At 64.8% G+C, this 56,996-nt stretch carries 49 protein-coding genes and 4 tRNA genes (1 of these 53 running past the window's edge); 39 read left to right on the forward strand and 14 right to left on the reverse strand.

Features of this window, described 5'->3' with window-relative positions:
* The first annotated feature begins 2 nt into the window (after window positions 1-2).
* The 4 genes from H618_RS0117195 to H618_RS0117210 all read left to right on the forward strand — a co-directional run bounded on the left by H618_RS0117195 (window position 3) and on the right by H618_RS0117210 (window position 2,268).
* A tRNA-Glu gene (locus H618_RS0117195) sits at window positions 3-78 on the forward strand.
* Between the two features lie 163 nt (window positions 79-241).
* Window positions 242-676: an acyl-CoA thioesterase gene (locus H618_RS0117200; RefSeq protein WP_028696242.1), complete on the forward strand. Its 435-nt coding sequence runs from the start codon at window positions 242-244 to the stop codon at window positions 674-676.
* Window positions 677-727: 51 nt separating this feature from the next.
* Entirely contained in the window at window positions 728-1,696 is a 969-nt protein-coding gene (locus H618_RS0117205; RefSeq protein ID WP_028696243.1) for a tRNA dihydrouridine synthase, read from the forward strand.
* 128 nt (window positions 1,697-1,824) lie between these two features.
* A complete protein-coding gene (locus H618_RS0117210; protein ID WP_028696244.1) occupies window positions 1,825-2,268 on the forward strand; it encodes an Hsp20 family protein in 444 nt (147 codons plus the stop codon).
* Between the two features lie 55 nt (window positions 2,269-2,323).
* On the opposite strand, the gene H618_RS0117215 is transcribed toward H618_RS0117210, so the two are convergent.
* Together H618_RS0117215 and H618_RS0117220 are read right to left on the reverse strand one after the other, a co-directional pair.
* Complete coding sequence (locus tag H618_RS0117215) at window positions 2,324-5,617, reverse strand: bifunctional diguanylate cyclase/phosphodiesterase (protein WP_028696245.1); 3,294 nt, start codon at window positions 5,615-5,617, stop codon at window positions 2,324-2,326.
* Window positions 5,618-5,674: 57 nt separating this feature from the next.
* Complete coding sequence (locus tag H618_RS0117220) at window positions 5,675-6,553, reverse strand: LysR family transcriptional regulator (protein ID WP_028696246.1); 879 nt, start codon at window positions 6,551-6,553, stop codon at window positions 5,675-5,677.
* 131 nt (window positions 6,554-6,684) lie between these two features.
* On the opposite strand from H618_RS0117220, the gene leuC reads away from it, so the two are divergent.
* The 20 genes from leuC (at window position 6,685) to H618_RS21850 (ending at window position 26,315) form a co-directional block, all read left to right on the forward strand.
* Window positions 6,685-8,118 carry a 3-isopropylmalate dehydratase large subunit gene (gene leuC, locus H618_RS0117225; RefSeq protein ID WP_028696247.1) on the forward strand — a complete coding sequence of 478 codons (1,434 nt, stop codon included), beginning with the start codon at window positions 6,685-6,687 and terminating at the stop codon, window positions 8,116-8,118.
* Window positions 8,115-8,759: a 3-isopropylmalate dehydratase small subunit gene (gene leuD / locus H618_RS0117230; protein ID WP_028696248.1), complete on the forward strand. Its 645-nt coding sequence runs from the start codon at window positions 8,115-8,117 to the stop codon at window positions 8,757-8,759. Before leuC ends, leuD begins: the two co-directional genes overlap by 4 nt.
* Window positions 8,760-8,855: 96 nt before the next feature.
* Window positions 8,856-9,620 carry a class I SAM-dependent methyltransferase gene (locus tag H618_RS0117235; protein WP_028696249.1) on the forward strand — a complete coding sequence of 255 codons (765 nt, stop codon included), beginning with the start codon at window positions 8,856-8,858 and terminating at the stop codon, window positions 9,618-9,620.
* A gap of 54 nt (window positions 9,621-9,674) precedes the next feature.
* Window positions 9,675-10,757, forward strand: coding sequence for a 3-isopropylmalate dehydrogenase (leuB, locus tag H618_RS0117240; RefSeq protein WP_028696250.1), 1,083 nt, complete (start codon window positions 9,675-9,677; stop codon window positions 10,755-10,757).
* Window positions 10,758-10,823: 66 nt separating this feature from the next.
* A complete protein-coding gene (asd, locus tag H618_RS0117245; protein WP_028696251.1) occupies window positions 10,824-11,936 on the forward strand; it encodes an aspartate-semialdehyde dehydrogenase in 1,113 nt (370 codons plus the stop codon).
* A 148-nt stretch (window positions 11,937-12,084) separates the two neighbouring features.
* Entirely contained in the window at window positions 12,085-13,089 is a 1,005-nt protein-coding gene (locus H618_RS0117250) for an aspartate-semialdehyde dehydrogenase (protein WP_028696252.1), read from the forward strand.
* A 69-nt stretch (window positions 13,090-13,158) separates the two neighbouring features.
* A complete protein-coding gene (locus tag H618_RS0117255; protein ID WP_028696253.1) occupies window positions 13,159-15,753 on the forward strand; it encodes a motility hub landmark protein FimV in 2,595 nt (864 codons plus the stop codon).
* 127 nt (window positions 15,754-15,880) lie between these two features.
* Complete coding sequence (gene truA, locus H618_RS0117260; protein ID WP_028696254.1) at window positions 15,881-16,735, forward strand: tRNA pseudouridine(38-40) synthase TruA; 855 nt, start codon at window positions 15,881-15,883, stop codon at window positions 16,733-16,735.
* Window positions 16,736-16,794: 59 nt separating this feature from the next.
* Window positions 16,795-17,415, forward strand: a complete 621-nt coding sequence (locus H618_RS0117265; RefSeq protein ID WP_028696255.1) for a phosphoribosylanthranilate isomerase — start codon at window positions 16,795-16,797, stop codon at window positions 17,413-17,415.
* A 240-nt stretch (window positions 17,416-17,655) separates the two neighbouring features.
* The gene (gene accD / locus H618_RS0117270) at window positions 17,656-18,549 is read left to right on the forward strand and encodes an acetyl-CoA carboxylase, carboxyltransferase subunit beta (RefSeq protein ID WP_028696256.1); all 894 of its coding nucleotides are present in this window, start codon (window positions 17,656-17,658) and stop codon (window positions 18,547-18,549) included.
* The gene (gene folC / locus H618_RS0117275) at window positions 18,549-19,856 is read left to right on the forward strand and encodes a bifunctional tetrahydrofolate synthase/dihydrofolate synthase (protein ID WP_028696257.1); all 1,308 of its coding nucleotides are present in this window, start codon (window positions 18,549-18,551) and stop codon (window positions 19,854-19,856) included. The genes accD and folC overlap by 1 nt, the downstream gene beginning before the upstream one ends.
* Complete coding sequence (locus H618_RS0117280; protein WP_028696258.1) at window positions 19,840-20,514, forward strand: SPOR domain-containing protein; 675 nt, start codon at window positions 19,840-19,842, stop codon at window positions 20,512-20,514. Before folC ends, H618_RS0117280 begins: the two co-directional genes overlap by 17 nt.
* Window positions 20,515-20,625: 111 nt before the next feature.
* The gene (locus tag H618_RS0117285) at window positions 20,626-21,180 is read left to right on the forward strand and encodes a CvpA family protein (protein ID WP_028696259.1); all 555 of its coding nucleotides are present in this window, start codon (window positions 20,626-20,628) and stop codon (window positions 21,178-21,180) included.
* Between the two features lie 42 nt (window positions 21,181-21,222).
* Window positions 21,223-22,728 carry an amidophosphoribosyltransferase gene (purF, locus tag H618_RS0117290; RefSeq protein WP_028696260.1) on the forward strand — a complete coding sequence of 502 codons (1,506 nt, stop codon included), beginning with the start codon at window positions 21,223-21,225 and terminating at the stop codon, window positions 22,726-22,728.
* Between the two features lie 15 nt (window positions 22,729-22,743).
* Complete coding sequence (locus H618_RS0117295) at window positions 22,744-23,955, forward strand: O-succinylhomoserine sulfhydrylase (RefSeq protein ID WP_028696261.1); 1,212 nt, start codon at window positions 22,744-22,746, stop codon at window positions 23,953-23,955.
* Complete coding sequence (locus tag H618_RS0117300) at window positions 23,952-24,725, forward strand: SDR family oxidoreductase (RefSeq protein WP_028696262.1); 774 nt, start codon at window positions 23,952-23,954, stop codon at window positions 24,723-24,725. Before H618_RS0117295 ends, H618_RS0117300 begins: the two co-directional genes overlap by 4 nt.
* A gap of 136 nt (window positions 24,726-24,861) precedes the next feature.
* Window positions 24,862-24,937, forward strand: a tRNA-Val gene (locus H618_RS0117305).
* A gap of 65 nt (window positions 24,938-25,002) precedes the next feature.
* Window positions 25,003-25,079, forward strand: a tRNA-Asp gene (locus tag H618_RS0117310).
* A 95-nt stretch (window positions 25,080-25,174) separates the two neighbouring features.
* Window positions 25,175-25,251 (forward strand) — tRNA-Asp (locus H618_RS0117315).
* Between the two features lie 185 nt (window positions 25,252-25,436).
* Window positions 25,437-26,315 (forward strand): DUF2242 domain-containing protein, encoded by an 879-nt coding sequence (locus tag H618_RS21850; RefSeq protein WP_050577341.1) that lies wholly within the window; start codon window positions 25,437-25,439, stop codon window positions 26,313-26,315.
* Window positions 26,316-26,503: 188 nt separating this feature from the next.
* Here the strand turns inward: H618_RS21850 and H618_RS0117330 are convergent, their stop codons facing one another.
* Together H618_RS0117330 and H618_RS0117335 are read right to left on the reverse strand one after the other, a co-directional pair.
* Window positions 26,504-27,547 (reverse strand): AraC family transcriptional regulator, encoded by a 1,044-nt coding sequence (locus H618_RS0117330; RefSeq protein ID WP_033727760.1) that lies wholly within the window; start codon window positions 27,545-27,547, stop codon window positions 26,504-26,506.
* A 2-nt stretch (window positions 27,548-27,549) separates the two neighbouring features.
* Window positions 27,550-28,668: a nitrilase-related carbon-nitrogen hydrolase gene (locus tag H618_RS0117335; RefSeq protein ID WP_028696264.1), complete on the reverse strand. Its 1,119-nt coding sequence runs from the start codon at window positions 28,666-28,668 to the stop codon at window positions 27,550-27,552.
* A 266-nt stretch (window positions 28,669-28,934) separates the two neighbouring features.
* On the opposite strand from H618_RS0117335, the gene H618_RS0117340 reads away from it, so the two are divergent.
* Window positions 28,935-30,971 (forward strand): NADPH-dependent 2,4-dienoyl-CoA reductase, encoded by a 2,037-nt coding sequence (locus H618_RS0117340; RefSeq protein WP_028696265.1) that lies wholly within the window; start codon window positions 28,935-28,937, stop codon window positions 30,969-30,971.
* A gap of 49 nt (window positions 30,972-31,020) precedes the next feature.
* Window positions 31,021-31,920 carry a 1-aminocyclopropane-1-carboxylate deaminase/D-cysteine desulfhydrase gene (locus tag H618_RS0117345; protein ID WP_028696266.1) on the forward strand — a complete coding sequence of 300 codons (900 nt, stop codon included), beginning with the start codon at window positions 31,021-31,023 and terminating at the stop codon, window positions 31,918-31,920.
* Here H618_RS0117345 and H618_RS0117350 read toward each other — a convergent pair.
* Both H618_RS0117350 and H618_RS0117355 read right to left on the reverse strand, forming a co-directional pair.
* Window positions 31,911-32,456, reverse strand: coding sequence for a cytochrome b (locus H618_RS0117350; RefSeq protein WP_028696267.1), 546 nt, complete (start codon window positions 32,454-32,456; stop codon window positions 31,911-31,913). The two genes, H618_RS0117345 and H618_RS0117350, sit on opposite strands and share 10 nt — an antisense overlap.
* 70 nt (window positions 32,457-32,526) lie before the next feature.
* A complete protein-coding gene (locus H618_RS0117355) occupies window positions 32,527-33,513 on the reverse strand; it encodes a DUF1853 family protein (protein ID WP_028696268.1) in 987 nt (328 codons plus the stop codon).
* 59 nt (window positions 33,514-33,572) lie between these two features.
* Between H618_RS0117355 and H618_RS0117360 the strand changes: the two genes are divergently transcribed.
* The 7 genes from H618_RS0117360 (at window position 33,573) to H618_RS0117390 (ending at window position 40,630) form a co-directional block, all read left to right on the forward strand.
* Window positions 33,573-34,463: an NAD(+) kinase gene (locus H618_RS0117360; protein WP_028696269.1), complete on the forward strand. Its 891-nt coding sequence runs from the start codon at window positions 33,573-33,575 to the stop codon at window positions 34,461-34,463.
* A complete protein-coding gene (locus H618_RS0117365; RefSeq protein WP_028696270.1) occupies window positions 34,463-35,434 on the forward strand; it encodes a metallophosphoesterase in 972 nt (323 codons plus the stop codon). Before H618_RS0117360 ends, H618_RS0117365 begins: the two co-directional genes overlap by 1 nt.
* Window positions 35,431-36,315, forward strand: coding sequence for a rhomboid family intramembrane serine protease (locus tag H618_RS0117370; RefSeq protein WP_028696271.1), 885 nt, complete (start codon window positions 35,431-35,433; stop codon window positions 36,313-36,315). Before H618_RS0117365 ends, H618_RS0117370 begins: the two co-directional genes overlap by 4 nt.
* Window positions 36,316-36,328: 13 nt before the next feature.
* Window positions 36,329-36,589, forward strand: a complete 261-nt coding sequence (locus tag H618_RS0117375; protein WP_028696272.1) for a YeaC family protein — start codon at window positions 36,329-36,331, stop codon at window positions 36,587-36,589.
* Window positions 36,586-37,416: a DUF2797 domain-containing protein gene (locus tag H618_RS0117380; protein WP_028696273.1), complete on the forward strand. Its 831-nt coding sequence runs from the start codon at window positions 36,586-36,588 to the stop codon at window positions 37,414-37,416. The genes H618_RS0117375 and H618_RS0117380 overlap by 4 nt, the downstream gene beginning before the upstream one ends.
* Before the next feature lie 12 nt (window positions 37,417-37,428).
* Window positions 37,429-40,086, forward strand: a complete 2,658-nt coding sequence (gene pepN, locus H618_RS0117385; RefSeq protein ID WP_028696274.1) for an aminopeptidase N — start codon at window positions 37,429-37,431, stop codon at window positions 40,084-40,086.
* A gap of 88 nt (window positions 40,087-40,174) precedes the next feature.
* Window positions 40,175-40,630, forward strand: coding sequence for a GFA family protein (locus tag H618_RS0117390; RefSeq protein WP_028696275.1), 456 nt, complete (start codon window positions 40,175-40,177; stop codon window positions 40,628-40,630).
* A gap of 26 nt (window positions 40,631-40,656) precedes the next feature.
* On the opposite strand, the gene H618_RS0117395 is transcribed toward H618_RS0117390, so the two are convergent.
* Genes H618_RS0117395 through glnH form a run of 5 tightly spaced genes read right to left on the reverse strand, consistent with a single transcriptional unit; the run spans window position 40,657 to window position 44,772 of the window.
* Window positions 40,657-41,562, reverse strand: coding sequence for a MurR/RpiR family transcriptional regulator (locus tag H618_RS0117395; protein ID WP_028696276.1), 906 nt, complete (start codon window positions 41,560-41,562; stop codon window positions 40,657-40,659).
* An 11-nt stretch (window positions 41,563-41,573) separates the two neighbouring features.
* On the reverse strand, window positions 41,574-42,611 hold the full coding sequence (locus H618_RS0117400; protein ID WP_028696277.1) for an acyl-CoA--6-aminopenicillanic acid acyl-transferase: 1,038 nt from the start codon (window positions 42,609-42,611) through the stop codon (window positions 41,574-41,576).
* 11 nt (window positions 42,612-42,622) lie between these two features.
* On the reverse strand, window positions 42,623-43,345 hold the full coding sequence (gene glnQ / locus H618_RS0117405; RefSeq protein WP_028696278.1) for a glutamine ABC transporter ATP-binding protein GlnQ: 723 nt from the start codon (window positions 43,343-43,345) through the stop codon (window positions 42,623-42,625).
* Window positions 43,342-43,998, reverse strand: a complete 657-nt coding sequence (gene glnP / locus H618_RS0117410) for a glutamine ABC transporter permease GlnP (protein ID WP_028696279.1) — start codon at window positions 43,996-43,998, stop codon at window positions 43,342-43,344. The genes glnQ and glnP overlap by 4 nt, the downstream gene beginning before the upstream one ends.
* 30 nt (window positions 43,999-44,028) lie before the next feature.
* A complete protein-coding gene (glnH, locus tag H618_RS0117415; protein ID WP_028696280.1) occupies window positions 44,029-44,772 on the reverse strand; it encodes a glutamine ABC transporter substrate-binding protein GlnH in 744 nt (247 codons plus the stop codon).
* 224 nt (window positions 44,773-44,996) lie between these two features.
* On the opposite strand from glnH, the gene H618_RS0117420 reads away from it, so the two are divergent.
* Both H618_RS0117420 and H618_RS0117425 read left to right on the forward strand, forming a co-directional pair.
* On the forward strand, window positions 44,997-46,325 hold the full coding sequence (locus H618_RS0117420) for an aspartate aminotransferase family protein (protein ID WP_028696281.1): 1,329 nt from the start codon (window positions 44,997-44,999) through the stop codon (window positions 46,323-46,325).
* Between the two features lie 10 nt (window positions 46,326-46,335).
* Complete coding sequence (locus tag H618_RS0117425) at window positions 46,336-46,896, forward strand: carboxymuconolactone decarboxylase family protein (RefSeq protein ID WP_028696282.1); 561 nt, start codon at window positions 46,336-46,338, stop codon at window positions 46,894-46,896.
* A gap of 13 nt (window positions 46,897-46,909) precedes the next feature.
* Here H618_RS0117425 and H618_RS0117430 read toward each other — a convergent pair whose 3' ends face one another.
* Entirely contained in the window at window positions 46,910-47,464 is a 555-nt protein-coding gene (locus H618_RS0117430; protein WP_028696283.1) for a P-loop NTPase family protein, read from the reverse strand.
* 253 nt (window positions 47,465-47,717) lie between these two features.
* On the opposite strand from H618_RS0117430, the gene H618_RS0117435 reads away from it, so the two are divergent.
* The 4 genes from H618_RS0117435 to H618_RS0117450 are packed head-to-tail and all read left to right on the forward strand — an operon-like array spanning window position 47,718 to window position 52,573.
* On the forward strand, window positions 47,718-48,749 hold the full coding sequence (locus tag H618_RS0117435) for a WD40/YVTN/BNR-like repeat-containing protein (RefSeq protein ID WP_028696284.1): 1,032 nt from the start codon (window positions 47,718-47,720) through the stop codon (window positions 48,747-48,749).
* Window positions 48,746-51,139: an efflux RND transporter permease subunit gene (locus tag H618_RS0117440; protein WP_028696285.1), complete on the forward strand. Its 2,394-nt coding sequence runs from the start codon at window positions 48,746-48,748 to the stop codon at window positions 51,137-51,139. Before H618_RS0117435 ends, H618_RS0117440 begins: the two co-directional genes overlap by 4 nt.
* A 38-nt stretch (window positions 51,140-51,177) precedes the next feature.
* Complete coding sequence (locus tag H618_RS0117445) at window positions 51,178-51,471, forward strand: DUF5629 family protein (RefSeq protein WP_028696286.1); 294 nt, start codon at window positions 51,178-51,180, stop codon at window positions 51,469-51,471.
* Window positions 51,437-52,573, forward strand: a complete 1,137-nt coding sequence (locus tag H618_RS0117450) for a lactonase family protein (RefSeq protein WP_028696287.1) — start codon at window positions 51,437-51,439, stop codon at window positions 52,571-52,573. Before H618_RS0117445 ends, H618_RS0117450 begins: the two co-directional genes overlap by 35 nt.
* A 28-nt stretch (window positions 52,574-52,601) precedes the next feature.
* On the opposite strand, the gene H618_RS0117455 is transcribed toward H618_RS0117450, so the two are convergent.
* Window positions 52,602-56,246, reverse strand: coding sequence for an AAA family ATPase (locus tag H618_RS0117455; protein ID WP_028696288.1), 3,645 nt, complete (start codon window positions 56,244-56,246; stop codon window positions 52,602-52,604).
* On the reverse strand, window positions 56,243-56,996 hold the 3' portion of the coding sequence (locus H618_RS0117460) for an exonuclease SbcCD subunit D C-terminal domain-containing protein (RefSeq protein ID WP_028696289.1). It continues 485 nt past the right edge of the window; only the last 754 of its 1,239 coding nucleotides appear in the window; the start codon falls outside the window, past its right edge; it ends in the stop codon at window positions 56,243-56,245. The genes H618_RS0117455 and H618_RS0117460 overlap by 4 nt, the downstream gene beginning before the upstream one ends.

The following is a 56,996-nucleotide window of genomic DNA, read 5'->3' on the forward strand; positions in this document are numbered from 1 at the left end:
ATGTCCCCTTCGTCTAGTGGCCTAGGACACCGCCCTTTCACGGCGGTAACAGGGGTTCGAGTCCCCTAGGGGACGCCATTTTTACTCGCGTTTTGCGAGACTTCAAAGGCTCATTCGAATATTGAATGGGCCTTTTGTTTTTTCAGCCAGCCTCCCATTCCCTTTCTGCGCAGCCTCCTTCGGGCGGCAAAGCGTTCACGCTTTGGGTACACTGGCGCGCTTCACGTAAGACGGAGCGGTTATGACCTGGGACCTGCCAACACCTTTTCTCATCGACCTGCGTGTCGGCGCTGAAGACATCGATGGACTGGGCCATGCAAACAACGCAGCCTATGTCACCTGGCTCGAGCGCAGTGCCTGGCGGCACTCCCAGAGGCTCGGCCTGGATCTGGCCGAATACCGGCGCCTAGACCGAGCGATGGCGGTGGTGCGGCATGAAATCGATTACCTGGCGGCGGGCTATGAAGGCGACGAGTTGCAACTGGCAACCTGGATCATCGAGTGGGACAAGCGTCTGCGCATGACCCGCCATTTCCAGCTCAAACGCCCCAGCGACGGGACGACCTTGTTGCGGGCGCGCACCACCTTCGCCTGCATCGAGCTGTCTACCGGCAAGCCCCGACGCATGCCGGCAGAGTTTGTGGAAGGTTACGGCCCGGCACTGATCGAAACCTGAGCACCACCGAGCACTTCAAGACTTCCCACCCATTTCAGCTGAGACCTATTCATGCACATTGCCCTGGCCCCAATGGAGGGTCTGGTCGACAACATTCTGCGCGACGTACTCACCCGGGTGGGCGGCATCGACTGGTGTGTCACCGAATTCATCCGCGTCAACGACCGTCTGCTGCCTGCCTCCTCCTTTCACAAGCTCGCCCCGGAGCTGCGCCAGGGCGCGCGCACCGCTGCGGGCGTGGCGATGCGAGTGCAGTTGCTCGGCTCAGATCCTGTCTGCCTGGCCGAGAACGCTGCACTGGCGTGCGAGTTGGGCGCGCCGGCGATTGACCTGAACTTCGGTTGCCCGGCCAAGACGGTGAACAAGTCTCGCGGGGGTGCGGTGCTGCTCAAAGAGCCGGAACTGCTCCACGCCATCATGGCCGAGGTGCGTCGCGCGGTGCCGGCGCAGGTGCCGGTGACGGCAAAGATGCGCCTGGGTTTCGAGGTGCCGGACGGCGCGCTGGACTGCGCCAGAGCGTTGGTCGACGGTGGCGCGCAACAGTTGGTGGTGCATGCCCGCACCAAGGTCCAGGGATACAAGCCGCCGGCGCATTGGGAGTGGGTGGCGCGTGTGCAGGATGTGGTCAGCGTGCCGGTGTTCGCCAATGGTGAAATCTGGACGGTAGAAGACTGGCAGCGCTGCCGTGAGGTCAGCGGCGTGGACGACTTCATGCTGGGTCGGGGCCTGGTGTCACGCCCGGATCTGGGCCTGCAGATTGCGGCTGCGCGCGATGGTCATGCCTACCAGCCGCTTGATTGGCAGGCGCTGATGCCTCTGCTGCGCGAGTTCTGGCGTCAGGCCCAGGCCAAGCTGTCACCGCGTTATGCGCCCGGGCGACTCAAGCAATGGCTGGCCATGCTCACGCGCAGTTATCCCGAGGCAGTTGTTTTGTTTGCCGACGTTCGCCGCACTGATGATTGCTCGCTCATCAGCCGAATGCTCGGGGTTGCGGACGCACCCAACAGTTACGTTGCATGAGCGCAGGGCGCAAAAAAAATCACGTGCCAGGCTTGAAAGCCATGATCGAGGCCATATCTTTTTGAGTACGCGATGCCGAATTCGGGTCGCGCAGTGACTTACTTGCTGAATCTCAGGAGTTTATGACCATGACCACTGCTTTCTCTCTCGCGCCACTGTTCCGCCACTCGGTAGGCTTCGACCGTTTCAACGACCTGTTCGAATCGGCCGCCCGCAATGAGTCTGGCAGCAGCTACCCGCCCTACAACGTCGAAAAGCATGGCGATGACCACTACCGCATCGTGGTAGCCGCCGCCGGCTTCGTCGAGCAAGACCTCGATCTGCAGGTCGAGAAAGGTGTCCTGACCGTGACCGGCAGCAAGCGCGACAACAGCGCTGGCGAAGTCACCTTCCTGCACCAGGGCATCGCCCAGCGCGCTTTCAAGTTGTCGTTCCGTCTGGCCGACCACATCGAGGTCAAGGCCGCCGGACTGGCCAATGGTTTGCTCAGCATCGAGCTGCTGCGCCTTGTGCCAGAAGAAGCCAAGGCCAAGCGCATCCCGATCAACGGTGACAGCAACGTGCTGAACTGAACCGCGGCAATGGCGTAAAGAAGAGGGCACCTGAGGGTGCCCTTTTTCGTGGGCGCTAGCGCGCCTGCTGCGCGCTCAGCAATTGCCGAAACGCACTCAGCGGCAGCGGGCGGCTGTACAGGTAGCCCTGGTAGTAATGACACCCCAGCTGTTCGAGGAAACACAGTTGCGCCTGCATTTCCACGCCCTCGGCGATGACCGCCAGCTTCAGGCTGCGTGCCATGGCGACGATGGCGCGGACGATCTCGGCATCGTTGCTGTCTTCAGGCGCATCGCGCACGAAGGTCTGGTCGATCTTCAGCGCATCCACCGGCAGGCGCTTGAGGTAGGTCAGTGAGGAATAGCCGGTGCCGAAGTCATCCATGGCGAAGCTGACGCCATAGCGTTTGAGCTCACGCATCTTGGCGATGGTGTCTTCCAGGTTCTGGATCACGATCCCTTCGGTGATCTCGAGCTTGAGCATATGCCTCGGCAAGCCGTTGTCGTCGACGCTGCGCAGCACCCGCTCGACGAAGTCGTTCTGGCGGAACTGCCGCGGACTGATGTTCACGCACAGGCTGAAGTCATCGGCGTCGACCAGGCCGTCGACCAGCAGTTGCGCGCAGCTGCTGCAGGCATCATCGAGAATCCAAGTGCCGACCTCGATGATCAGGCCGCTCTCTTCCAGTACCTGAATGAATTGCGCTGGCGGTTGCTGGCCCAGTTGCGGGTGGTGCCAGCGCAGCAAGACTTCGGCGCCGATGATGCGGTTGTTGCGAGCATCGACCTGCGGTTGGAAATGCAGCTCCAGTTCGCCGCGGGCAAGCGCCATGCGCAGGTCGTTCTCCATGCGCAGCCGCTCGCTGGCAGCTTTTTGCATAGTGCTGTGAAACATCTGGGTGATGTTGCGTCCGCAATCCTTGGCGCGGTACAGCGCGATGTCGGCGCGCTTGAGCAGGTCGGCCGGCGTCGCACCGTGATCGGGAATCAGCGCCATGCCGATGCTTGGCGTCACCTGCAAGCGCTGGCCGTCGAGTGACATCGGTTGTGCCAGCAGCTCGCGCAAGGTGTTGGCCACCTCGCCAACCTGGGCTTCCACGGCTTCCCGACTGCCCTCCAGCCCGCTGAGCAGAACCACGAACTCGTCACCGCCCAGGCGCGCGACGGTATCTTCCAGGCGCACGCTGGCTTCCAGTCGCGCGGTGACGATTTTCAGCACGGTATCGCCCACCGGGTGACCCAGCGAATCATTGATGTGCTTGAAATGATCGAGGTCGAGAAACAGCAGCGCGCCGCGCAGGTTGCGCTGCTTGATCAGCACGATCTGCTGGCTCAGGCGATCCATCAGCAGTGCGCGGTTGGGCAGGTTGGTCAGCGGGTCGTGATAGGCGAGGTGGCGAATCTGCGCCTGGGCATCGCGCAGCAGGCTGACGTCGCGGGCGGTCAGCAGCAGGCAATCGGTGTCGTTGAGGTTGATCGGCTCTACCGAGACCTCCACCGTCAGCAGATCACCACGCTTGTTGCGCCCGATCATCTCACGGTGATGAACCCTGCCACACTCGCGGATTTCGTTGAGCAGTGACACGCGCTGGCTGTGGTCGGCCCAGATGCCCAGTTCGTTGGCAGTGCGCCCGACCACCTCGCCGGCGCTGTAGCCGGTCAGGCGACAGAAGCCGTCGTTGACCTCCACATAGCGGCCGCTGTCGCGCTCGGTGATGGTGATGGCGTCGGGGCTGGAGTGAAACGCCTTGGCGAATTTCTCTTCGCTGGCCTTGAGCGCCGCCTCGGCGCGCTGCTGGTGGGTGATGTCGCGCAAGGTGGTGACGCTGCACGGCTGGTTGTCGACGCGAATCAGCCGGCTGGAGACCACGCAGGTCAGCGGCGTGCCACCCCGATGATTGACCACCACGGCAACGTTGTTCAGGCCTTGGTCGCGAATCACCCGCTCGATGTGCTCGGCGCGACTCACCGGTTCGCCCCACAGGCCGATTTCTTCGGCGGTACGGCCAATGACCTGATCCACCGGCCAGCCGAAGGTCTGGCTGAAGGCGGCGTTGATCTCGATGAACTGGCCCGTGTCCTGGCGCATGACGCAGATCGGGTCAGGGCTGACCTGAAACAGGCTGGCGAACTTTTCCTCGGACGCGCTCAGGCGTTGCTCGCGTTCGACCTGGTCGGTGATGTCCAGCAGCGTGCCGGCCATGCGCAATGGGTTGCCCTGTTCGTCGCGGTACAGCCGCGCGCGGCTTTCTATATAGCGCGAACCGCCGTTGTCCAGCTGCACCCGGTAGGTGATCTGATAGTTGCCCGCCGGACCTTCGCGCAGGCTGCGGTAGGCCTGGCGCATGACCTCGCGGTCCTGCCTGGGCACCCCCTCGAAGAACGCTTCGAACGACTCATGGAAAGGCTCGGGGTCCAGGCCGTGCAATTGCGCGGCGCGCGCCGAGCCATAGAGCATGCCGCTCGGGATATGCCAGTCCCAGGTGCCCAGTTGCGCCGAGTCCAAAGCCAGGTCGAGGCGCTCCTGGCTGTCCTTGAGGGCGAGCTCTGCGCGTTTGCGCTCACTGGTGTCGACGAACGTGCTGATCAGGTAGGTGATGCCGTCGAGCTCGATGCTTTGGGTCGACAGAATGCCATCGTGGACCTTGCCGCTGCTGGCGCGAAACTGCGCTTCCATGGTCAACGGGCTGCCGTTGTTGCGGGTGGCGTCGAGCACCTGCTGGCGCTGCTCGGGAACGACCCACAGACCCAGCTCCATGGTGCTCTTGCCGATGACGTCGGCCACCGGCCAGCCGAGGGTGTCGGCGAAGTGCTGGTTGACCTCGAAGATCATGCCGTCGTGGCGACGGGTCAGCAAAATGATGTTGGGGCTGAGGTGGAAGAGGGTGGCGAAACGTTTCTCGGAATAGATCAGCGCCGCTTCGCGCTCGCGCTGCCGAGTGACTTCACGCACCACGCCGATCATCTGCCGCCTACCGTCTTCATGGCGGGTCAGACTGCCGTTGATCTCCAGCCAGTGCAGGCTGCCGTCCGGCCAACGAATGCGGTGGCGCATGGCTTGTTGTACCGGTTCGCCATTGACCACCGCCTGGAACGCCTGGCGCGTGCGCTGGCGGTCCTCTTCGGGCAGCAGGTCGAGGTAATCGACATCGCTGGGCAATGGGCGCTGCGGGTCGAAGCCAAACAGCGCCTGAGTGCCACGCGACCAGCTCACCTGGCCACTTTCGATGTCCCACAGCCAGGCGCCCAGGCGCGCGCCGTTGAGTGCGGCCAGCAACTGCGGCGCGTTTTGCCAGGCGCGCTCTGACTCCTTGGGATCGACCGCAGGGATACGCGGCAGGCGCGGCAAGCGATGGGTGGGCGTGGACATCGGAACAGACCTTTGGCAGATGAAGCGTCCTTGCGCCGAAGGCGGCGCGAGCAGCGGTCAGGCCGCGCTGGCGTGGCTGTTCAACAGCGCCATGAAGGCCTTGGCGGCATTCGACAGGGTTCGCTCGGTGTGCAGAATGTAGCCTAGCTGGCGTGACAACTGAATGCCCGGCAGGGCGATGGGCGCCACCTGTTCATCGAGCATCGTGCGCGGCAGCACACTCCAGGCAAGGCCAATGGACACCATCATCTTGATGGTCTCCAGGTAGTTGGTGCTCATGGCGATGTTGGGGGTCAGGCCCTGGCTTTGGAAAAGGCGCTGAACGATGTGGTGAGTGAAGGTGTTGCCGCCTGGAAACACCGCAGGATGGCCCGCCACCTCGGCCAGCGTGACGCCGCCGATACGTGCCAGCGGATGCTCCGGCGCGGCGACGAAATCCAGGGCGTCGTCCCACACCGCCACCGCTTCGATCAGGTGTTGCGGCTCGGGCGCCAGGGTGATGACGGCAATCTCCGCGCGGCCATGGAGAATCTCGTCGTAGGCCGCTTCCGAATCCATGAACTGAATGTCCAGGGCCACCTTGGGGTACTGGCGGGTGAACGTGCGCAGTAACGGGGGCAGACGGTGCAGGCCGATGTGATGGCTGGTGGCGAGGGTCAGCCGACCACTGACTTCACCGTTCAGATTGGTCAGGGCGCGGCGGGTATCATCGAGCACGTTGAGAATCTGGTAGGCCCGCGGCAGCAATGCGCGACCGGCCTCGGTCAGGGTCACTTCGCGGCCCAGGCGGTCGAACAGGCGCACGTTGAGTTGCTGTTCGAGCCCGGCGATGCGTTTGCTGATGGCCGGCTGGGTCAGGTGCAGGCGTTCGCCGGCTCCGGAAAAGCTGCCGCTCTCGGCGATGGCGATGAAAGCAGTGAGATTGGCGAGGTCCACGGCGCAGATTCCTGATGGTTATGCAAAGCATGAAAAATATGAATTTGAGTTATTCAATCTAACCCCATAGCATTCGCCCATACAAGCCAAGTGGTCTTTGGCACAGAAAGACGCTGATGAGGAACCGTCTGATGGCTGGCAAAACGCTCTACGACAAACTCTGGGATGCTCATGAGGTCAAGCGCCGTGACGATGGCTCGTCGCTGATCTACATCGACCGTCACATCATTCATGAAGTGACCTCGCCGCAGGCCTTCGAAGGCCTGCGTCTGGCCCGCCGCCAGCCGTGGCGCATCGATGCCAACATCGCCACGCCCGACCACAACGTGCCGACCACGCCCGAGCGCAAGGGCGGCATCGAGGCCATCGCCGACCAGGTCTCGCGTCTGCAGGTGCAGACCCTGGACGAAAACTGCGATGAGTACGGCATCGTCGAATTCAAGATGAACGACCAGCGTCAGGGCATCGTCCACGTCATCAGCCCGGAGCAAGGCGCGACCCTGCCCGGCATGACCGTGGTCTGCGGCGACTCGCACACCTCCACCCACGGTGCCTTTGGCGCGCTGGCCCACGGCATCGGCACCTCCGAAGTCGAGCACGTGCTGGCCACCCAGTGCCTGGTGGCGAAGAAAATGAAGAACATGCTGGTGCGCGTCGAAGGCCAGTTGCCGGCCGGCGTCACGGCCAAGGACATCGTCCTTGCAGTCATTGGCCAGATCGGCACTGCTGGTGGCAATGGTCACGCGATGGAGTTTGCCGGCAGCGCGATCCGCGAGCTGTCGATGGAAGGGCGCATGACCATCTGCAACATGTCCATCGAGGCCGGTGCCCGCGTGGGCCTGGTGGCGGTGGACGACATCACCGTCGATTACGTCAAAGGGCGTCCCTACGCGCCCAACGGCGAGCAGTGGCCGCAGGCGGTGCAAGCCTGGAAGCAACTGGTGTCCGATGACGATGCGGTGTTCGATACCGTGGTCGAGCTGGACGCCGCGCAGATCAAGCCGCAGGTCAGCTGGGGCACTTCGCCGGAAATGGTCCTGGCCGTCGACCAGCGCGTGCCTGACCCTGCCGCCGAGCCTGACCTGGTCAAGCGCGGCTCGATCGAGCGCGCCTTGCGCTACATGGGCCTGACCGCCAACCAGGCGATCACCGATATCAAGCTCGATCGCGTGTTCATCGGCTCGTGCACCAACTCGCGCATCGAAGACCTGCGCGCTGCTGCGCAGATCGCCAAGGGCCGCAAAGTCGCCGCCAACGTCAAACAGGCGCTGGTGGTGCCAGGTTCGGGCCTGGTCAAGGCCCAGGCCGAGCGTGAAGGGCTCGACAAGATCTTCCTCGAGGCCGGTTTCGAGTGGCGTGAGCCAGGCTGCTCGATGTGCCTGGCGATGAACCCGGATCGCCTGGAAAGTGGCGAGCACTGCGCCTCGACCTCCAACCGTAACTTCGAAGGTCGCCAGGGCGCTGGTGGGCGTACTCATCTGGTCAGCCCGGCCATGGCCGCCGCCGCCGCCGTGACCGGCCACTTCATCGATGTCCGCGAGTTGATCCAAGGGAGCGCAGCATGAAAGCCTTCACCCAGCACACTGGTCTGGTCGCCCCGTTGGACCGCGCCAATGTCGACACCGACCAGATCATTCCCAAGCAGTTTCTCAAGTCGATCAAGCGCACCGGCTTTGGCCCCAACCTGTTCGATGAGTGGCGTTACCTCGACGTCGGCCAGCCGTACCAGGACAACAGCAAGCGCCCGCTGAACCACGAATTCGTGCTCAACCACGAGCGCTACCAGGGCGCCAGTGTGTTGCTGGCGCGGGAGAATTTCGGCTGCGGTTCGAGCCGTGAGCACGCACCCTGGGCGCTGGACGAGTACGGTTTCCGCAGCGTCATCGCGCCAAGTTTTGCCGACATCTTCTACAACAACAGTTTCAAGAACGGCCTGCTGCCGATCATTCTCAGCGACGAAGAAGTCGATGAGCTGTTCCGGCAGGTCGAAGCCAACCCGGGTTATCAATTGGTCGTCGACTTGCAGGCGCAAGCGGTGACTCGCCCAGATGGCAAGGTGCTGCACTTCGAAGTCGATGCCTTCCGCAAGCATTGCCTGCTCAACGGCCTGGACGACATCGGCCTGACCTTGCAGGACAGTGACTCGATCAAGTCCTTCGAGGACCGTCACCGCGCCAGCCAGCCGTGGCTGTTCCGTGATGCCTGAGTGAAAGAGTGAGCGTTACGCGGATCGACACGCTTGAAGCAGGGGCGGGGAGGTCCGTGAGGCAGGAAATCGATCGAGCACCCACAGGAGCCACTGATGACCCACAGCACCCACAGCGATGTCGTTCAGCGCCAGTTCGGCGAGCAGGCCAATGCTTACTTGAGCAGCGCCGTTCATGCCCAGGGCAGTGAGTTCGCGCTGCTTCAGGCCGAGCTGTCTGGGCAGAGTGATGCGCGGCTGCTGGATCTGGGCTGCGGGGCCGGCCATGTCAGCTTTCAGGTTGCGCCGCTGGTGGCCGAGGTCGTGGCTTATGACCTGTCGCAATCGATGCTCGATGTGGTGGCCGGTGCTGCCCATGAGCGGGGTCTGAACAATATCGTCACCGAACGGGGCGCCGCCGAGCGGCTGCCGTTCGACGACCAGGCATTCGATTTCGTCTTTAGCCGCTACTCGGCCCATCACTGGAATGACCTGGGCCTGGCCCTGCGCGAAGTGCGTCGGGTGCTCAAGCCCGGTGGCGTGGCGGCGTTCGTCGACGTGATGTCGCCGGGCACGCCGTTGCTCGATACCTACCTGCAAAGCGTCGAGTTGCTGCGTGACACCAGCCATGTGCGCGACTACAGCGCCGCCGAATGGCTGCGTCAGGTCAGCGACGCCGGCCTGCATGTGCGCCGTCATAGCCGCCAGCGCCTGCGTCTTGAGTTCGCCAGCTGGGTCGAGCGCATGCGTACCCCCGAGCCGCTGCGCGTTGCGGTGCGCCAGGTGCAGCAGGCAATGGGCGAAGAAGTGCGGCAGTATTACCAGATCGCCGAAGACGGCTCGTTCAGTACCGATGTGCTGGTGCTGTTCGCCGAACGATGAGAATGACCCGGTGCGCCCAACACAGGCGCACCGTTCGACTGTATAGAGGAAAGCATGAGCAAGCAGATTCTGATTCTCCCAGGTGATGGCATCGGTCCGGAAATCATGGCCGAGGCAGTCAAGGTGCTGGACGTTGCCAACGACAAGTTCCAGCTCGACTTCACCCTGGAACACGACGTCATCGGTGGTGCTGCCATCGACAAGCACGGCGTGCCACTGGCCGACGAAACCCTGGAGCGTGCGCGCAAGGCCGATGCCGTGCTGCTGGGCGCCGTGGGTGGGCCGAAATGGGACAAGATCGAGCGTGACATTCGTCCTGAGCGCGGCTTGCTGAAAATCCGTGCGCAACTGGGCCTGTTCGCCAACCTGCGCCCGGCCATCCTCTATCCGCAGCTGGCCGACGCTTCCTCGCTCAAACCCGAAATCGTTTCCGGCCTGGACATCCTCATCGTCCGTGAGCTCACCGGCGGCATCTACTTCGGTGCCCCACGCGGTCAGCGCGAGCTGGAAGGTGGTGAGCGCCAGGCGTACGACACCCTGCCGTACAGCGAAAGCGAAATCCGCCGCATCGCCCGTGTCGGCTTCGACATGGCCCAGGTGCGTGGCAAGAAGCTCTGCTCGGTGGACAAGGCCAACGTGCTGGCTTCCAGCCAGCTGTGGCGCGAAGTGGTCGAAGACGTGGCCAAGGATTACCCGGACGTCGAGCTCAGCCACATGTACGTCGATAACGCTGCCATGCAGCTGGTGCGTGCGCCCAAGCAGTTCGACGTGATGGTGACCGACAACATGTTCGGCGACATCCTGTCCGACGAAGCCTCGATGCTCACCGGTTCCATCGGCATGCTGCCGTCGGCATCGCTGGATGCCGACAACAAGGGCATGTACGAACCGTGCCACGGCTCGGCGCCGGATATCGCCGGCCAGGGCATCGCCAACCCGCTGGCGACCATTCTGTCGGTGTCGATGATGCTGCGTTACAGCTTCAACCAGAGCGCCGCTGCCGATGCCATCGAGCAGGCCGTGAGCAACGTGCTCGACCAGGGTCTGCGTACCGGCGACATCTTCTCTGAAGGCAGCCGCAAGGTCGGTACCCGGGAAATGGGCGACGCAGTAGTCGCGGCCCTGCGGAATCTGTAATCTCTCTGCCCCCGCCACCCTTTTCCCAGTCGGTGGCGGCCCACTTTTAGCAAAGGTGTAGTTGCGATGAAACGTGTAGGTCTGATCGGTTGGCGTGGAATGGTCGGTTCCGTGCTCATGCAGCGGATGCTGGAGGAACAGGACTTCGACCTGATCGAACCGGTGTTCTTCACCACCTCCAATGTCGGTGGCCAAGGTCCGCAAATCGGCAAGGAAACCGCGCCGCTGAAAGATGCCTACAGCATTGATGAGCTTAAAACCCTTGACGTCATCCTGACGTGCCAGGGCGGCGACTACACCAACGAAGTCTTCCCCAAGCTGCGCGAAGCCGGCTGGCAGGGCTACTGGATCGATGCGGCCTCGTCGCTGCGCATGAAAGACGACGCCGTGATCGTGCTCGACCCGGTCAACCGTCGGGTGATCGACCAGCAGCTCGACGCAGGCACCAAGAACTACATCGGCGGCAACTGCACCGTCAGCCTGATGCTGATGGGCCTGGGTGGGTTGTTCGAGGCCGGACTGGTCGAGTGGATGACCGCTATGACCTACCAGGCCGCCTCCGGCGCCGGCGCGCAGAACATGCGAGAGCTGATCCGCCAGATGGGTGCGACCCACGCGGCGGTTGCCGACGACCTGGCCAACCCTGCCAGCGCGATCCTCGACATCGACCGCAAGGTCGCCGAGGCCATGCGCAGCGAAGCCTACCCGACCGAAAACTTCGGTGTGCCGCTGGCCGGCAGCCTGATCCCGTGGATCGACAAGGAACTGCCGAACGGCCAGAGCCGTGAAGAGTGGAAGGCCCAGGCCGAGACCAACAAGATCCTCGGTCGCTTCAAGAGCCCGATCCCGGTCGATGGTATCTGCGTGCGCATCGGTGCCATGCGCTGCCACAGCCAGGCGCTGACCATCAAGCTGAACAAGGACGTGCCACTGGCCGACATCGAAGGCATGATCAGCCAGCACAACCCTTGGGTGAAGCTGGTGCCCAACCAGCGCGAGCTGAGCATGCAGGAGCTGTCGCCGACCCAGGTCACCGGCACCCTGAACATCCCGGTAGGCCGGCTGCGCAAGCTGAACATGGGTTCGCACTACCTGGGCGCCTTCACCGTTGGCGACCAACTGCTGTGGGGCGCCGCCGAGCCGCTGCGGCGCATGCTGCGTATCCTGCTCGAGCGCTGATCGGCCAGGTTATTCGGCGCAACACTGAAAACCCGTTCTGAGCCCTGCCAGAACGGGTTTTTTCATGGCCACGACAGGGCGCTGCGTTGGCCTCGCCCAAGCAATGCGCGTACAGTGCCGCTCCCGTTCCACCTGAGGCAGAGCCCCCATGAATCCTTCCCTCAACGTTGCCGTCGTCGGCGCCACCGGCAGTGTCGGTGAAACCCTGGTGCAAATCCTCGAAGAGCTGGCGTTCCCGGTGGCCACGCTGCACCTGCTGGCAAGCATGGAATCGGCCGGCAGCAGTGTAATGTTCGCGGGCAAGAAGGTGCGCGTGCGTGAGGTCGACAGCTTCGACTTCAGCCAGGTGCGTCTGGCCTTTTTTGCCGCAGGTGCCGCAGTCAGCCGCAGCTACGCCGACAAGGCGCGGCAGGCGGGCTGCGCGGTGATCGATCTGTCCGGCGCTCTGGCAGACGCGCTGCCGCTGGTGCCAGAAGCCAATCCCGAGGCCTTGCACGGCCTGGCGCAGCCGGCGCGGGTGTGCAGCCCGAGCGCGGCGGCGGTGGCTCTTGCCGTGACGCTCGCGCCGCTGCGTCAGCACCTGGACATCGAACGCATTCAGGTCACCGCGTGCCTGGCGGTTTCCGCCCAGGGCCGCGAGGCGGTCAACGAGTTGGCGCGCCAGACGGCAGAGCTGCTCAACGCGCGCCCGTTGGAGCCGCGTTTCTTCGATAGGCAGATGGCCTTCAACCTGCTGGGGCGGGTTGGCGAGGAGGATGAGCAGGGCCACAGCATGCTGGAGCGGCGCCTGGTCAGTGAGCTGCGGGTGCTGCTGGATCTGCCCGAGCTGAAGATTGCGGTCACCTGCATTCAAGTCCCGGTGTTTTTCGGCGATAGCTACAGTGTCAGCGTACATAGCCGCCGGCCAGTCGATCTGGCGGCGGTGCAAAGCGCCCTGGATGGCGCGAGCAGCGTCGAGCGGGTGGAAGCGGATGATTATCCGACACCGGTAGGGGACGCAGTGGGGCAGGACGTGGTCTATGTTGGACGTGTACGTCTCGGTATCGATGAGCCCGAGCAGCTCAACCTGTGGATGACCACCGACAATGTGCGCAAAGGCGCGGCGCTCAACGCTGTGCAAGTGGCGCAATTGTTGATTAAAGACATGGCGTAAAAGATACTGAGCGGCAATTTTGTCCTGAAATCGAAGGGTTTTCAGGACGATTCTTACAAGGAAGAGGTCATGCTTCGAATTCGCAAACGAGTACTCGCCATCGCGATAGCGTCGGTGTTGTCGTCTGGCATGGCCAACGCCCTGGTGCTGGGCGAACTGACTGTCAACTCGGCGCAGAACCAGCCGCTGGATGCCGAGATCGAGCTGCTCGATGTGCGCGATCTGACTGCCGCGCAAGTGGCGCCAAGCCTGGCGCCGGCCGAGGAGTTCAGCAAGGCCGGCGTCGCGTATCCGGCCTATCTGCAAGACCTGACCTTCACCCCGGTCATCATTCCCAACGGTCGAAGCCTGTTGCGGGTGACCTCCAGTCGTCCCGTCGCGGCACCGCTGGTGCGTGTGCTGGTGCAGGTGATGTGGCCGCAGGGGCGTCTGTTGCGTGACTACAGCCTGCGTCTTGATCGCCCGGCGGCAGAGCAGGCCAGTGCCGGCAATACCGTTGCCCCTGCGCAGAGCGCGGGCAGCTACACCACCAAGCGCCGCGATACGCTTTGGCAGATTGCCGCTCGCAACAGCAACGGTGGCTCGATCCAGCAGACCATGCTGGCGATCCAGGCGCTCAATCCCGATGCGTTCATTGGCAACAACATCAACCTGCTCAAGGCCGGGCAGGTGTTGCGTCTGCCCGATCAGGCGCAGGCACAAAGCATTCCTCAGGGCGAAGCCGTCGCCGAGGTGGCCGAGCAGTACGCGGCCTGGCGCGAAGGCCGGCGTCTTGGACCGCGCGCCAGGCAGCTCGATGCCACGCGCCGCGGTGAGGCCCAGGCTGCGCCTGATCGCATCGCCCAAGGCGACAACCTGCGCCTGGTCGCGCCGCAGACGCAAGCGGACGCGGCCAGTGGCAACGGCGTCAATGACCAGCTGGCGGTGGCCCAGGAGAGCCTGGATACCACGCGCCGCGACAATGAAGAGCTCAAGAGCCGCATGGGCGATCTGCAAAGCCAGCTGGACAAGCTGGAGAAGCTCATCGCTCTGAAGAACGATCAACTGGCGCGGCTCCAGGCCCAGGGCGACGCCCCTGCGGCGCCTGCTGCGGCGACCGAGCCTGCGCCGGTGCAAGCGCCCGCAGCGGCTACCCCACCCCCAGTGGTCGCCGACCCGGCACCGATCGCCCCTGTGGTCGAGCCGGCGCCGGCGGTGGTCGATACCGAGCCAGGCGCCGATCAGCCAGAGCAAACCCAGGACACCGCCGCCCCAACCCAAAGTACGCTCGACAGCCTGCTGGGCAACCCCGTGCTGCTTGGCTTGATCGCCGGCTCCTTGTTCCTGGTGTTGCTGTTGCTGCTGTTGCTCCTGGCCCGCAAGCGCAAGGCCGAGCAAGAGGCGCAAAAGCACCTGCGCATGGCCCGCGAGCTGGAAGAAGAGGGGCCGCGCGATCCTGATTTCGACATGCCGCTGGACAGCGACGATACGCTGCTCAGCCCGCCGGTGACCCTGTCGCCCGCTGTGGTCGCCGCATCGGCAGCTGCCGCGTCGGCGGCAGCCTCGATCGCCGCGCATAACGCCCAGGTGGCGGCGGCCGATCCGGTCGACACGGCGTTGTTGCAGGCTCAGCAATCGATCGACGCCGGCCGCCTGAATCAGGCGGCGCAAGGTCTCGAGCCGGTGGTTGCGGCCCACCCGCAGCGCAGCGATGCACGTTTGAAGCTGATGGAGGTGTACGCCCGTCAGGGTGATCAGGACGCCTTCGCCGAGCAAGAGCGGCTGCTGTCCGACTCGCCAAGCAATCACGAGGCGGTCGAAGCGCTCAAAGAGCGCTATCCCGCCATGCTGGCACTGGCCACTGGCCTGGGCGCTGCGGCATTGGCCGCTGAGATGGACGAGCAGTATGTGCAAGGCCTGCTGCAAGACAAGGCCCAGCCCGCGCAGGCGCCTGCGGCCGAGCCGAGCCCGGCGCCGCTCGATGAGCCTGCGCCCGGCAGTGCCCCCGGTGATGATGCGTTCGACCTGAGCCTGGACGACGAATTGGCTGGCGCCGCACCTGCGGCCGCTGTCCAGGAGCAGCCAGGGTTCGGGCCGGCATTGACCGAGCGCGATACGGTCGACGTCGAGCAGCTAGCCGACGACGATTTCGAGACCTTGCTCGCCCAGGCGCAGCTCGAGGCCCTCGAACCGCTCGCTCCTGCGGCTGCGGCAAAGGACGACGCAGCTGTAACGGACGATTTCGCCGATTTCGACCTGGACCTCGCCGACACGTCGGCTGCGCCCGGGGCGCAAGCGGCTACCGATGTGGCGGCGAGTGAGCCGCCCTTGGCCGACGACTTCGATCTTTCCTTGTCGCTGGACGACGATTCACCCGCTGCCCGCCAGTTCGCCTCCGAGCTCGACGACGTCAACTCCGAGCTGGACAAGCTGTCCCAGAGCCTGGCCGCGCCTGCGCTGGACACGTCGGCAGCACCCGCGCCGGCTGAGCCTGATCCGGTCGATGATCTGGATTTCGACTTCTTCTCCGGCACCGATGAAGTGACCACCAAGCTCGATCTGGCGCGTGCCTACGTCGACATGGGTGATCACCAGGGTGCGCGCGATATCCTCGATGAAGTGGTCAAGGACGGCGATCAAGCCCAGCGTCAGGAAGCCGAAGAGCTGCTTGGACGTCTGGTCTGAGCCGCGCTTGACGCTGCCGCACCTGCTGCCAGCAAAGGCGGCAGGTGCCCGATCGAGCGACAAGCGTTTCCCTGTGGGTCGGCCCTGATATAATCCGGCGTTTTTCCGATCCGCAGGTCCGTTCGTTTTGAATACCATCGCCAATGACCCGGCCGAGTCCGCTGCCGACGGCTTCACCCGCATCGCCCTGGGCGTCGAATACAAAGGCGCGCGCTACCGCGGCTGGCAGCGCCAGGCCAGTGGCGTGCCCAGCGTGCAGCAGGCGCTGGAACAGGCCCTGTCGATCGTCGCCGATGAGCCGATCACGGTGGTTTGCGCCGGGCGCACCGACGCCGGGGTACATGGCTGCGGGCAGGTGGTGCATTTCGATACCCGCGCACTGCGTGATCAGCGTGCCTGGACCATGGGCACCAACTACAACCTGCCACACGACATCAGCGTGAGCTGGGCGCAGCCAATGCCAGCGGATTTTCACGCACGTTTCAAGGCGGTCGCTCGGCGCTACCGCTATGTGATCTACAACGACCCGATTCGCCCGGCGCACCTGGCCGAGGAAGTCACCTGGAACCATCGGCCGCTGGATGTCCAGCGCATGAGCGAGGCGGCCGAGAGCCTGCTTGGCACCCATGATTTCAGTGCGTTTCGCGCCAGCCAGTGCCAGGCCAAGTCGCCGATCAAACACATTCATCACCTGCGCGTGACCCGACACGGACGCATGATCGTGCTGGATGTGCGGGCGACGGCGTTTCTGCATCACATGGTGCGCAACATCGCCGGCGTGCTGATGACCATCGGCGCTGGCGAGCGGCCCGTGCAGTGGGCGCGCGAAGTGCTCGAGGGGCGTGATCGCCGCCAGGGCGGGGTGACGGCCCACCCCTACGGGTTGTATCTGGTGCGAGTGGAGTATCCCGAGGCCTATTCGCTGCCCGAGCGATATATAGGCCCACACTTTCTTACCGGCTACGAGGCATTGGTGGACTGACGCTGCCAGCGTCATTTGCTACCATCCGGCCCTTCATTCGCCAGCAAGGTTCGCCGCGCATGACCAACGTTCGCAGCAAAATCTGCGGAATCACCCGAATCGAAGACGCCCTGGCCGCTGCCGAGGCGGGCGCCGATGCGATTGGCCTGGTGTTCTATGCCAAGAGCCCGCGCGCCGTCGACATCCATCAGGCTCGCGCAATCATTGCCGCGCTGCCGCCGTTCGTCACCACCGTCGGGCTGTTCGTCAACGCCTCGCGCTGTGAGCTTGGCGAGATCCTCGATGCCGTACCCCTCGATTTGCTGCAGTTCCATGGCGATGAAACCGCCGCGCAGTGCGAAGGCCACGGCCGGCCTTACATCAAGGCGCTGCGGGTGCGTGCGGGCGATGATCTGGAAGCGGCCTGTCAGAGCTACCCCGGGGCTTGCGGCATGCTCCTCGATGCCTATGTGGCCGGCGTGCCCGGTGGCACCGGCCAGGCCTTCGACTGGTCGCTGGTGCCGGCTACGCTGAGCAAACCGATCATCCTTGCAGGTGGCCTGGCTGCCGACAATGTCGGCGCGGCCATCGCCCAGGTGCGGCCCTATGCGGTGGATGTCAGCGGTGGCGTCGAGCGCAGCAAGGGCATCAAGGATGCCGGGAAGATTCAAGCGTTCATGCAGGCGGTGAAGCAGGCCTGAGCCTGGATGTGACGGTTGGCGCTGGGCTATCGTCCATAGTTTTCGCGGCGCCTGGGGCGTCGCTGGTCACTGGGCGGCGCTGCATGGGCAAGCTGGCAGCACCCACGGCATCTCGATGCCACTGATTACAGAGATCGCTGCACGACTCGCAGCGGCTCGAAAATAAAGAACTTTGAGCTCAAAACCGGAGGCGAGCAGGCAAGGCCTGATCCCTACCGGTCATTACTGGAGAAAGAAAGCATGAGCAACTGGTTGGTAGACAAACTGATCCCATCGATCATGCGTTCCGAGGTGAAGAAGAGCTCGGTGCCCGAAGGCCTGTGGCACAAGTGCCCGGCCTGCGAGGCCGTGCTGTATCGTCCGGAGCTGGAAAAGACCCTCGACGTCTGCCCCAAGTGCAACCATCACATGCGTATCGGCGCCCGCGCCCGCATCGATATCTTCCTCGACGAGGATGGTCGAGCCGAGCTGGGTGCCGAGCTGGAGCCGGTCGACCGTCTCAAGTTCCGCGACGGCAAGAAGTACAAGGATCGTCTGGTCGGCGCGCAGAAGCAGACCGGTGAGCACGATGCCCTGATCTCCATGAGCGGCACCCTCATGGGGCTGCCGGTAGTGGTCAGCGCGTTCGAGTTCTCCTTCATGGGTGGCTCCATGGGCGCCGTCGTCGGTGAGCGTTTCGTGCGCGCCGCCAACTACGCCCTGGAACATCGTTGCCCGATGATCTGCTTCTCGGCCTCCGGCGGCGCCCGCATGCAGGAAGCGTTGATCTCGCTGATGCAGATGGCCAAGACCTCGGCTGCCCTGGCGCGTCTGCGCGAGGAAGGCATTCCGTTCATTTCCGTGCTCACCGACCCGGTCTACGGCGGCGTGTCGGCCTCCCTGGCCATGCTCGGTGACGTCATCGTCGGCGAGCCGAAGGCGCTGATCGGCTTCGCAGGTCCGCGAGTGATCGAGCAGACGGTACGCGAAAAACTGCCAGAAGGTTTCCAGCGTTCCGAGTTCTTGCTCGAACATGGCGCCATCGACCTGATCATTTCGCGTCAGGACCTGCGTCCTCGTCTGGCACGTCTGCTGGCGCAGATGACCGGCCAGGAAACCCCGGCAGAGGCGCGGGAAGTGGCTGCTGTCGCGTGATGAAGCCGCAGACCCTCGGCGAGTGGCTCGCCTACCTCGAACAGTTGCATCCCGCTGCCATCGACATGGGGCTCGAGCGTTGTCAGCAGGTGCTGGCGCGTCTCGATCTGGGCACGCTGGCGCCGCGGGTGGTGACGGTGACCGGCACCAATGGCAAGGGCTCGACCTGCGCATTGATCGCCTCGCTGCTGCAGAGCCAGGGTCTGCGCGTCGGCGTGTACAGCTCGCCGCATCTGCTGCGCTACAACGAGCGTGTGCGTCTCGATGGCGTCGAGGTCAGCGACGAGCAACTGTGCGAAGCCTTCGCCGCGCTGGAGGCTGCGCGCGGTGAGATTTCCCTCACCTACTTCGAAATGGGCACCCTGGCCGCCTTCTGGTTGTTCAGTCGTGCGTCGCTGGATGCGCTGGTGCTGGAAGTGGGCTTGGGCGGTCGGCTCGATGCGGTCAACCTGATCGACGCCGATCTGGCATTGGTCACCAGCATTGGCGTCGATCACATCGAGTACCTGGGCGACAGCCGCGAGTCGGTGGCCTTCGAGAAGGCCGGGATCTTCCGTGCGGGCAAGCCCGCGCTGTGCGGCGATCTCGATCCGCCGTTGCCGCTGCTGGAAAAAGCCGCCGAGCTGCGCTGCCCCTTGTCGTTGCGCGGGCGCGATTTCGACCTGGCCGTGACCGATCGGAACTGGCACTGGCGAGGCACCGACGCTGATGGCCGTCCCGTTGAGCTGGGTGAGCTGCCGCTGCTCGATCTGCCGATGGAAAACGCCGCGCTGGCGCTGCAGGCTTTCTTGCTCATGGATCTGCCTTGGGAGCCGGCTCGAGTGCGCCAGGCATTGCTCGACACGCGCATGGTCGGACGCCTCGATCGACGCACCCTGACCTGGCGTGGCAAGCAGGTCGAGTTGCTGCTCGATGTCGGTCACAACCCTCACGCTGCGCATTACCTGGCAGCCAGGTTGGCTCAGCGCGGTATTGCCGGCAAACGCCTGGCGGTGTTCGGTCTGCTCTCGGACAAAGATCTCGAAGGGGTCGTCGCGCCCCTTGTCGGGCGGGTCGATGCCTGGGCCGTTGCACCGTTGCAGACGCCGCGCAGTCGACCGGCTGCTGATCTTGTCGAAGCCCTGACGAACCTTGGCGCTGCGGTGAAGTCTTACCCCAGCGTCGATGCTGCCCTGGAAGGGCAGTGCACGTTGGCCGATGCCGAGGATCAGGTCCTGTTGTTCGGATCGTTCTTCTGTGTCGCCGAGGCGCTCGAATGGCTCGAGCGTCAGGTTCCGGAGGGTGGGGCAGATGGCATTGTTGGATAAAGGGGTCAAGCAACGGATGGTCGGTGCGCTGGTGCTGGTGGCGCTTGCGGTCGTCTTCCTGCCGATGCTGTTCACCCGTCAGGATGAGCTGCGCGAGGTGCGGGTAGAGGCGCCGGCCGCGCCGCAAGCCGCAGCGCAGCCGGATGTTCAGGTAGAGCCCGTTGCGGTCCCCGAGCCGCAGGCATTGCCCGATGAGCCGGTGCAGGCTCCCGTGGTGGTCAATGAGTCCACCGCGCCTGTCACCACGCCGAGTCAGCCGATCACGCCGTCGCCGCAGGCGCAGAGCCAGGCGGCCAAACCGCAGCAACAGGCGCAGCCGCAGACGCAGCCGCAAAGCCAGCCCGCGCAGCAATCGGCCCCAGCCGCACAGGCCCCTGCGAACAAAACCGCTGCCGCCTCCAAGGTGGATGGCAATGGCCTGCCGGTGAGCTGGTCGATTCAGCTGGCGAGCCTGTCCAGCCGCGCCGGCGCCGACAAGCTGCAGAGCACCTTGCGCAGCAAGGGCTACAACGCCTATATCCGCACTGCCGACGGACTCAATCGGGTGTATGTGGGGCCTGTGATCGAGCGGGCCGAGGCAGACCGTCTGCGCGATGTCATCAATCGACAGCATCAGCTCAAAGGTTTCGTGGTGCGTTTCCAGCCAGAGCGAGGCTGAACGCCATTTTCCTCAGGTGCCCGTGCCGCCGCGCGGCCACCTGACATTCCGCTTACTCCCAGCCCATCGCTCTGGTAAAATGCGCCGCCTCAAACCTCAGCAGGCAGCAACGTGGCATTTTCCTGGGTTGACTGGGCGATCATCGCGATCATCGCCGTTTCCTCACTGATCAGTCTCAAGCGTGGCTTCGTCAAGGAAGCTTTGTCGTTGCTCATCTGGATCGTGGCCGGTGCCGTGGCCTGGATGTTCGGCGGGTCGCTGGCTCAGTACCTGGAAGGTTATATCCAGACGCCTTCAGCGCGAGTCATCGCGGGGTGTACCATTCTCTTCGTCGCCACCTTGCTGGTGGGGGCGATGCTCAATTTCCTGATCGGCGAGCTGATCCGTGTCACCGGCCTGTCCGGCACCGATCGATTCCTCGGCATGGCGTTCGGCGCCGCGCGAGGTGCGTTGCTGGTGGTGGTGGCCGTCGGGCTGCTCAGCCTGGGTCCGGTGCAGCAAGACCCATGGTGGCAGGAGTCCAGCCTGATACCTCGGTTTCTGTTGATCGCGGACTGGTCGAAGAACCTGATCCTGGGCTTCACCGGTCAATGGATGTCCAGTGGGGTCGGCGCTTCAGCCGATCTTCCATTCAAGGAACAGATGCTCGGGCCTCTCAAGCCCTGAGCGTGTTTCAGTCAAGTTTTATCAAAGTAGGGGTTGCGTCGCATGTGTGGCATCACCGGTATTGTCGGTAAGTCGAACGTCAATCAGGCGCTGTATGACGCGCTAACGGTCCTCCAGCACCGCGGCCAGGATGCTGCCGGTATCGTGACCAGCCATGACGGCCGGTTGTTCCTGCGCAAGGATAATGGCCTGGTGCGCGACGTCTTCCAGCAGCGCCATATGCAGCGCCTGGTCGGCCACATGGGTATCGGCCACGTGCGCTACCCGACAGCTGGCAGCTCGACCTCGGCCGAGGCGCAACCGTTCTACGTCAACTCACCGTACGGCATCACCTTGGCGCACAACGGCAACCTGACCAACGTCGAGCAGTTGGCCAAGGAGATCTACGAGTCCGACCTGCGCCACGTCAACACCAGCTCCGACTCCGAGGTGCTGCTCAACGTGTTCGCCCACGAGCTGGCCGTGCGCGGCAAGCTGCAGCCTACCGAAGAAGACGTGTTCGCCGCAGTTTCCCACGTGCATAGCCGCTGCGTCGGCGGCTATGCGGTGGTGGCGATGATCACCGGTTATGGCATCGTTGGTTTCCGCGACCCGAACGGTATTCGTCCGGTGGTGTTCGGTCAGCGTCATACCGACGACGGCGTCGAGTACATGATCGCCTCCGAAAGCGTCGCCCTCGACGTGCTCGGCTTCACCCTGATTCGCGACCTCGCGCCAGGCGAGGCGGTGTACATCACCGAAGAAGGCCAGCTCTACACCCATCAGTGCGCAACCAGCGCAAAACTCAAGCCGTGCATTTTCGAGCACGTCTACCTGGCCCGTCCCGACTCGATCATGGACGGCGTCTCGGTGTACAAGGCGCGCCTGCGCATGGGCGAGAAGCTGGCCGACAAGATTCGCCGCGAGCGCCCCGAGCACGATATCGACGTGGTTATCCCGATTCCGGACACCAGCCGTACCGCGGCGCTGGAACTGGCCAACCACCTGGGCGTCAAGTTCCGCGAAGGCTTCGTGAAGAACCGCTACATTGGCCGTACCTTCATCATGCCGGGGCAGGCTGCACGCAAGAAGTCGGTGCGCCAGAAGCTCAACGCCATCGAACTGGAGTTTCGCGGCAAGAACGTGATGCTGGTGGACGACTCCATCGTCCGTGGCACCACCTGCAAGCAGATCATCCAGATGGCCCGTGAAGCCGGCGCCAAGAATGTCTACTTCTGCTCGGCGGCTCCCGCCGTGCGCTACCCCAACGTCTACGGCATCGACATGCCGAGTGTTCACGAACTGATTGCGCACAACCGTACCACCGACCAGGTGGCCGAGTTGATTGGCGCCGACTGGCTGGTCTACCAGGACCTGCCCGACCTGATCGAAGCCGTCGGTGGCGGCAAGATCAAGATCGAGCAGTTCGACTGCGCGGTGTTCGACGGCAAGTACGTCACCGGCGACATCGACGAGGCCTACCTGGAGCGTATCGAGCAATCGCGCAACGACCTGGCCAAGGTCAAGAACCAGGCGGTCAGTGCGATCATCGATCTCTACAACAACTGATTTGGGAGCGACGGCATGACGGATCAATGGGATGCCGGGCGACTGGACAGTGACCTGCAGGGCGTCGGTTTCGACACCCTGGCAGTGCGCGCCGGTCAGCACCGCACACCGGAAGCCGAGCACAGCGAAGCGCTGTTCCTGACTTCCAGCTACGTGTTCCGCACCGCAGCCGATGCTGCGGCGCGTTTCGCTGGCGAAACACCTGGCAACGTCTACTCGCGCTACACCAACCCCTCGGTGCGCGCCTTCGAGGAGCGCCTGGCGGCGATGGAAGGTGCCGAGCAGGCGGTAGGCACGTCCACCGGCATGGCCGCGATTCTGGCGATCGTCATGTCGCTGTGCAGTTCGGGCGATCACGTGCTGGTCTCGCAAAGCGTGTTCGGCTCGACCATCAGCCTGTTCGAGAAGTACTTCAAGCGCTTCGGCATTCAGGTCGATTACGTGCCACTGGCCGACCTCGATGGCTGGCAGGCGGCGATCAAGGACAACACTCGCCTGTTGCTCGTCGAATCGCCGTCCAACCCATTGGCCGAGGTCGTGGATATTCCGGCGCTGGCCGAAATCGCCCACGCTCGCAATACCCTGCTGGTGGTCGACAACTGCTTCAGCACGCCGGCCTTGCAGCAGCCCCTGAAGCTGGGCGCGGACATCGTCTTCCACTCGGCCACCAAGTTCATCGACGGCCAGGGCCGTTGCATGGGTGGCGTGGTTGCCGGGCGCAGCGAGCAGATGAAGGAAGTGGTCGGGTTCCTGCGCACTGCCGGGCCGACCTTGAGCCCGTTCAATGCCTGGATCTTCACCAAGGGCCTGGAAACGCTGAAGCTGCGCATGCGCGCGCACTGCGAAAGCGCTCAGGCGCTGGCGCAATGGCTGGAGCAGCAGGAGGGCATCGAGCGGGTGCACTACGCCGGATTGCCGAGCCATCCACAGCATGAGCTGGCCAAGCGGCAGATGAGCGGCTTCGGGGCGGTGGTCAGCTTCGAGGTCAAGGGCGGCAAGGAAGGGGCCTGGCGCTTCATCGATGCTACCCGCACCATTTCCATCACCACCAACCTGGGCGACAGCAAGACCACCATTGCCCATCCGGCCACCACCTCTCACGGTCGCCTGTCGCCGCAGGAGCGTGAAGCTGCGGGTATCCGCGACAACCTGATCCGCGTCGCCGTGGGTCTGGAAGACGTGGCTGACCTGCAGGCCGACCTCGCGCGTGGGTTGGCAGCACTGTGATCGAAGCGGCAGATGCCGATCCCGGCCATAACGGCCGGGTGGCGCTGGTCACAGGTGCCGCCCGCGGCATCGGCCTGGGTATCGCCGCCTGGCTGATCTGCGAAGGTTGGCAGGTGGTGCTCACCGACATCGACCGCAGGCGCGGCTCACGCGCTGCCAAGACCCTGGGCGACCATGCCTGGTTCATCCTCATGGATGTGGCTGACGAGGCTCAGGTGCGTGCTGCGGTGTCGGAAGTGCTCGGCCAGTTCGGTCGACTTGACGCGCTGGTCTGCAATGCCGGCGTCTCCGACCCCCATAATCCTGCGCTGGAAAGCCTGCCGCTGAGCACGTGGAATCGCACCCTGGCGGTCAATCTGACGGGGCCGATGCTGCTGGCCAAGCACTGCGCACCTTACCTGCGCGCCCATGGCGGTGCCATCGTCAACCTCGCCTCGACCCGTTCGCAGCAGTCCGAGCCGGATACCGAGGCCTATGCGGCGAGCAAGGGTGGTCTGGTGGCCTTGACCCATGCGCTGGCCATCAGCCTGGGGCCCGAGATTCGCGTCAATGCGGTGAGCCCGGGCTGGATCGATGCGCGCGACCCCTCGCAGCGGCGCGCCGAGCCGTTGAGCGCCGATGAGCATGCCCAGCATCCGACCGGCAGGGTAGGGACGGTAGAAGATGTCGCGGGCATGGTCGCGTGGTTGCTTTCTCGTCAGGCAGGCTTCGTTACGGGTCAGGAATTCGTGGTCGATGGCGGCATGACGCGCAAGATGATCTATCGCTAATCGACGGTGGCCGTGGCGGTCGCCAAAGGTGCATTCGGCAATCAGGGCTTTTTTAAAAAAAATTCAATGCCGGTATTGACTTAGCTTCGTTACCTGCGTAAATTTCGCGGCCTCAGAGAGCGACACGCTACACAGCGGGTGATTAGCTCAGCCGGGAGAGCATCTGCCTTACAAGCAGAGGGTCGGCGGTTCGATCCCGTCATCACCCACCACTCTCTGAGATGTTCCTGAATCTGCCGTCACCTTCGGGTGGTCGTCAGTAGAGAGGGGCACATGCGCAGCGGTAGTTCAGTCGGTTAGAATACCGGCCTGTCACGCCGGGGGTCGCGGGTTCGAGTCCCGTCCGCTGCGCCACTTTTTCTCCAGATGGGTAGCGATACCGGTCTGAGGCTTCCAGGTCATCCTGGAGTCAGATCCCAGTTTCAAGCAGGCGCAAGCCTGTACGATACGCAGCGGTAGTTCAGTCGGTTAGAATACCGGCCTGTCACGCCGGGGGTCGCGGGTTCGAGTCCCGTCCGCTGCGCCATCTTCGCCTCAAGGTCCCTAGAACACCTTGAAGCACATCGAAAGCGACCTCCGGGTCGCTTTTTTTGTACCCGGTGTTTGCCTGTCGGGCCTTGGCGTTGCTCGAACCCCTGTGCTGACCGGCGGTTCCTGTCACCTTGCGATGTGATGCACAATGGGCGTCGTTCGTTTTCTTCGGTAATGGCAATGTCTAGATCAACCGTTCCGGCCGCGCTCGTCGTCGCTTTGGCGCTGGCGGGTATATCGGCTTGTGCGGCGAAAAAAACCGCCGTGTACGAGCATGAGAACTTCGACGACTCAGGCACCTATTCACGCAGCTTCCCGGTCAGCGAGGCGGGCTCCTGTGAGGCGGCCCGGCGTGCGTTGCTCAGCCAGGGCTACATCATTACCAGCAGCGACGCCAGCCAGGTGTCGGGTAACAAGAGTTTCCAGCAAAACAGCGAAAATCATCTGCAGATCAGCTTCAACGTGACCTGCGCGCCGGACAGCGGCGACGAGCAACGCTCGACCATGTTCGCCAATGCCCTGCAGGATCGCTACACGCTGAAGAAATCCAATACCTCGGCCAGCCTTGGGGTGGGGATTCTGGGCTCTGTGTCGATGCCGATCGGCTCGAGCGATGACTCGATGGTCAAGGTCGCGAGCGAGACGGTGACCGCCGCGCAATTCTACGACCGTTATTTCGCGTTGGTGGAAAGTTACCTGCCCAAACCCAGGCCCGACGCCGAGCGCAAGGCCGTGGAACCTGCCGCGCAGGCCAGCAAGCCCGCCACGCCGGCGCCTGCCCTGGGGCTGCCTGAGCCGGCTGGCAATCCACCTGCGGCTGCGTTGCAGCCGGCTGCACCGGCTTCCGTTGCCGAGCCCGCGCCCGTCGCCGACAGAGTGTCGCAAGCCGCCCAGCCCGAGGACACCACCCAGGGTTCGCAACCCGTGCCACCACCGGCTGAGGCGCAGCCTATCCAGGTACAGACACCGGCAATATCCCAGCCCGCGTCGCAGAGCGCCGAGACAGGGGCTCAGACTGGTGCCGAGCGTTCACCCGCGGTTACAGATCAGGCGGAATAATTTCCAACCGCTCTGCTACGTTTATCCAGGTGTCATCAAGGGTTCATCAGCCGCTTTTAGCGTGGTTGAACGACTACATCGGGTGAGTGAGAAGGAGACAGGCCAATGGACGACTATCAGGAAGAACTGCTCGAAACCCAGGCCCATGACCTGGACACCGTAGAATCGGCCGAAGACGCAACCGAGCTCTAGCTCAACTGCCGTCGTTGGCGTCGAAATGCCCCCGGCGTGCCGCCTGTCCAGCGCTTGAATGCGCGCTGGAAGGCTTCCGCCGAGGCAAACCCCAGCAAGTAGGCGATTTCCCCAAAGCTCAAGGCCGTATCGCGAATATAGGTTTCCGCCAAATCGCGGCGGGTGTCGTTGAGCAGCTCGCGAAACCCCGTCCCTTCTTCTGCCAGCAAACGGCGCAGCGTCCAGCTGGGCAATTGCAACTGTTGCGCGACGTGTTCCAGATCAGGTTCCCGCCCGCCGCTGAGCTGCGGCCCCAGCAGATGAGTGATGCGCTCGCGCAGGGTGCGCACCCGGGTACGCTGCTCCAGCTCCGCTTCGCACAGTTGCAACAACTGGTGCCAGGTGCTCGGGCAATGCTGAGGGTTATCCCGGCTCAGCATCGCGTGGCTCAGACGCAACTGATTGCCGGCTGCAGCGAACTGTACCGCGTGGCTGCACAGCGGCAGGTAAGCGTCGGCGTAAGCGGGGGCTTCGAATTCCACCTGCAGGCGTTCGGCTAGCAGCCGCTCGCCCGCCACGCTGGACAACTGGTTGAGCCAGCCGCTTAGCAGCGAATCCACCACGAAGCGGTTGTAGTCGTTGTAGGGGCTGATCGAGTAGAAACGCAGCCAGCCGCCCTCGGCGTCTTCCTCGAAGCTGCAGCGGCCCCGGTAGTTGCTGGCATACAAGGGTTCGAAGCGAGTCAGCGTGCGCGCAGCGTCCCTCACCGTAGGCGCCTGCGCGGCAGTGATGCCAGCCAGGCCGGCGTTGGCCAGGTGGCTGCAACGGCCCATGCGCAGACCCAGCGCCAGGTCGCCAGAGGCGTGTATGGCCGCGTGGCCCAAGTGCATGTAGCGAGCGATGGAGAGTCTGGCGCCAGGCTGGGCTAGGCGCTGGGCATCCAGACCATAGCGTTGCAGCAGCTCGGCAGGGTCGTGGCCGAGTTGGCGCAAGGCCTCGCTCAGCGGCTGCACGAATCCCACCGACAGATCACCCAGGCGCAGCCGTGGACGCTCGCCCATGCCTACAGCCACAGGTTCAGAAGGCGCGCGCCCTCGCTGGGCGGCCCCGTCAGTTGCTGGCCGGCGGCGTTGATGAAGCCTTGTCCGGCCACGCCTTGCTCCCAGAATTGCCCGCGCATGAACACGCTGATGCTGATGAGCTCGGCACTGGCCGAGCGGGTCAGGTGACGCCAGGCCTGTTGTTCACTGACCTCGCCGCGGCGTATGGGCAACGCCTCGGCGGCGCTCTGGTGGCGATTGCCGCGCCAGGGTTGCTGCCAGCCGTCCTTGCCAGGGACGAAGGCTGGGTTGACGATGAGCTGGACTGATTGCTCGGCCAATTGCCGGTAGTTGTCCGGGTACCAACTGTCACTGCCGACCAGCACCGCCAGACGCCCGGCGGGCGTTTCCAGCACTTGCGCCGGGGCTGACCCGGCGGGCGAAACGAAGCGCCGCAGGCCGCTGTCGGGGTAGCGCTGCGCCTGCGGCTGGCCGAGCACGCGGCCGTCGCTGGCAAAGACCACGCTGCTGTTGAACAGCGGGCCATCCCCGGCATGCAGTACGCCCTGGCTAACATAAGGCGCCGGCAGGATGATCGAGCCGGCCACCAAGGTGATGCCAAACTGCCTGGCCAGGCCGCCGAACACTTGCTGATAGTCGGCCGCCATTTGCTCGGCCTTCATGCGCAGATGGGCATCGGCGCGGCGATCTTCGCCACTGGCGCGCAGCAGCGCGAAGCCATAGCGCAGTGGGTTGCTCAGTTCCAGCCATTGCCACGCTTCGCGGCGGTGGGTGACCTGGTACAACTGGCTCTTTTCGCCGCGGGCCCACAGCCAGGTGCCGATATGCTCGGGCAGCACCACCACGGTCTTGCCACTCAGCAAACCTTGCTCATCGGCCTGCTGGAGATAAGCCGACAGCTTGCGTTGCAGCCGGGTCAGGTTCTGGTAATCGCTGGGAAACAGCAGCGGCTCCACGCCGAGCAGGTTGCCGCGCTCGCCGGGTGTGCCCTGGTTGATCGCAAGTTCGATGCGCAGGTCCGACAGGTAGTGGCCTTCCGGACGTTGCATCGTCCAGAAACCATAGGCGCCGAGTGCGGCGATCAGGACCAGCGCCAACGCGCCGGTAAGCAGTTTTTGCATGGACAGGGGTCTACGGGATTTCATCGCTACAAGGGTACGAGCAAACGTTCCTGGAACAAAGGGCCTTCGCGCGCTGCGCCGCAGGCGCTCAAGTGCCAATCTGCTGGCCAGGGGTTGGACCTGCTGCACGATACGGTTACTCAATTGTCAGTTTCGATCATTGAGCTGGAAAGCGTTGCTGGGTACTGTCGGCTGAAATCGAATGAAGAGGCCCACCGTTTCGAGGCCTCGCTCGCCGTGATAACGCCTGAATCCGGAGTCAGCCCATGACTGCCACACCCTATCCGCACCTGCTTGCCCCCCTCGACCTCGGCTTCACCACGTTGCGCAATCGCACCCTGATGGGCTCGATGCACACCGGCCTGGAAGAACGCCCGGGCGGTTTCGAGCGCATGGCCGCCTACTTTGCCGAGCGTGCCCGTGGCGGTGTGGGGCTGATGGTCACCGGCGGCATCGCGCCGAACGAGGAGGGCGCGGTGTATGCCGGCGCCGCCAAGCTCAGCACGCCGGCCGAGGCCGAACGGCACCGGGTGGTCACGCAGGCCGTGCATGCGGCCGGCGGCAAGATCTGCCTGCAGATTCTGCACGCCGGTCGCTATGGCTATAGCCCCAATCAGGTCGCACCGAGTGCCTTGCAAGCCCCGATCAATCCCTTCAAGCCCCATGCGCTGGATGAAGCTGGGATCGAAAAGCAGATTGCCGATTTCGTCCATTGCGCGGTGCTGGCCCAGCAAGCCGGCTATGACGGCGTCGAGGTGATGGGCTCGGAAGGCTACTTTATCAATCAGTTTCTCGCCGCCTGCACCAATACACGTACCGACCGCTGGGGCGGCAGCTTCGACAACCGCATGCGCCTGGCGGTGGAGATCGTGCGTCAGATCCGCGAAGCGGTCGGGCCGGCGTTCATCATCATCTTCCGTCTGTCGATGCTCGACCTGGTTGCCGGAGGCAGCGACTGGTCAGAAATCGTGCAGCTGGCCAAGGCCATCGAGCAGGCCGGCGCTACCCTGATCAACACCGGCATCGGCTGGCACGAGGCGCGTATTCCCACCATCGCCACCAAGGTGCCCCGCGCGGCGTTCACCAAGGTCACCGCCAAGCTGCGCGGTGAGGTGAGTATTCCGTTGATCACCACCAATCGCATCAACACCCCCGAGGTGGCTGAAGCGGTGTTGGCGGCGGGCGATGCCGACATGGTATCGATGGCCCGGCCGTTCCTTGCCGACCCGGAATTCGTCAACAAGGCCGCAGCCGGTCAGGCGCAGTCGATCAACACCTGCATCGGTTGCAACCAGGCCTGCCTCGACCACACCTTCGCCGGCAAACTCACCACTTGCCTGGTCAACCCGCGCGCGTGCCATGAAACCGAACTCAACTATCTGCCCGCAGCCACGATCAAGCGCATCGCGGTGGTCGGTGCCGGGCCTGCGGGCCTTGCGGCAGCGACGGTGGCCGCGCAGCGCGGGCATCAGGTGACCTTGTTCGATGCCGGTAGCGAAATCGGCGGCCAGTTCAATGTCGCCAAGCGCATTCCCGGCAAGGAAGAATTCTTCGAAACCCTGCGCTATTTCGCTGACCGTTTGCAGCGCACCGGCGTGCAGGTACGCCTCGATACCCGTGTGGATGCTCAGGCGCTGATCGCTGAAGGCTTCGACGAAATCCTCCTGGCCACGGGCATCAGCCCCCGAGTTCCGGCGATTCCTGGCATCGATCACGTCAAGGTTCTCAGTTACCTGGATGTGCTGCTGCAGCGCCGTCCGGTGGGGTCGCGGGTGGCGGTGATCGGTGCCGGGGGCATCGGCTTCGATGTCAGCGAGTACCTGGTGCACCAGGGCGCGGCCACCAGTCTCGATCGTGAGGCGTTCTGGCGTGAATGGGGCATCGACCCGAGTCTGCAGGCCCGAGGCGGCGTTGCCGGGGTGCAGGCGCAGCCCGAGGCACCGGCGCGTGAGGTGTACCTGTTGCAGCGCAAGGCTTCGAAGGTGGGCGAGGGCCTGGGCAAGACCACCGGCTGGATTCACCGTGCCGGGCTCAAACAGCGCAATGTGCAGATGATCAGCGGCGTCGAGTACCTGGGCATCGACGATGCCGGCCTGCATGTGCGGGTCGGCGAGGGCGAGCCGCAGCTGCTGGCCGTGGACAACGTGGTGCTGTGTGCCGGTCAGGAACCGCTGCGTGAACTGCAGGACGCGCTGCTCGCCGCCGGCCAGTCGGTGCACCTGATCGGCGGCGCCGATGTGGCTGCCGAGCTGGATGCCAAGCGCGCCATCGACCAGGGCTCACGGCTGGCCGCGCAGCTGTAGCGCGCGGCAGTACCCGGCCATTGAGCGCCAGGCCGGGTACACTGGCGCGATGAACACTGACTTCACTGATTTGCCCCATGCGCCCCTGCAACCACTCAAGCTGCCCTGGCTGGAGCAGGCCGGGGTGCGTGCGGCCATGCTGCGTCTTGACCTGATCGACCCGCTGATCAGCGGCAACAAATGGTTCAAGCTGCGCCATCACCTGCTGGCGGCAAGGGCCAGCGCTGCACCGGGGCTGATCAGCCTGGGCGGCAACCATTCCAATCACCTGCATGCACTGGCTGGCGCCGGACAGCGCTTTGGCTTTGCCACGGTCGGCCTGCTGCGCGGGCATGCGCAGCAGACGCCGACCGTCACCGACCTGCAGCGCTTGGGCATGCAGCTGCACTGGCTTGGGTACGGCGGTTACCGCGCCCGTCACCAGGCGGATTTCTGGACACCCTGGCACGCCCGCTACCCAGGCTGGCATTGCATCGCTGAAGGTGGCGGCGGGATTGACGGCGCCCTGGGCTGCGCGGCCATGGTCGAGCAGGCGCGGGCGCAACTACCTGCGCTGGGCTGGGAGGACTACGACGCCTGGTGGCTGGCGGTGGGCACCGGCACCACGCTGGCCGGTCTGGTGCTGGCCGAGGCCGGTGCGCACGGGGTGCATGGCGCTCTGGCGGTGCCGAGCGATTACGGCGTGCAGGAAAACGTTCGGGCGCTTGCCGGTGAGCACGGCTACCACCTGCATGACGCCTGTCGCGGCGGCTTCGCCCGCATCGACGACGCGCTGCTGCGCTTCATCGACGAGACCGAGCAGTCCACGGGTATCCCTCTGGAGGCGCTGTACACGGGCAAGCTGTTGATGGCCCTGCGCGAGCGGGTGAGTGGCGGGCATATAGCCCGCGGCACTCACCTGATCGTCGTGCACAGCGGCGGCCTGCAAGGCCGGCGCGGTTACTTGTAGGGCAGCATGCGCTCCAGGGTGTTATCCCGGCGAACCCAGTGGTGATAAAGCCCGGCCAGCGCATGCAGGCCGATCAGCCAGTAGCCCCAGCGCCCGACCTGCACGTGCCAGCCCTTGATGAACTTGGCCAGGTCCGGATTCGGGTCGATCAGCGCGGGTAACTCCAGGCCGTAGAACGGGATGGGCTTGCCCGCGGCGCTGAGGATCAGCCAGCCGGCCAACGGCATGCCCAGCAGCAGCAGGTACAGCAACAGGTGCATCAGGTGGGCCAGACCAATCTGCCAGGCCGGTGGCTTGGGCACGATGGCCGGCGTCTTGTAGCGCAGGCGCGCCGCCAGGCGCACCCAGACCACCGCGAACACGGTCAGGCCGAGCATGAAGTGCAGGGCTTTCATCAGGTCGCGTTCGGCGCTGTCCCGGGGGAACAGACCGCGTAGCTCGATCAGGGCATAGACGGCGGCCAGCAGCACCAGCGTCAGCCAGTGCAGGCCAATGGTCAGCCGGGCGTAACGCGCCGGCGGGTGAGCGGAGATCATGGGGGGTCCTCATGGGGCAGTTCACGGTGGGGGTCGCGCTCTTGCTGGCGCGTGAAAAGACGCAACGGGCCTAGTTTAGGTCCGGCCAGCTGTCGGCCACCAGAAATACCCGCTCCGCTTCCTGCCAGATCCCCTGCGAAGATGGCTGCAACCTGACCAACAGCCGCGCAGGCGACTGCGCATCGAGTTCGCGACGCCACTGTTCGAACTGCACGCCCGACCACACCTGATGCTCATTCATGGCCGCAGGCGCCAGCCAGTGTTGGCGCTCGAGCATCTGCCAGCGACCCGGCCCGCGCTCTAGCGCAAAGCGCGGCCAGTCACGATGGCGCAGCCAAAGCCCGCGCAGGTGCTCGGCGCTGGCGCCGGCGGGGGCACTGCACGGGCTGGCCCAGGGATAGAACAGGTAGCCCCCCAGCCATAACTGTGACTGCACCTGCCCGATATCCAGCGCGTGCAACGCCGACTGAGCTTCGGCGCGCGCCGCCATGGGCAGTTGATGCGTCGCCAGGTGGCTGAGCTTGCTGCCCAGGCGATCATGGCAACCCGGCCCCAGCCACTGCGCAGGGTCGGCCGCGCAGCCCTGCTCAGGGCCCAGGTACAGCTTGATCGCCAGTTCCAGGTGATGCACGCCGGTGTTATCGCGCAGCAGCACATCCAGCTCACCCAAGGTACGCCCGGCCTCGCGGATCGGCAGGTTGCGCGCCAGCAGTTCGATGCCCGGCGCCTGTTCCAGGGCAAAGTGCCAGAGGCGCTCGTAGTACAGGCCCAGGCGCCCGCTGCTGCGCTGTGCCAGCCAATGCTCGAGCGGCTGGCTGTGGCGGTCGAGCTGCTCCAGCCAGTTGCGCAGGCGTTGGGGATGGTCGGCCCAGGCACTGCCGGCCAGCGGGTGGCGCTGGGCGGCGCCCGGCTCACTCATCAACGGCGGCGCCAGCAGCGCCCAGGCCAGGTCGCGCACGGCGCTGCGGCGCAAGGTGCGCGGCAGGGTATGCAGGTCAGGGAAGGGGTTCATGCTGCGAGCATAGCTGGTTTGCTGCCAGGCGGCAGTTTCGCCCATAATTCGCCCACAGTGCCGCAAAGGCCGTTCGCAACCCGCCGTAGCCCAGCAGGAGCCCCATGGAGCAATTTCGCAATATCGGTATCATCGGCCGCCTTGGCAGTACCCAGGTGCTCGACACGATCCGCCGACTGAAAAAATTCCTCCTGGAACGGCATCTGCACGTGATCCTCGAGGACACCATTGCCGAAGTGCTGCCAGGCCATGGCTTGCAGACCTCCAGTCGCAAGCTGCTCGGTGAGGTCTGCGATCTGGTGATCGTGGTCGGCGGTGATGGCAGCCTGCTCGGTGCGGCGCGGGCGCTGGCCCGGCATCACACGCCGGTGCTGGGGATCAACCGCGGCAATCTGGGCTTTCTCACCGACATCCGCCCCGATGAGCTGGAAACCAAGGTCGCCGAGGTGCTCGACGGCCATTACCTGGTGGAAAACCGCTTCCTGCTGCAAGCCGAGGTGCGCCATCACCACGAAACCGTCGGCCAGGGCGACGCGCTCAACGACGTCGTGCTGCACCCCGGCAAGTCGACGCGGATGATCGAATTCGAAATCTACATCGACGGCCAGTTCGTCTGCAGCCAGAAGGCCGACGGCCTGATCGTCTCCACCCCGACCGGCTCTACCGCCTACGCGCTGTCCGCCGGCGGGCCGATCATGCACCCCAAGCTCGACGCCATCGTCATCGTGCCGATGTACCCGCACACCTTGTCTGGCAGGCCCATCGTGGTCGACGGCAACAGCGAGCTGAAGATCGTGGTGTCCAAAGACCTGCAGATCTACCCGCAGGTGTCGTGCGACGGCCAGAACCATTTCACCTGCGCCCCCGGCGATACCCTGACGGTGAGCAAGAAGTCGCAGAAGCTGCGGCTGATTCACCCGCTGGGGCACAACTACTACGAGGTCTGCCGCACCAAGCTGGGTTGGGGCAGCCGCCTGGGAGGTAGAGACGACTGATGCTCGATCCGGCGCGAAGTTTCGACATCATCGGCGACGTCCACGGTTGTGCGCAGACCCTGGAACGCCTGCTCGACACCCTCGGCTATCACCGGCTGGGCGGGGTCTGGCGTCACCCGCGGCGCCAGGTGCTGTTTCTTGGCGACATCATCGACCGCGGCCCGCGCATCCGCGAGGCCCTGCACCTGGTGCACGACATGGTCGAGGCCGGCCAAGCGCTGTGCATCATGGGCAACCACGAGTACAACGCGCTGGGCTGGGTCACGCCGGCGCTGCCGGGCAGCGACAAGACGTTCGTCCGCGAGCACACCCCGCGCCATGCCCGGCTGCTCGCCGAAACCCTGGAGCAGTTCGCTCAGCACCCCGGCGACTGGCACGACTTCACCCAGTGGTTCTACCGCCTGCCGCTGTTCCTCGATGCCGAGCGCTTCCGCCTGGTGCACGCCTGCTGGGACCCGAGCCTGATCGGCCAGTTGCGCCGGCAGTACCCCGACGGACGCATCGACCAGCATTTCATCCAGGCGTCCGCGGTGTCCGGCAGCTTTGCCTCCAGCGTCTGCAACCGCCTGCTGCGCGGCACCGACATGCGCCTGCCCGGCGGCATGACCCTGACCGGCGGCGATGGCCTGACCCGCGCGTTCTTCCGCACCAAGTTCTGGGAAGACGACCCGCAAACCTATGGTGACATCGTGTTCCAGCCCGACGCCTTGCCCGAATCAGTGGCGCGCACCCCCCTCGAACCGAGCCAGAAAACCGCCTTGCTGCGCTATGCCGAAGACGAGCCGTTGCTGTTCGTCGGCCATTACTGGCGCAGCGGGCCGCCCGGGCCGCTGCGGCCGAACCTGGCCTGTCTCGACTACAGCGCCGTGCTATACGGAAAGCTGGTGGCCTACCGCCTCGACCAGGAAACCCGCATCGACCCGAACAAGTTCGTCTGGGTCGATGTGCAGCGCGCGCAGGCCGCCCCATGAGTATCGTTCAGGTCATGCGCCTGCCCCTTGCCCACGACCTCAGCGGCTTCGTGCAGATGCTGCAGCGCCTGCGCGTGCCGCACCGGGTCAGTGAAGAGGGTGATGTGCAAGTGCTGTGGGCGCCGCAGGCGCTGGCCGATGAGCTGCGCGAGTTGTATCGGCGTTATCCCCAAGGCGACCCGAACCTGCAACTGCAGGGTGCAGAGCAGGACGCGCCGGCGTCGCGTCAGCCGAGCGCGCCCTCGCTGCTCGACCAGGCGCGGGCGTGCAAGGTCACCTTTGCGGCCATTCTTCTGAGCGTGCTGGTCGCAGGCATCACCAGCCTGGGCGACAACCTGGCCACAGTGGGCTGGTTCACTTTCCTCGAAGTGCGCGTGCAGGGCGACTACCTGCACTTCACCTCATTGGCCCAGGGCCTGGCCGACGGGCAGTACTGGCGGCTGTGGTCGCCGATGTTGCTGCACTTTGGCGTGCTGCACCTGGCGATGAACAGCCTGTGGTATTGGGAACTGGGGCGGCGCATCGAACTGCGCCAGGGGCCGTGGATGCTGCTTGGCCTGACCCTGCTGTTCGCCCTGGTGTCCAACCTCGCGCAGCATTTCACCAGCGGCCCCAGCCTGTTCGGCGGCTTGTCCGGTGTGCTGTATGGCCTGCTCGGACACGTGTGGCTGTACCAGCGGCTGGCGCCCAACGCGCAGTTCGCTCTGCCGCGTGGTGTGCTGGTGATGATGCTGGTGTGGTTGCTGGTCTGCCTGAGCGGGGTGGTCGGCCAGCTGGGGCTGGGGCAGATCGCCAATGCGGCGCATGTCGGCGGACTGCTCATCGGTTGCCTGACCGGCCTCTTGGGCGGCGCATTGGCGCGGCGTAAACTATCGGCTTGATTCTGGAGACGCTATGTCCACTTTTGAACAAATGATCGAAAACATCACCCCCGACATCTACCAAAGCCTGAAGACTGCGGTGGAACTGGGCCGCTGGTCGGACGGGCGCAAGCTCACCACCGAGCAGAAAGAGCTGTCGCTGCAGGCGGTGATCGCCTGGGAAATGAAAAACCTGCCCGAAGACCAGCGCACCGGCTACATGGGCCCGCAGGAATGCGCCTCCAAGTCGGCGCCGATCCCCAACATTCTGTTCAAGTCGGACTCGGTACATTGATCGAACTCGCTCGTGGCTCGTTGAGCAAGATGTCCGTGCGTCTGGAAGCACCCGTGGTGCAATACAGCTTTCGCCTGGACGACACGCTGGTGCCGGTCAATCCGTTGATCGGCCAGTCGCTACGCCTGGAATACCTCGGCGCCATCCATTGCAGTCATTGCGGCAAACGCACCAAGACCAGCTTCAGCCAAGGCTACTGCTACCCCTGCATGACCAAACTGGCCCAGTGCGACCTGTGCATCATGGCCCCGGAGCGCTGCCACTACCACGCAGGCACCTGCCGCGAGCCCTCCTGGGGCGAGCAATTCTGCATGACCGACCATGTGGTGTACCTGGCCAATTCCTCCGGCATCAAGGTCGGCATCACCCGCGCCACGCAGCTGCCCACCCGCTGGCTCGACCAGGGCGCGATTCAGGCGTTGCCGATTCTGCGGGTCGCCACCCGCCAGCAGTCGGGCCTGGTCGAAGACCTGCTGCGCAGCCAGGTGGCCGACCGCACCAATTGGCGCGCACTGCTCAAGGGCGAGGCCGAAGTGCTCGACCTGCCGGCTGTGCGTGAACAGATTTTCGATGCCTGCGCCGACGGCCTGCGTGAGCTGCAAGGGCGCTTCGGCCTGCAGGCGATCCAGCCTTTGGCCGATGCCGAGGTGGTGCAGATGCGCTATCCGGTCCAGGACTATCCGAAGAAGATCGTCAGCTTCAACCTCGACAAGAACCCGGTCGTCGAAGGCACGCTGCTGGGCATCAAGGGCCAGTACCTGATCTTCGACACCGGCGTGATCAATGTTCGCAAGTACACCGCCTACCAGTTGGCGGTGCTTCAGTAAAAGGATTGCCCCATGCGCACCGAACAACCGCAAGCGATCTACCTCAAGGACTACCAGGCGCCTGAGTACCTGATCGACGAGACGCACCTGACCTTCGAGCTGTTCGAGGACCACACCCTGGTGCATGCGCAACTGATCATGCGCCGCAACCCGGCGCGCGGTGCCGGGCTGCCGGCACTGGTGCTCGATGGGCAGCAACTGGAGCTGCTCAGCGTGCAGCTCGATGACCAGACCCTGAGCAGCACCGACTACCAGTGCGATGACAACAGCCTGACCCTGCACCCGCGTGGCGAGCAGTTCACCGTCGACACCAGCGTGCGCATCCACCCGGAAAGCAACACCGCGCTGGAAGGGCTGTACAAGTCTGGCAGCATGTTCTGCACCCAGTGCGAGGCCGAGGGCTTTCGCAAGATCACCTATTACCTCGACCGCCCGGATGTGATGAGCACCTTCACCACCACGGTGATCGCCGAGCAGCATCGCTACCCGGTGCTGTTGTCCAACGGCAACCCGGTCGGCAGCGGCCCTGGCGAAGACGGCCGGCACTGGGCGACCTGGGAAGACCCGTTCAAGAAGCCGGCCTACCTGTTCGCCCTGGTGGCCGGCGACTTGTGGTGTGTGGAAGACGTGTTCACCCGCCAGTCCGGGCGCGACGTGACCCTGCGCATCTATGTCGAGCCTGAGAACATCGACAAATGCCAGCACGCCATGGTCAGCCTGAAGAAGTCCATGCGCTGGGATGAAGAGGTGTATGGCCGCGAGTACGACCTGGACATCTTCATGATCGTCGCGGTCAACGACTTCAACATGGGCGCCATGGAAAACAAGGGCCTGAACATCTTCAACTCCAGTTGCGTACTGGCCCGCGCCGAGACCGCCACCGACGCTGCGCACCAGCGCGTCGAAGCGGTCGTGGCCCATGAATATTTCCACAACTGGTCGGGCAACCGCGTGACCTGCCGCGACTGGTTCCAGCTGTCGCTCAAGGAAGGTTTCACGGTGTTCCGCGACGCCGAGTTCAGTGCCGACATGAACTCGCGCACGGTCAAGCGCATCGAGGATGTCGCCTACCTGCGTACCCACCAGTTCGCTGAAGACGCCGGCCCCATGGCCCACCCGGTGCGCCCGGACAGCTTCATCGAGATTTCCAACTTCTACACCCTCACCGTGTACGAAAAGGGCTCGGAAGTGGTGCGCATGGTCCGTACTCTGTTGGGCGCCGAGGGCTTCCGTAAAGGCAGCGACCTGTACTTCGAGCGCCATGACGGCCAGGCGGTGACCTGCGACGATTTCATCCAGGCCATGGAAGATGCCAACGGCGTCGACCTGACCCAGTTCAAGCGCTGGTACGTGCAGGCCGGTACTCCGCGCCTGGCAGTCAGCGAAGCCTGGGACGCAGCGGTCGGTCAGTACAGCCTGACGTTCCGCCAGAGCTACCCGCAAACCCCAGATGGCCGCGACAAGCTGCCTTTCGTGATCCCGGTCGAGCTGGGCCTGCTGGATGCCGAAGGCCGCGACCTGCCGTTGCAGCTCGCTGACGAAACCGCCGCGCACGGCACCAGCCGCGTGCTGGCAGTGACCGAGGCCGAGCAGACCTTCGTCTTCCAAGGCCTTACAGCCAAGCCATTGCCATCGCTGCTGCGCGGCTTCAGTGCGCCGGTCAAGCTGAGCTTCCCCTACGACCGCGACCAACTGATGTTCCTCATGCAGCACGACAGCGATGGCTTCAACCGCTGGGAAGCGGGGCAGCAACTGTCGGTGCAGGTGTTGCAGGAGCTGATCGCCCAGCATCAACGCGGCGAGGCGTTCAACCTCGACCCGCGCCTGATCCAGGCCCTGGGCACGGTGCTGGCTGACGAAACCCTCGACCCTGCCATGGTCGCCGAAATGCTCTCGCTGCCGGGCGAGGCCTACCTCACGGAAATCAGCCAGGTGGCCGACGTCGATGCCATCCACGCCGCCCGCGAGTTCGCCCGCACGCAGATCGCCGAGCAGCTGCAGCCACGCCTGTGGGCGCGCTACCAGGCCAACCGTGCGCAGTCGCGCGAAACCGCCTATGTAGCCTCGGCCGAGCACTTCGCCCGCCGCAGCCTGCAGAACATCGCCTTGTCGTATTTGATGCTGACCGGCAACCCGGACGTGCTCGCTGCCACGCTCGAGCAATTCGAGCACTGCGACAACATGACCGAGCGCCTGACCGCCCTGGCCGTGCTGGTCAACTCGCCGTTCAGCGCCGAGCGGGCCAAGGCGCTGGAAGCCTTCGCCGAGCACTTCAAGGACAACCCGCTGGTAATGGACCAGTGGTTCAGCGTTCAGGCCGGCAGTACCCAGCCCGGCGGCTTGGCGCGGGTCAAGGCGCTGATGCAGCACCCGGCCTTCACCCTGAAGAACCCGAACAAGGTGCGTGCGCTGATCGGCGCCTTCGCCGGGCAGAACCTGGTTAATTTCCACGCCGCGGATGGTTCGGGGTATCGCTTCCTGGCCGACCTGGTCATCGAGCTCAACGCCCTCAACCCACAGATCGCCTCGCGCCAGCTGGCGCCGCTGACCCGCTGGCGCAAGTACGACGACGCGCGCCAAGCGTTGATGAAAGGCGAGCTTGAGCGGATTCTGGCGTCCGGGTCGCTGTCGAGCGATGTGTATGAAGTGGTGAGCAAGAGCCTGGCCTGATCGGCTGCGGGTAGGCTTGGCCGGAACTCCTGCGCACGACCGGCTAAGCTTGCCTTGGCGACAACGCCGAGCACAGAGGAAACCCCCCATGCCCGCCAGCCCCGCTGAAACACCACCTCTTCTACACGCCGCCTGCCACTGCGGCGGCGTGCGCTTCACGGTGAGACTGACCGACGGCCTGAACACCGCTCGGCGCTGCAACTGTTCATACTGTCGCATGCGCGGCGCGGTGGCGGTGTCGGCGGATTTGGCCGATGTTCAGGTGACGCAGGGCGAGGCGCTGCTGACGCTGTACCAGTTCAACAGCGCCGAAGCCAGGCACTACTTCTGCTCGACCTGCGGCATCTACACCTTCCATCAACGACGTTCCTCACCCGATCAGTACGGCATCAACGTGGCGTGCATCGAGGGCATGAGCCCGTTCGATTTCGCCGAAGTGCCGGTCACCGAGGGCAGGGCGCATCCGCGTGACCGCGCCGACGGCAAGACGCGCATCGCCGGCTGGCTGCGCTACCAGGCCAACGACGACGCTGCCCAGGGTTGACGCGCTCGGCCATCCGACGCGGGCATTCAGAGTGAGGTATTGAGCTCGGAAATGAGCGTCTCGCGGTATTTCAGCGCTTGCACCGAAGCCTCGCCAAGCAAGCTCGCGACGGCACTGAGCAAGCCCTGGGCGAGCAGGGTGAAGGCGCACATGCTGTTGCTGAAGAACAGGCTGTGGTTGGGCACATAGAAGCTGTGTCGGGCGCTCTTGGCCAGCGGCGAGCTGGCCGAGTCGGTCAACGCCACCACTTCGATGCCGTGCCGAGCCGCCACCTCGGCGGTCACCAGCACGCTTGGGGTGTAGGGGAAGCAGCTGGCAACCACCAGCACGTCGCCTGCCTCCATCTGCGCCAGGGCATCGGCGACGCCCTGGCGGCTGGAATCGAGAATGCTCACATCGGGACGCAGCATGCCCAGGCCATAGGCCATGAACAGCGCCAGCGAGTTGAACTGGCGCATGCCATGCACGCGAACGCGTTTGGCCTGGCTTAGGCGCACCACCACCTCATCGAACACCGCCGAGTCAATCTGCTCGATCATGCTGGCGATATTGGCGCTTTCCTGGCGGCCGAGCCGAGCCAGTTGGCTCAGCGGGCCGTAGTCATCGCCACCGATCACCAGCCGCGAGGCCTGGTCGCTGTAGAAGCTCTGGCCCTCGGTCAGTTCCCGGCGAAACACATCCTGCAGCTTGCTGAAACCGCTGTAGCCCAGGCGCCGGGCCAGGCGTGACAACGTCGAGGCATTGACCCCGAGTTGCTCGGCCAGCTCGGTGATGGACGACACGGCGGCGCGCTGGGGCGACTCGATCAGCGCGGTGAGCGCGCGGGTCGAACTGCTGCCCAGGGCAATGTCGACCTCTCGTTGCTCGATGGCGGTCAGCAACTGTTTGAGGCCGGCCACGGTCTCGGGCAAGTGTTCGCGGGGAAGGGACATCAGGCAATCCATTAACAGTCTACGGAAATCACACCCTCAAGATCCGCGTGACAGGTCTCGCGCTGGGTGTAGACCGCCCATTCTACAGCGCCTGCCTTGAGCTGGAAGACCGCCGTGGCCAGGGTGTTCTCATCGTCCGGGTCATCGGCTGCGCAGCGGTAGATCGGCAGCGGCTCGGCCAACTCGTCACGTAGCATGGCCAGCGCCTGGGCACCATCGAGCTCACCCTCGGCGCTGCCCAGCAACGCTTGCAGCCGCTGCTGCCGCGCCCCGGAGCTGCCGGTGATGCGTTGTGCCAGCGCGGCGAGCGGTGCGTGAACGATGTGGTTGGCATGCCCCTGACGTTGCCCCACCTCGACCAGCGCGACGCCAGCCGAGGTCGCCTCGACACTCACCAGTCGCGCCGAACCGGCCTGGCCGAAGGCGTGATGGAACGCTCCGGCACGCGGCGTACTGGAGACCGCCGCAATGGCCTCTTCCACGCTGCGGGCATCCAGCGAGGCGCGCCCCAAGATCATCCGTGGCAAGCCAGTGGGAATCTCGCTCGGGCGCAGGTTGTTCACCGTCGCCACCACGCCGCAGGCGTTGACCGCGAAGGTGTGCCCGGGGATCGAGCCGGGGTAGGCGAAGCTGGTGAACGCCACGCCTTCATCCGGTGTGACATGCACGATGGCGCAATCCCCGCGCAGTTGCGGCAGGCCATCTTCGTTATGCGCGATCAGGGCGCCGTCTGCGGTCTGCCCGTACACCGTGGTGCAGCCATCGACACTGGGCAGCCCCGGGTAATCACCGCGGCAGTTCCACATGAACACCTCGGCCAACGGCAGCTCTAGGCCTGCGGCGAGGCCTTCGAGTTCCTGCCAGTAGCGAGGGTAGCGGCTGCGCACCAGGGCTTGCATCCGTTGCGCCTTGTCGCTGCCGGCAAGCCCGGCCAGGTGCTGCCACAGCGGCAGTGGGCGCAGTTTGTCGTGCACCGCCGCGCGGCCGAATTCGCCCAGGCGCTGGCCGATCTCGAACGCCGAACCGGCGATGTGAAGTTGAGCGAGCATCGCAAGGCTCCCTAGGACACGTGCTGAAGAAATTCCCGCAGGCGCGGGCTGGGCGGATTGGCGATCAGCGCTTCGGGCTTGCCGTCTTCGGCGATGCGGCCCTTGTCGATGAAGATCAGGCGGCTGGCTACCTTGCGCGCGAAGTCCACCTCGTGGGTGACGATGACCATGGTCATGCCTTCCTCGGCCAGGGCTTTCATCACCGTCAGCACCTCATGGCGCAGTTCCGGGTCGAGCGCCGAGGTCGGCTCGTCGAACAGCATCATCTTGGGCTTGACCGCCAGCGCCCGGGCGATCGCCACGCGCTGCTGCTGACCCCCGGAAAGCTGCGACGGGTAATGATCGGCGCGCTCGGCCAGACCAACCTTGGCCAGCAGTTCGCGGCCGAGTTTGTGCGCCTCGGCCTTGCTCGCCCCGCGTACGCGGATCGGGCCGAAAGCGACGTTTTCCAGGGCGGTCATCTGCGGGAACAGGTGAAACTGCTGGAACACCATGCCGGCTTCCTGGCGAATCAGGCGCTCGTCGACCTTGGGGTCGTTGACCACCAGGCCGTCGACCACCAATTGCCCCTCGGTGATTTCCTCGAGCTTGTTGATGCAGCGCAGCAGGGTCGACTTGCCCGACCCCGATGGCCCGATGATCACCACCACTTCACCGCTGGCGATGTTCAGGTCGATGTTGTGCAGCACTTGGGTGCTGCCGAAGTGCTTGGAAACGTTCTTGAATTCGATCACAGGATTTTCAACCTCGCTTCCATACGGCGCAGGATGTAGCTGAGCACCAGGGTGATGACCAGGTAGATCACGGCGACGGCGGTCCACACTTCCATCGCGCGGAAATTGCCGGCGATCACTTCCTGGCCCTGGCGGGTCAGCTCGGCGACGCCGATGACGATGAACAGCGAGGTGTCCTTGATGCTGACGATCCACTGGTTGCCCAGTGCCGGAATCATGCGCCGGAAGGCCAGCGGGGTGATCACGTAGCGCAGCGTGTCGCGGCGTGACAGGCCCAGGGCCAGGCCCGCCTCACGGAAACCGTTGTTGATCGACAGCACCGCACCGCGGGTGATTTCGCCGATGTAGGCACCGGAGTTGATCATGATGGTGAACACCGCGGCGCCGAACGGGTCGATGCGAATCGGCACCATCAGCGGCAGGGCGAAGTAGATGAACATCACCTGCACCATGATCGGGGTGCCGCGGATCAGTTCGATGAATACCAGGGCGATCCGGCTGCTGAAGAATCCGCCGTAAGCGCGGGCAAAGCCCGCGATTACGCCGATGACGGCGCCGCCGATCAGGCCGAGGATGGAAATCCACAGCGTGAGCTTGGCGCCGTCGAGCAGAACCGGAAGCGCATCCCAGATGGCGCTCCATTGAAATTGCATAGACGTGGCTCTCAGGAAACAGGAAATGGCTTACTGCGGTTGGGTGCCGAACCACTTCTCGTAGATCTGCGCGTAGGTGCCGTTCTCGCGCAGTTTCTTCAGCGCCGCGTTGACCGGCTCACGCAGTTCGCTGCCCTTGGGGAAGCCAATGCCATATTGCTGGGCCATCATCTGCGAGCCCACGGCCTTCACCTTACCTTCGCCAGCGGTCTTGATGTAATAGAGCACGTTCGGGGTGTCGTGCATGGCGGCGTCGACGCGGCCGGTGCGCAGTTCGAGGTAAGCGTTGTCGATGTTGGGGAACTGGCGCAGGTCCTTGGCCTTGAGGTTGGCCTTGGCATAGTCGGCCGCCGAGGTGCCGCTTTTCACTGCCAGGCTCTTGCCGGCGATGTCGGCCTCGCCCTTGATGCTGTCGTTGTCGCTCTGGACCATCAGCAGAAAGCCGCTATCGTAATAACCGTCGGAGAAATCGATGGCCTGCTTGCGTTCTTCCTTGATGGTGATGCCGGCCAGGGCCGCGTCGACGTTACGCGTTTGCAAGGCCGGGATGATGCCGTTGAAGTCCATTGGCTTGAGCGTGTAGCTGACCCCCAGCTCCTTGGCAATCGCCGCCCACAGGTCGATGTCGAAGCCCACGTATTCGTTGCCCTGCTTGAACTCGAACGGTACGAATGCCGTGTCGGTGGCGATCACCAGCTCTTTGCCAGCAGCCATCGAGGTGCTGGAAATGGCCAGCGCAATGGCTGCAAGCGATACCTTGAGAAGTCTTTTCATCGTCTTTCCTCTGTAGTGGGAAGCTCTCGGGTACGCGGGCAGCCCGAGAGAAGGCGGCAGTAGCAAGCGATGGGGGCGGGCCCCTGATTGTTATGGGTGGCGAGTCCGTGCCGGACGTACGTGGCATGCACGTAGGGAGAACGAGGCGTCATGCATCGCAATGCAAATATCCGTTGCTTATGGTTTTGATGCAAGTAATATTTGCACGACACCTGGAGGGTCCCATGAGCCACGTATTGCACCGCAGCCTTACCCAAACCTATCCCACCGCCGTCGCCGGCGACGGTCCATACCTGATCGACAGCAACGGCCGCCGCTACCTCGATGCCAGCGGCGGTGCGGCCGTGTCGTGCCTGGGCCACAGCGATCCAGAGGTGATCGAAGCGATCCGTCAGCAGGTGGGCCAACTGGCCTATGCGCACACCTCGTTCTTCACTACCGAGGTGATGGAAGAGCTGGCCGATTTTCTCGTCGCCCGCGCGCCGGCCGGGCTCGATTCGGTGTATTTCGTTTCCGGGGGGTCCGAAGCGGTCGAGACTGCACTGAAGCTTGCGCGCCAGTACTTCGTGGAAATCGGCCAGCCGAGCCGCAGTCATGTCATCGCCCGGCGCCAGAGCTATCACGGCAACACCCTGGGCGCGCTGGCTGCCGGTGGCAACCAATGGCGCCGCCAGCAGTTCCAGCCGTTGCTGATCGATGTCAGCCACGTCAGCCCTTGCTACGCCTACCGCGACCAGCGCGCCGATGAAACCAGCGAGCAGTACGCCACCCGTCTGGCCGATGAGCTGGACGCCGAAATCCAGCGACTGGGCGCCGACAAGGTCATGGCCTTCATCGCAGAACCGGTGGTCGGCGCGACCCTGGGCGCGGTGCCGGCGGTGGCGGGCTACTTCAAGAAGATTCGTGAGGTCTGCGACCGCCATGGCGTGCTGCTGATTCTCGATGAGGTCATGTGCGGCATGGGCCGTACCGGTTCGCTGTTCGCCGCCGAGCAGGAAGGCATCAGCGCCGACCTGATCACCATCGCCAAAGGCCTGGGCGCCGGTTACCAGCCGATTGGCGCGACCCTGCTCAGCGGCAAGATCCGCGATGCCATCGCCAATGGCTCGGGCTACTTCCAGCACGGTCATACCTATATCGGCCATGCCACGGCGTGCGCCGCCGCGCTGGCGGTGCAAAAAAGCATCGAGGCCCGTGGCCTGCTGAACCAGGTGCAGGTGCAAGGTGAGGCCCTGCAGGCGCGCCTGCAGCAGGCTTTGGGCGAGCACGCGCATGTGGGTGATATCCGCGGGCGCGGGCTGTTCCGCGGTATCGAACTGGTGCAGGATCGCCAGAGCAAGGCGCCGTTCGACCCTGCCCTTAAGCTGCACGCGCGGATCAAGCAGGCGGCCATGGCCCAGGGCCTGATGTGCTACCCCATGGGCGGCACCCTCGATGGCCGCCGCGGCGACCACATCCTTCTGGCGCCGCCCTACATCATCGACGCCAGCCATATCGACGAGATCGCCGAGAAGCTGGTCAAGGCCATCGACACCACCCTCAACGGCCTCTGACGGAGCCAGTATGGACATTCGATCACGTCTGACCCCGTTGCAGCCGGGGCGCATGAGCGCCGACCAGCAGCGCGTGCTCGACGACATTCTGCAAGGCCCTCGCGGCAACCTCGACGGCCCGTTCCTGGCCTGGGTACACAGCCCGGCGCTGGCCGATCACGCCCAGCGCCTGGGCGCCTTCTGCCGCTACGGCACGGCGCTTGAGCTGCGCCTGAGCGAACTGGCGATCCTCACCACCGCGGCGTGGTGGCGCTCTCAGGCCGAGTGGCAGATTCACGAGCCCATCGCCCGCAGCGCAGGGCTTGCCGACAGCGTCATCGACGCGCTCAGGCAGCAGCGCACCCCGCTGTTCGAACGCAGCGATGAACAGTGCGTGTACGACATCGGCAAGACGCTGTACGACACCCGCCGAGTCGACGATGCGCTGTACCAGCGCGGCGTGGAGCTGTTCGGCGAACCGGCCATGGTCGAGCTGATCGGCGTGTTCGGCTACTACGCGCTGGTGGCGATGACCCTGAACGTGTTCGAGGTCAGGCGCGGCACCGGTGCCGACCTGCCGTTCGCCGAGTAGGACAGGCGCCCGACTAGCGTTGGGCCGGCGTTGCCTCGGTCGCGCCATTGGCGTGCTGCGCCAGGCTGGCAAGAAACCGTTCTACATCGCGGTTGCTACGCAGCCGCACGACTTGGCAGTGGCTTGGCGCGCTGCCTGCCAGTCGCTGCATCTTGCGCCGGGCTGAATGGCGCGAGGTCCAGATGTAGCGCAGGAAGGGCGGAAGGTTGCGCAGTTGTTCCGGACAGTTCTCCGGCAAGTCTGCGCGGGTGCTGCCGCGCTGGCTGAAGGTCCTGCGTAGCACCCGATACAGGCGCAACGCCAGTCCCCGGTCGATCCACAGCAACAGGTCGGCGCGGGCCAGACGATTACTCCAAGTCGTGGAGTGGCCACCTTCGAAAATCCAGCGTTCGCCGGCTTCGACCTCATGGCACAGGCGGGTCTTTTCCTCGGGTGTTCGCTCCACCCAGCCGGGTTGCCAATGGATCTTGTCGATATGCACCACGGGCAGGCCGGTGCACTGGCCAAGCCTGCGGGCGAGGGTGCTTTTGCCAGAGCCTGGCTGGCCGATGATCATCACGCGTTGCATGCGAACTCCTTTTCCTGACCTGTCACTCTGCGGGCGGCGGAGTCTACGCAGGTGACTGCCTGAGTGCCAGCGCTACTGCAGCACTGGGCGCGCTGCGGCGTGGTAACAAAATATAACCAGCAGCGCGTTGTATTCCTTTTGCCATCATCGCTAGGATGGCCCATCGCTACTGTGGGTCATTCTTCTGCGCCAATGCACGCCCGCAGGCGGTTTTCTCCAGCGACCCGGCGAAGAACAATAACAGGGGAACAGCATGAGCCAGTGGGCAAGGATGCATGGCAGGCCGTGGGCGTGGGGGTGGTCGATGGCGGCGCTGCTGGTGCTGACCAGCGTCATTTGCGCGGGCCGAGCGCAGGCCGCTGACGATGGGCAATCTGCAATTGCCTCCGAGCGCGCCGCCCACAGCCTGCTGATCGACGCCGCCCAGGCCGGAAAGCGCCTGGTGGTGGTCGGCGATCGTGGGCACATTCTCTATTCCGATAATCAAGGCGGTGCCTGGACCCAGGCCCAGGTGCCCAGCCGGCAGTTGCTCACGGCGGTGTATTTCGTCGACGCCACACACGGCTGGGCGGTCGGCCACGATGCCCAGGTGCTGGCCAGCGAGGACGGCGGCGCCACCTGGCGCAAGCAGTTCGAAGACCTTGCGCGCGAAGCGCCGCTGCTCGATGTGCTGTTTCTCGATACCCACCATGGATTTGCCGTCGGCGCCTATGGCGCGCTGCTGGAAACCCGCAACGGCGGCCAGCAGTGGCACGACGTCAGCGACCGCCTGGACAACCCCGAGCAACTGCACCTCAACGCCATCGCCCATGTGAAGGACCGTGGTCTGTTCATCGTCGGCGAACAAGGCAGCATGTTCCGCTCGGGCGACGACGGGCAGAGCTGGGCATCGGTGCCTGGGCCGTACGAGGGTTCGCTGTTCGGGGTGCTCGGCACTGCCCGCCCGGCAACCCTCTTGGCCTTCGGCCTGCGCGGCAACCTGTTGCGATCCGCAGACTTCGGCGACACCTGGCAGCGCATCACCTTGAGCACTGAACGTGGGCCGTTCGCCGCGGGCCTCTCGGGCGCAGCGCTGCTCGACGATGGTCGCGTGGTGGTGGTCGGCAACGCCGGCAGCGTGCTGGTGAGCGAGGACGACGGCGAGACGTTCACGGTGAACAGCCGCCGCGACCGCATTGCCTTGGCCGCTGTCGCCGGGCTTGCCGACCAGCGGCTGCTGCTGGTCGGGCAGGGCGGTATCCATCTGGCCGACGCCCAGGGTCAGGACCTGGAGGTGCAACCATGAGCCGCCAGACGCCCCGTGCCATGCCCGATGAGCAACAGGCCACCGCGTTGGAGCGGCTGATCTTCAACCATCGCCCGGCGGTGATCATCCTCTGCCTGCTGGTCAGCCTGGTGCTGTTCTGGCAGGCCACGCTGATTCGCCCGTCCACCAGTTTCGAGAAGATGATCCCGCTGCAGCACCCGTTCATCGAACGCATGCTCGAACACCGCAACGATCTGGCCAACTTGGGCAACACCGTGCGCATCGCCGTGGCGGTGAAAGAGGGCGACATCTTCGACCCCGCCTACATGGAGACCCTGCGCCAGATTCACGACGAGGTGTTCTACATTCCAGGCGTCGAGCGCAGTGGCCTCAAATCGCTGTGGAGCCCGAGCGTGCGCTGGACCGAAGTCACCGAAGCGGGCTTTGCCGGTGGCGAGGTGATTCCCACCCCCTATGACGGTTCGCCGGCCAGCCTCGATGCGCTGCGCGACAACGTGCTCAAGTCCGGGCAGATCGGCCGCCTGGTGGCCAATGATTTTCGCTCCAGCATCGTCGATGTGCCATTGCAGGAAAGCTACCCCGACCCGCTCGAACCGTCGCGCCAGCTCAAGCTCGACTACCAGCAGTTCTCGCACCAGCTGGAAGAGAAGATCCGCGACAAGTACCAGGCGCAGAACCCCAACGTCGAGATTCATATCGTCGGCTTTGCCAAGAAGGTCGGTGACCTGATCGACGGGCTGCTGATGGTGGCGCTGTTCTTCGGCGTGGCGTTGCTGATCACCTGGGCGTTGCTGTTGTGGTTCACCGGGTGCCTGCGCAGCACGGTGGCGGTGCTGCTGACCACGCTGGTGGCGGTGGTCTGGCAACTGGGGCTGATGCATGCGGTCGGTTTTGGGCTTGATCCCTACTCGATGCTGGTGCCGTTTCTGATCTTCGCCATCGGTATTTCCCACGGTGTGCAGAAGATCAACGGCATCGCCCTGCAGTCCAGCGACGCCGACAACGCACTGACCGCCGCGCGGCGCACCTTCCGCCAGCTGTTCATCCCCGGGATGATCGCCATCCTCGCCGACGCGGTGGGCTTCATTACCTTGCTGGTCATCGACATCGGGGTGATTCGCGAGCTGGCCATCGGCGCCTCGATCGGCGTGGCGGTGATCGTCTTCACCAACCTGATTCTGCTGCCGGTGGCGATTTCCTATGTCGGCATCAGCCAGAGGGCGGTGGCGCGCAGCAAGGCCGATGCGCACCGCGAACACCCGTTCTGGCGCCTGCTGTCGAACTTTGCCAGCGCGCGGGTGGCACCGCTGTCGGTGGGTCTGGCGCTGCTGGCCTTCGCCGGCGGGCTCTGGTACAGCCAGAACCTGAAGATCGGCGACCTCGACCAGGGCGCACCGGAGCTGCGCCCGGATTCGCGCTACAACCAGGACAACCGCTTCATCATCGAGCACTATTCGACCAGCTCCGATGTGCTGGTGATCATGGTCAAGACCGCCGCCGAGCAGTGCTCGGTGCACAGCACCTTGGCGCCCATCGACGAGTTGATGTGGACACTGCAGAACACCCAGGGGGTGCAGTCGGCGATTTCCCTGGTGACGGTCTCCAAGCAGGTCATCAAGGGCATGAACGAGGGCAGCCTGAAGTGGGAGACGCTGTCGCGTAACGCCGATGTGCTGAACAACTCCATCGCCCGCGCCGACGGCCTGTACAACGCCGACTGCTCCCTGGCGCCGGTGCTGGTGTTTCTCAACGACCACAAGGCCGAGACGCTGCAACGGGTCACCGCCGCCGCTCGCGCCTTCGCCGAGAGCCATGACCGCGATGGCCTGCAGTTCCTCCTGGCCGCTGGCAACGCCGGTATCGAGGCGGCCACCAACGAGGTCATCGAGTCTGCCGAGCTGCGCATCCTGCTGCTGGTCTACCTGTGCGTGGCGGTCATGTGCCTGATCACCTTCCGCTCGTTCGCAGCCACCTTGTGCATCGTGCTGCCGCTGGTGCTGACCTCGGTGCTGGGCAATGCGCTGATGGCCTTCATGGGTATCGGCGTGAAGGTCGCGACCTTGCCGGTGGTGGCCCTCGGTGTGGGCATTGGCGTCGATTACGGCATCTACATCTACAGCCGCCTCGAGCGCTTCCTGCGCGCCGGCCTTTCGTTGCAGGAGGCCTACTACCAGACCCTGCGCTCGACCGGCAAGGCGGTGCTGTTCACCGGTCTGTGCCTGGCGATCGGGGTGTGCACCTGGATGTTCTCGGCCATCAAGTTTCAGGCCGACATGGGCCTGATGCTGACCTTCATGCTGCTGTGGAACATGGTCGGCGCGCTATGGTTGCTGCCGGCACTGGCGCGTTTTCTGATCAGGCCCGAGCGCCTGGCCGGCACGCGAGGCAGCGGTCTGCTGGGCCATTGAGCGGGTATACTGGCGGCCATTTTCATTCAGGTATTTCCATGACCCTTCTCGACGCCCTGCACACCTGCGACATGCTGCTGATCGACGGCCTGCATTGTTTTGACTTCACCCTCGATGACGCCGGCCTGCGCGCCGAATGCATGGACGGCCGACAGCTGCGCCGCTGGCAGTTCAGCGCCGAGCAGCTGGCCGCAGCGCAAGGCCAAGGGGACCAATGGCGGGTGAGCGCTGTCGAAACCGAGCACCTGCTGATCTGCATGAGTGCCCTGCGCGCCCCGGAAGATGAGGAAGATGACGATGAACCGCACCTGCAAGCACCTGCTAAGGATTAGCCTGATGAGCCTGGCCGTGCCCGTCCACTCGGCCACCTTGCTGGTCGGCAGCTACACCGACGGTGCCAGCCATGGCATCTACCGCTATCACTTCGATGCCAGCACCGGGCAGATCGAATCCACCCCGTTGCAGGTGGTGCACGCGGCCAATCCGTCGTGGCTGGAGCTGTCGCCCGACCAGCGTGTGCTGTATGCCGTCAATGAAGACCGTGAAGGTACGGTGAGCAGCTTTGCCGTCGACGTCGACGGCGCCCTGACCGCCCAGGGCAAGGTCACCAGCCAGGGCGGCGAGCCGACCCATGCTAGCCTCAGTCACGACCAGCGCTACCTGTTCGTCGCCAACTACGGGGCTGAAAAGCCAGGCGGCAGCCTGGTGGCGCTGCCGGTGAGCCGCAGCGGCACGTTGCAGGCCCCGGCCCAGCAAGTGCGCCATGCGCCGAGCCAGGTCGATGCCGAGCGCCAGCGCGAGGCGCACATGCATTCAATGGTCGTTGCCCCTGATGGCCAACACGTATACGCCACCGATCTGGGCGCCGACCGCGTGTTCATCTACCGCTACGACGGCGCCCGCGCCGAGCGACCGCTCAAGCCGGCCAGCACCGCCGAGCTGGTGTTGCCGCCGGGCAGCGGGCCGCGGCATCTGGAGTTCGACAGCCGTGGCCGTTTTGCCTACCTGACCTTGGAAATGAGCGCCCAGGTGGCGGTGCTGGCGGTGCACGACGATGGTCGCCTGACGCTGCTCCAGCAACTGCCGCTGACCGAGCACGACGACGTGGCGTTCAAGTCAGCCAGCGGCCTGCACCTGTCGGCCGACGGACGCTTTCTGTACGTCAGCAACCGCGGCAAGGCCAATGAGATCGTGGTGTACCGGGTCAGCCCCGACGATGGCCGCCTGAGCCTGGTGCAACGCCGCGCCAGCGAAGGCGACCACCCGCGCGAATTCGCCCTCGACCCTGACGGGCATTTCCTGCTGGTGGCCAACCAGCACAGCGACGAGATCGTCGTCCTGCGCCGCGACCCGCGCGAAGGCACCCTCGGCGAAGTGGTCCAGCGCCTGCCTCAGCCAGCGCCTTCGGCGTTGGTGTTCGCCAAATCCCCATAACCGCCTACAGGCGGGTGAACTGCGCCGTTCACCCGCTGACCTCCACCTCACTCAAGCCGTTGCCCTGCCGGTGCACTTTGATTTGCACCGGGATGCGCTCGTGCATGTCCTGCACGTGGGAAATCACCGCCACTTTGCGGCCCTGGGCTTGCAGGCCGTCGAGGGCGTCCATGGCCAGTTGCAGGGATTCGGGGTCGAGGCTGCCGAAGCCTTCGTCGATGAACAACGACTCGATGCGCAAGGTGCTCGAGGCCATCGAGGCCAGGCCCAAGGCCAGGGCCAGCGAGACGAGGAAGGTTTCGCCCCCGGACAGCGAATGCACCGAACGCAGTTCGTCGCCCATTTCCGTATCCATCACCAGCAGCCCGAGGGCGCTGCCGCCGCGCTTGAGGCGGTAGCGCCGGGCCAGCTGGCGCAGTTGTGCGTTGGCGTGGTGCAGCAACAGGTCGAGGTTGTAGCCCTGGGCGATCTTGCGGAACACATCGCCTGAGGCCGAGCCGATCAATGTGTTCAGGCGCGCCCAGCGCTGCCACTGCTGCTGGGCCTGCTCGATGTCAGCGGCAAGCGCCGCACTGGCCTGCTGGCGACGCTGGTCGTCGGCCTGCTGCGCGCGCAGCTCGGCGCAGTGTTGCTCGCGCTGGGCAAGACTTGCCTGGATGTCGTCCCGCGCCTGCTGCAAGGCCTCGGCGGGCAGGGGTTCGGCTGCTGACTGCTGATGGTTGTGCACCCACTCGTCACGTTCCTGGACCCGCACGGCGGCCTGTTGCAGCGCGCTGTCGGCAGCCTGCAGGCGCTGACGCAAGGCACCCAGCTGGGTTTCGTCGACCGCCAGCAGACGCTCAAGGGTGGCGTCGTCGAAGCTGGCATGCTCGGCGCGCCACTGATCGATGGCCTCCTGCAACTGTTGCTGCTCGACGGTCAGTTCCGCCTGACGGGCCTGGTTGGCCTTGAGTTCAGTGGCCAGTTGCAGGGCCTCGTTATGCGCCTGCTGCAAGGCCTGGGCGGTTTCGCCCTCGCCCTGGCGCGCCTGTTCCAGCTCGCGTTGCAGGTGCTGCTGCCAGGCCTGGGCGCTCGGGTGGCTGCCGAGCAGCTCGCCGAGCGACTCGCCGGCTTGGCGGTGCTGGGCGTCGAGACGTTCTAGCTCGGCCTGGCGCTGTTGCTGCTGGGCGCTGTGGTGCTGTTGTTGATCGAGCAGGCGCTGCAGGTGTTGCTCGCGCTGCTGCTGCGCCTGGTGCAATTCGTGGCGCTGGTCGAGCTGCTGCAAACGTTCGGCGAGCAGCCGGTCAAGCTCAAGGAAGGCCGCGGCCGGCGCCTCGCGCAGGGCCTTGAGGTGCGCCTCGGGCAGCAGCTCGGCAAACTCGGCCAGTGCCTGTTCGAGGCGCTGCTGATCGGCCTCCAGCGCGCTGCGCTGCTGCTCCAGGCGTTGCTGGGCCTGCTGCTGTGCCTGCTGGGCGCTGTGCACTTGGGCGGTGTGCTGGGCAACGTCGCGTTGCAGGCGGGTGAGGGTGGCCTGGCGTTGCTCGTCGCGGCTGATCTCTTGCTCGAGGCGTCGTGCCTGCGCTTGAAGCCAGTCTGCGCGGGCTGTTTCGGCCTGGGCGTCGAGGCCGGCCCACAGGGCATGGCCGCGCAGCTGCTGGTCGAGCGGCTGGCACTGCTCGCTCAGTTGCTGATGCTGTTGCTGCGCGTCCTTGTACTGGGCGTTGGCCACGCCCAGCTCGGTGCGCAGGGTGGTGAGCCGCTCGCCGAGCTCACGCACCTGGGCCTTGGCGGTGTCTTCTTCGTGCTGATCGTGCTCACCGAGGCTTGCGAGCAGCGCCTGAGCATCGTGGAAGGGGTGTTCGAGGCTGCCGCAGACGCTGCACGGCTCGCCCTCACGCAACTGCTCGCGCAGCGCTTCGACGCTCTTGTCGCGGGCCAGGCGCTGACGTTCGAGCACTTGCTGGATCACCGTCAGAGCCTGTTCGGCGGCGCTGAATTCGGCTTTGGCGGCGGTGCCGGCGGCGATCAGTTGCTGACGCTGTTGCAGGACCTGCTGCTGACGCTCGGCGAGTGCCTGCAAACCCTGTTGCAGCTCCTGTTCGCGGCTGTACAGGCGGCTGAACTCATCGACGCTGCGCTGCTGCCTGCGGTTGTCCTGAAGCATGGAGCTGAGCAGCTCGAGCTGCTCGGCCACCGCCTGCGGCTCGACCTTGGCCTCGCGGTAGAGCAGTTCCAGGTCTTGCTGCTGGGCCTGGGCGTGGGCGCTGGCCTGGCTCAGTTGCGCCTGCAAGGCCGGCAGTTCTTCAGCGCCCTGCTGCAACCGGTTGCCGATTTGCAGCAGTTGCTGGAGCTGGCCGCGATAGGCCTGCCAGGCCTCGCCAAGGCTCGCCAACTCTGCGCTGCCGGCCAGCGCCTGGTCGACCTGCTGCAGCGCGTGCTGGTCACGCTGCTGCGCCTCGTGCAGTTGCTGGTGCTGTTGCTGCAAGGCCGCGCCGGCGTGCTCGGCCTCGGTTGCTGCGGTACGCGCGGTACCCCGCTCGCCGTGCAGGCGGGCGAGAGCTTCCTCGGCGGAGAACGCCTGGCGCAGGCGCGGTGCGGCCTCATCCAGGGCCTGCTGGCGTTGGCCCATGTGCTCGCGAGCGGCGTGCAGGGCCTGCTCGAGCTCGGCACTGCGCGTCTGCACGCTGGCCTGCCGTTGTCGTTGCGCAAGCAGCGCCTCGCCCAGCGGCTGCAACTGCGTGAGCAACTGGCGCTGGCGCTGGAACTGATGGCGCTGCGGCGCCAGGCGCTCCAGACGCTGCACGTCGTCGCGTTGCGCGCTCAGCGACTCGGCATGCTGCTGCGCCTCGCTGAGCGCCTGGCGGGCGCTGTGTTGCTGCTGCAGCAGGCGCTGCAATTCGGCTGCCCAGGCGCGTTGCTGTTCCAACTCGCGCTGGCGCTGTTGCTCGGCCTTGAGCTGTTGCTGGGCCTGGTCGAGGGTTGCATCGAGCTCCAGGCGCGCCTCGCTGGCCATGGGCAGCAGGTGGCTGGCGCGTTCCTGCAAGGCGCGGTAGGTGTCGCCGGCATCGCGCGCCCTGGCAAACGCGCCTTGGCCAAGACGGGTGTAGATCGAGGTGTTGGTGAGCTTTTCCAGCAGTTCGCTGCGGTCGCGGTCGTTGGCCTTGAGGAAGGCGCTGAACTCGCTTTGCGCCAGCATCACGGCACGGGTGAACTGCTCGAAGTTCAGGCCCAGGCGGGATTCGATCAGCTCTTTGTATTCCTGCTTGCCACTGCCCAGCAGTTGCTCGGCGTCGAGGTCGTACAGGCTCTGGCGGCTGGCCTGCAACTTGCCGCCGGCCTTGTCGCGGGCGCGGTTGGCTTCCCAGCGGGCGCGGTAGCGGTGGCCGTCGATGCCGATGAAATCCACTTCGGCAAAGCCACTGCCACTGCCGCGGCGCAGCAGGTTGCGCGGATCGGCGGTGGGAATGTCGCCGTCGGCATCCGGCACCTTGGCTTCGCGGGCGATGGCGTTGAGCCGCGGCACGCTGCCGAACAGCGCCAGGCACAGGGCATCGAGCAGGGTGCTCTTGCCGGCGCCGGTGGGGCCGGTGATGGCGAACAATCCGGCGCTGAGCAGCGGCTCGGCGGTAAAGTCGATGTCCACCGGGCCTGCCAGCGAGGCCAGGTTCTTCAGGCGAATGGCAAGAATCTTCATGGCTGGGCCTCGTGCTGATGGGCGTCCTGCAACAGTTCGGCGAAGTCGGCCAGGGTCTGTTCGTCGGCCTCACTGCCGTAGGCCTGCTGCCAGGCGCGGCTGAACAGGTCCTGCGGAGTGATCTGGCTGAGTTCGACGAAGCCCTGGGCCTGGTCGTCGGCCGCGCCGGCGCCGCTGTACTCGGCGCTGATGCGCACCAGGCGCACGGCTTTTTCGCTGAGCGCGCTGTCGACTTGCTGGCGCAGATCAGGCTGCGGCTCGTCGAGGCGCACGCGCACTTCCAGCCACGGCTGGTGGTTGGGGTCTTGCAGCAAATCCGGCGCAGGCAGCTCGGCCAGTTGCGCCAATACCTCGGCCAGTGGCGCCGGGCCGATGCGCAGCAGCGCCACCGCCCGCGGCACCAGGCGCGCCTCGACACTCACCAGCTGCGCGCCTTGCAGCTCGACTTCCAGCACCTGGTGCGGGTAGTTGATTTCCGCGAACGACAGCGGCAACGGCGAGCCGCTGTAGCGGATGCGCTCTTCGCGGTTGACCTTCTGCGGCTTGTGCAGATGGCCCAGGGCGACATAGGCGATGCTGGGGTCGAACAGCCGCGCCGGCAGCGCTTCGGCATTGCCGATGATCAGGCTGCGTTCGGAATCTTCCGAGACCGAGCCGCCGGCCATGTGCGCGTGGCTGATGGCCACCAGCGCCTGGTCCTTGCCACGCTTGCGCAGCGCCGCTGCGGTCAGTTGCTCGTGCACCGTGGCG

The sequence above is a fragment of the Pseudomonas cremoricolorata DSM 17059 = NBRC 16634 genome, assembly GCF_000425745.1.
In the GTDB taxonomy this organism is placed as follows: Bacteria; Pseudomonadota; Gammaproteobacteria; order Pseudomonadales; family Pseudomonadaceae; genus Aquipseudomonas; species Aquipseudomonas cremoricolorata.

Excerpts from the sequence above, each read along its gene's own strand:
- H618_RS0117430 (WP_028696283.1), bottom strand. The coding sequence starts at position 47,464 with ATGCAACGCGTGATGATCATCGGCCAGCCAGGCTCTGGCAAAAGCACC.
- leuC (WP_028696247.1), top strand. The coding sequence starts at position 6,685 with ATGGCTGGCAAAACGCTCTACGACAAACTCTGGGATGCTCATGAGGTC.
- H618_RS0117200 (WP_028696242.1), top strand. The coding sequence starts at position 242 with ATGACCTGGGACCTGCCAACACCTTTTCTCATCGACCTGCGTGTCGGC.
- H618_RS0117425 (WP_028696282.1), top strand. The coding sequence starts at position 46,336 with ATGGACATTCGATCACGTCTGACCCCGTTGCAGCCGGGGCGCATGAGC.
- asd (WP_028696251.1), top strand. The coding sequence starts at position 10,824 with ATGAAACGTGTAGGTCTGATCGGTTGGCGTGGAATGGTCGGTTCCGTG.
- H618_RS0117390 (WP_028696275.1), top strand. The coding sequence starts at position 40,175 with ATGCCCGCCAGCCCCGCTGAAACACCACCTCTTCTACACGCCGCCTGC.
- H618_RS0117355 (WP_028696268.1), bottom strand. The coding sequence starts at position 33,513 with ATGGGCGAAACTGCCGCCTGGCAGCAAACCAGCTATGCTCGCAGCATG.
- H618_RS0117345 (WP_028696266.1), top strand. The coding sequence starts at position 31,021 with ATGAACACTGACTTCACTGATTTGCCCCATGCGCCCCTGCAACCACTC.
- accD (WP_028696256.1), top strand. The coding sequence starts at position 17,656 with ATGAGCAACTGGTTGGTAGACAAACTGATCCCATCGATCATGCGTTCC.
- pepN (WP_028696274.1), top strand. The coding sequence starts at position 37,429 with ATGCGCACCGAACAACCGCAAGCGATCTACCTCAAGGACTACCAGGCG.
- H618_RS0117375 (WP_028696272.1), top strand. The coding sequence starts at position 36,329 with ATGTCCACTTTTGAACAAATGATCGAAAACATCACCCCCGACATCTAC.
- H618_RS0117365 (WP_028696270.1), top strand. The coding sequence starts at position 34,463 with ATGCTCGATCCGGCGCGAAGTTTCGACATCATCGGCGACGTCCACGGT.
- H618_RS0117255 (WP_028696253.1), top strand. The coding sequence starts at position 13,159 with ATGCTTCGAATTCGCAAACGAGTACTCGCCATCGCGATAGCGTCGGTG.
- leuB (WP_028696250.1), top strand. The coding sequence starts at position 9,675 with ATGAGCAAGCAGATTCTGATTCTCCCAGGTGATGGCATCGGTCCGGAA.
- H618_RS0117330 (WP_033727760.1), bottom strand. The coding sequence starts at position 27,547 with ATGGGCGAGCGTCCACGGCTGCGCCTGGGTGATCTGTCGGTGGGATTC.
- H618_RS0117250 (WP_028696252.1), top strand. The coding sequence starts at position 12,085 with ATGAATCCTTCCCTCAACGTTGCCGTCGTCGGCGCCACCGGCAGTGTC.
- H618_RS0117340 (WP_028696265.1), top strand. The coding sequence starts at position 28,935 with ATGACTGCCACACCCTATCCGCACCTGCTTGCCCCCCTCGACCTCGGC.
- H618_RS0117205 (WP_028696243.1), top strand. The coding sequence starts at position 728 with ATGCACATTGCCCTGGCCCCAATGGAGGGTCTGGTCGACAACATTCTG.
- H618_RS0117295 (WP_028696261.1), top strand. The coding sequence starts at position 22,744 with ATGACGGATCAATGGGATGCCGGGCGACTGGACAGTGACCTGCAGGGC.
- H618_RS0117210 (WP_028696244.1), top strand. The coding sequence starts at position 1,825 with ATGACCACTGCTTTCTCTCTCGCGCCACTGTTCCGCCACTCGGTAGGC.
- H618_RS0117235 (WP_028696249.1), top strand. The coding sequence starts at position 8,856 with ATGACCCACAGCACCCACAGCGATGTCGTTCAGCGCCAGTTCGGCGAG.
- purF (WP_028696260.1), top strand. The coding sequence starts at position 21,223 with ATGTGTGGCATCACCGGTATTGTCGGTAAGTCGAACGTCAATCAGGCG.
- H618_RS0117265 (WP_028696255.1), top strand. The coding sequence starts at position 16,795 with ATGACCAACGTTCGCAGCAAAATCTGCGGAATCACCCGAATCGAAGAC.
- H618_RS0117420 (WP_028696281.1), top strand. The coding sequence starts at position 44,997 with ATGAGCCACGTATTGCACCGCAGCCTTACCCAAACCTATCCCACCGCC.
- H618_RS0117370 (WP_028696271.1), top strand. The coding sequence starts at position 35,431 with ATGAGTATCGTTCAGGTCATGCGCCTGCCCCTTGCCCACGACCTCAGC.
- H618_RS0117400 (WP_028696277.1), bottom strand. The coding sequence starts at position 42,611 with ATGCTCGCTCAACTTCACATCGCCGGTTCGGCGTTCGAGATCGGCCAG.
- H618_RS0117350 (WP_028696267.1), bottom strand. The coding sequence starts at position 32,456 with ATGATCTCCGCTCACCCGCCGGCGCGTTACGCCCGGCTGACCATTGGC.
- H618_RS0117450 (WP_028696287.1), top strand. The coding sequence starts at position 51,437 with ATGAACCGCACCTGCAAGCACCTGCTAAGGATTAGCCTGATGAGCCTG.
- H618_RS0117445 (WP_028696286.1), top strand. The coding sequence starts at position 51,178 with ATGACCCTTCTCGACGCCCTGCACACCTGCGACATGCTGCTGATCGAC.
- H618_RS0117455 (WP_028696288.1), bottom strand. The coding sequence starts at position 56,246 with ATGAAGATTCTTGCCATTCGCCTGAAGAACCTGGCCTCGCTGGCAGGC.
- H618_RS0117395 (WP_028696276.1), bottom strand. The coding sequence starts at position 41,562 with ATGTCCCTTCCCCGCGAACACTTGCCCGAGACCGTGGCCGGCCTCAAA.
- leuD (WP_028696248.1), top strand. The coding sequence starts at position 8,115 with ATGAAAGCCTTCACCCAGCACACTGGTCTGGTCGCCCCGTTGGACCGC.
- glnP (WP_028696279.1), bottom strand. The coding sequence starts at position 43,998 with ATGCAATTTCAATGGAGCGCCATCTGGGATGCGCTTCCGGTTCTGCTC.
- H618_RS0117335 (WP_028696264.1), bottom strand. The coding sequence starts at position 28,668 with ATGCAAAAACTGCTTACCGGCGCGTTGGCGCTGGTCCTGATCGCCGCA.
- folC (WP_028696257.1), top strand. The coding sequence starts at position 18,549 with ATGAAGCCGCAGACCCTCGGCGAGTGGCTCGCCTACCTCGAACAGTTG.
- H618_RS21850 (WP_050577341.1), top strand. The coding sequence starts at position 25,437 with ATGTCTAGATCAACCGTTCCGGCCGCGCTCGTCGTCGCTTTGGCGCTG.
- H618_RS0117215 (WP_028696245.1), bottom strand. The coding sequence starts at position 5,617 with ATGTCCACGCCCACCCATCGCTTGCCGCGCCTGCCGCGTATCCCTGCG.
- H618_RS0117280 (WP_028696258.1), top strand. The coding sequence starts at position 19,840 with ATGGCATTGTTGGATAAAGGGGTCAAGCAACGGATGGTCGGTGCGCTG.
- glnH (WP_028696280.1), bottom strand. The coding sequence starts at position 44,772 with ATGAAAAGACTTCTCAAGGTATCGCTTGCAGCCATTGCGCTGGCCATT.
- H618_RS0117440 (WP_028696285.1), top strand. The coding sequence starts at position 48,746 with ATGAGCCGCCAGACGCCCCGTGCCATGCCCGATGAGCAACAGGCCACC.
- H618_RS0117360 (WP_028696269.1), top strand. The coding sequence starts at position 33,573 with ATGGAGCAATTTCGCAATATCGGTATCATCGGCCGCCTTGGCAGTACC.
- H618_RS0117435 (WP_028696284.1), top strand. The coding sequence starts at position 47,718 with ATGAGCCAGTGGGCAAGGATGCATGGCAGGCCGTGGGCGTGGGGGTGG.